This is a genomic window from Streptococcus catagoni, from assembly GCF_011421425.1.
GTDB lineage: Bacteria > Bacillota > Bacilli > Lactobacillales > Streptococcaceae > Streptococcus > Streptococcus catagoni.
Window position 1 is genome coordinate 1 of the sequence record NZ_WPCW01000007.1, and the last position, 57,671, is coordinate 57,671.

Below are 57,671 nucleotides of genomic sequence, written 5' to 3' on the forward strand. Positions count from 1 at the left end.
GTAATATGCATAATCATATCACCCTGCACGTTTGGTTCGTCTTATTCAGTTCTCAAAGGTCTTGTTTCTCTTACGAGACAACTATTTTATTCTATCAGGTGCGGTTAACTTTGTCAATATCTTTTTTACTTTTTTTAAGCTTTTTATTTTTCTTTCTTAAGCTACTGGCTCCTGACAGCTTTATTAGTATAGCCATTATAGATACCTTTGTCAAGAGCTAAAAACTAAAAAATAGGAAGTTTTCCTCCCTATTTTTTTTGTAATGCGTTTTTATATTTTTCTACTTCTATTGAGTTTGCCCAAACAAAGTGTCCTGGTGTGATTTCAACCATACTTGGCTTGTCCACAGTATAATCATGTTGATCAACATTATATATCAGCAATTTTTTGGCTCTCTCTAATTTAGGATCAGGAATTGGCACAGCTGATAAAAGTGATTTTGTATAAGGGTGTATTGGATTTACAAAAAGTTCTTCAGTTTCTGCAACTTCAACAATAACTCCTTTGTGAATAACCGCAATACGATCTGAAATAAACCTCACAACGGACAGATCATGTGCAATAAAGAGATAGGTCAATCCTTTTTCTTTTTGCATGCGTTTGAGTAAATTTAACACTTGTGCTCGAACCGAAACATCTAATGCAGAAATAGGTTCATCTGCAATGACAAATTCTGGATCCATTACTAAAGCTCTTGCAATTCCAATACGCTGACGTTGTCCCCCAGAAAATTCATGTGGGTATCTGGTCAAATGTTCTGAAAGAAGTCCTACTTCATTCATCATATTTTTAATTTTTTCTTTGCGCTCTTCTTCACTTTTAAAGAGTTTAAAATTGTAGAGACCTTCGGAAATAATGTAATCAACAGTTGCTCGTTCATTTAAACTGGCAGCAGGATCTTGAAAAATCATCTGAATTTTACGAATTAATTCATTGGTTTCTGATTTTCCTTTTTTCCCACTGATCACTTTTCCATCATAGACGATTTCGCCTGAACTGGTGTCGTTTAAGCCAATAATGGCACGTCCAATTGTTGTCTTACCGCTCCCTGATTCACCAACCAAGGAGAAAGTTTCTCCTCTATTAATGAAAAAATTAGCGTTCTTAACAGCGACAAATTTTTTCTTTCCTTCACCGAAGGAAATTTCCAAGTCTTTTACTTCAACTAATTTCTCAGACATTTCCTTCCTCCCGATAGATTTGTTTACTTGAAATTTTTTCGTGTAGATCTTGAATAACTACTGGTTTTTGCACTTTGGGTGCTTCTGGGTGAAGCAACCAGGTTTTAGCCCAATGATTATCATTAATATCAAATCTTGGCACTGCTTCTTCAAAATCAATTTTCATGGCATAGCGTGATCTTGGTGCAAAAGCATCACCTATTATTGGTTTATATAGAGAAGGTGGTGTGCCTGGGATAGAAAATAGAACACCTTTTTCATCTGCAAGTTGAGGGAGACTTGAAAGAAGACTCCAGGTATAAGGATGTCTTGGATCATAAAAAACATCCTCAACAGTACCATATTCAACAATTTCACCGGCATACATTACAGCTACATTTGTTGCAATACTTGCAACCACGCCTAAGTCATGGGTGATAAAGATGATGGTAAATTTATATTCTTTTTGGAGATCTTTTAGGAGATCAATAATCTGAGCCTGAATGGTTACATCAAGTGCAGTTGTTGGTTCATCACAGATCAGAATATCTGGTCGACAAGCTAGAGCAATAGCAATAACGATACGTTGTCTCATTCCTCCTGAATATTGGAATGGGTACTCGTCAAAACGTTTTTCAGCTTCTGATATACCAACTTTATTCATGTAATCGATGGCCAGCTTTTTGGCTTCTGATTTTGGTTTTTTCTGATGTTTTATGATAACTTCTGTAATTTGACTACCGATGGTTTGAATGGGATCCAAACTGGTCATTGGATCTTGGAAGATGGTCGCAATTTTTGCTCCACGGATACCTTCCCAATCCTTGTGATTTTTAAAATCTGTTAGTTCTTGTCCTCTATAGTTGATACTTCCTGAGGCTACGCGTCCATTAGATTCTAACATTCCTGTAAATGTTTTTGTCAAGACAGACTTACCACTACCTGATTCTCCAACAACAGCAAGCACTTCACCTTCGTGAAGGTCAAGTGAGATGTCACGGATAGCTGTCAAAACACGGTCACGAACCTCAAATTCAACGACAACATTCTTAGCACTTAAAATAATTTCTTTCTTTTCCACTATTCTCACTCCTATCTATGTGTTCTTGGGTCACTTGCATCCGCTAAGTTTTGACCCACAATGTATAGTGGGAGGGATACTAAGATAAGGGTTGTTAATGGAATCCAGAAAAGATAAGCATTTGTGGTCAAATTTGATGAATAGTTTGAAATCAAACGTCCTAGGCTCGGTTCAGAAAGTGGCAAACCTAAACCAAAGAATGATAGGAATGCTTCTGAAGAGATATAAGCTGGTAATAATAAAGATACCATTGACACAATGACCGAAACCAGTTGCGGTAAGAGGTTCTTTGTTACAATCTTATAGGTTGGTGTCCCCAGAGTCTGGCTGGCTAAATTATATTCTAGGTCACGGTAACGTAAAACCTGTACACGTACAGCATAAGCTATGTTTATCCAGCCTGTCACACAAAAGGCGAAGATGAGGTTCCAAAAACCAGCCCCGATAGAGTAGGTTAATACTATGATAATAAGCATTTGTGGTAGGTTTGAGATAACATTATAGACTTCAATCATAACCTTATCAACAGCCTTAGACACACCCCAAAGGCCTCCAATGACAACACCGAGGATCATGTTAATAATTGTTGCAATCACAGATATTAAAATGGAATTTCTGGCACCATACCAGACACCATCAAAGAGCGACTGACCGTTTTTATCCGTACCAAACCAATACTCAGCATTTGGCGATATATAGCGTTTAGTAAAATCATTGATATTACTCACATCACCAAAATCATAATTGGCAAAGATAGGATAGACAAAACTCATTAAAATAATAGCAATTAATATGACCAACATTAAAACAGTAGATTTCCGTGCAAAAAACTGTCTAAAAACAGATTTCCAATAGGAGTAAGCAGGAGCATCAATAACTTCAGATGCATAACTATCTAGTTCGACAGAGTCGAATTTACTTTTATCTATTGTTGCCATCACTTACCTCCTTTACTTGATAATTTAATACGTGGATCAAGAATTGTCATCAAAATATCACCAGCCAATAATGCTAGGATTGATAAGACTGCAAAAATAAAGACCAATCCAACAACCATTGAGTTATTGGCAGATTTAATGGCATCAATCAACATCTTACCCATTCCTGGAAAGGCAAATACTGTTTCAGTAAGGGTTGCCCCTGCAATGGTCTGCACAATTGCTTGTGGTATCCCATTTACAATTGGTACCATAGCTTGTTTAAATAAGTGATTTTTAGAAATTTCTGCTTCGGTTAAGCCTTTTGCACGCGCAAATCTGACAAAATCACTTCCTTGTAAGTCCACGATGTAACGGCGGAACCAAACAACTGTATTTGGTGTCCCTAGAATTCCTAGAATGACAGCTGGCAGAACATAGGACTTGGGATCACCAGCTCCTAATAATGGAAATGTGTCTGGTAAGCCTATTTTTGAGCCTAAAAAACGAACTATATAGATAAGAGCAATACTAGGTAGGGCCAACATAAAGGTTGTGGTTGCAGTAGAAAAGCGATCAAACAAACCATCTTTGTAGTAGGCCATTAACATTCCTATTGGTAAACCAAAGACATAGGACAGTAAGACACCAATCATACCAATCTTAAATGAATTGGCAATCATTGACGGTTCAGCATGTTTATTTCGCGTTGCTGTATATGCATCACCCTTGCCAAAGTTAGCTCTATCACGAGCATCCATCTTACTTGGAGTCCTATAAGTTCTAGTATAAATATCAATTGGTGAAAATTTCTTAATACCAGTAGGGAAGGTTGTTTCTTCTGAGCGACTACGTCCTTGCCCTTGAGTTATAACTTGAATAACTGGGATATTGGCATAGGTTGGATAGGAAGTTCCTAGGTTAAAGTGAACAATATTTTGGTGAATAAAAGGAAATTGTCCATTAAAGTAAATCAAATATTTATGTTTAGTACCTGATCCAACAAGTGCTGGCCCAACAGCAGGATCTATTTCTGGTCTAACGTAACGTTCAAGATTTGGATTTTTAGGATCTTGAATAGTCCATGGATGATCTATAATAAGAAGACCTGTAAAGAAATTCCACACCCGTTCATAAATTGGAATCTTTCTGATAGCATAAAATTCTTTGCTTTCTTCAAATTGGCCCAGCTGCCAACCATTTCCTAAGGACTTAATGTATTTTTGATAGATTGCTTTATTAGCCTTTGTGGGCGCAATTGTAACAGAAGGATCAATTTTTTCAGCCTTACTAGCTAGTGTTTTACTATTATAGTAATTAATATACCCCATACGTTTAAAAACTGTATTACGATAATTGTCTTTTTTATCGGGGGTCGTTACCATTTTATTGTAGTTAGGATCCTGTTTGAATATCAAACTTGTTGGTACCAAGGTGAAGACAATGACATAAGTCAGCGTTGTTACCAATAAGATTGAGATCAAGGATCTTAAAATACGTTCAAATATATACTTTTTCATTCCTATCCTCATCAATAAGTTCAAAAGAACTTTCTCTCAATCGAGAAAGTTCTTATTGAACTAGCTAATTATTTTTCAATATGATCTTTTAAAGAGTCTTCATATTTCTTATTTGATTTTGCTTTGGCTTTTTCCCATTTTTTCAAAGCTTTATCATAATCTTTAGCTGTTACAGGTTCATCTTGTAATTTCATGTATTTGTAATAAAGATCATCTGATTTATTTCCAGCCCAACCAAAGGCAGTTGAGAATGGTACAACTTTAGTTACTCTTGGTGTACCACCTAGACTTATAGTTGGAATATAAACTGCAGAATCAGCTAGTGCGGCTTGTGCCTTAGCATAAGCTTCGTAGCGTTTGTCTTTATCATTTGTAATTTTGCCAGCCTCTGTAACCAATTGTGTGAACTCATCTAAACCAGCTTCAGAAACCACAGCTTGGTCTTTCAAAGGTTGAATACCAATAAACTTAGTTTGTGCGTTAGCAAGGTTTGGATTAAAGATATCTAGATAAGAAGCTGGATCGGTATAGTCTGGACTCCATCCTGAGGCTGATGTCATATCCCAATCCTGTTGACTGGTTGATTCAGCCATGTAGGTTACATTATTGTAGGTATCAGTTTGCAATTCGTTAATATCAATCACAACATTCTCTTTACCAAGAGAGTCTTCAATGGATTGTTTCATGGATTGCGCTTGTTGCATCAATACTGTTGCTGTTTGGTCTTGTGGGAAGTCAATGTGGATTGGGAACTGAACACCTTGTGCTTCTAGTTCTGATTTTGCCTTAGCAAATTGTTTTTTGGCTTTATCTTTATTATAAAGACCATCTTGAGCATCTGCTAGATTAACATCTTTCCATTGATCTCCGTAAGTTGCTAGATTTTTCTCAACAACTTTTCCAAAATCTTCACCCTTGATTTGTACAAATGTTGGTGGAACAAGTGCATTTCGAAGAGATTTGTTTGCTGCTTCTTCTCCAGCTGATTGAGCTTGATAAGACATTCTGTTAAATCCAAAGGTTAAGGCCTGACGGAAATTCTTGTTTAAGATTGCCTTATGAGTATCTTCTTTTTGCTTATCATTGGTCTTTTTAGTGTGGTCGTAAGCTTTACGGTTTAAATTGAAGGTTACATAATAAATATTAGATTTTTGTGGTCCATAAGTAATGCTCTTGCCGTAATTTTTCTTTGCTTTTTTATAAGATGGAGTTGTTGGGAATAGACGTGCTGTTGAATAAGCGCCATCGTCAAAGTTTCTAAAGAGTGACTCTTGGTCTTGTCCATCATAATAGGTTAATTGAACAGCATCCAAATGAACATTTTTCTTATCCCAATAGTTTTCATTTTTTGTAAACTCAATAGATGATTTACTTGTCATTGCAGAAATAAGGAAAGGTCCATTATAAAGGATAGATGAGGCATCATTTGATTTACCAAAGTCTTTTCCTTTTGATTTTAGGAAGTCAGCATTAACTGGTGATAAAACGCCATAAGTTAATTTTGAGTTCCAAAAACTTTCAGGCTGTTTCAAGGTATATTGTACGGTATGCTTATCAAGAGCTTTGACACCAACAGTTGAGAAATCCTTGTTTTTCCCGTCAACATAGTCACTTAAGCCTTTGATAGAATCTTGAACTAAATACAAAGCATCAGAATCTTTGTCTGCTGCATGTTTCAAGCCAGTAACAAAGTCTTGTGCCGTTACATCTGCATACTCTTCACCATCAGCTGTATACCATTTAGCATCTTTACGAAGTTTGTAAGTATAGGTTAAACCATCCTTAGATACAGTCCAATCTTTAGCCGTTAGGGGAATAAGATTGCCATATTGATCATATTCTAGCAAGCCATCAACTGCTTGTTGGACTATTTCACTAGTTGTTGAACGACCAGAAACTAAATAATCCAGAGTATCAGGATCTTGCGAATAAACATAGCTGTAAGTTTTAGATTTACTGTCTTTGCTTGAACCTTTACCACAAGCTGCCAGGGCAGAAACCGATAAAAGAGCAACACCAACAAGCGCTAACCATTTCCCATTTTTCATAAGAATCACTCCTAAAATTTCTTCTTTCTTATTCACAATCTATGTGTTAATTAAAAGTATTATACCACAAATTTTATTCAAAAAAAATATTGAATACAAATTATCTGACTATTTTATTAGCATTTTCATTTATTTTTTGAATAAAGTTTATTTGAAAGCGTTCCAAAGTTTATAGAGTCTAGCTGAATTCATATTTTAACCTATTGCTATAATATCTCATGATAGCGTTTCAATCTTTCATTATTAAGCTGGCTTCAAAGAAATTTCCTGTTATTATATGGTATAATTAAAAAAATAAAAGTTAGATAGCTAAGGATTTAAAATATGAAAAGATTACTTGTATGCCTTTTCGCAGTCTTATTTTTTTCTCCCCCTACTACTATAACCTATGCGGAAAGCTTCACTCTACCAGCCAAGGGCGCTATCGCCTTCGACCTTGGAACAGGCAAGATATTATATGAAAAAGATGCTGAAAAACAGTACCCCATTGCTTCTTTAACAAAGGTTTTAACAACCTATTTAGTCTATAAAGAAGTCCATTCTGGAAAGTTACAGTGGGATACGCCTGTTAAAATTTCAAATTATCCCTATGAGTTAACGACAAATTACTCTATTAGTAATGTTCCTTTAGATGCAAGGCAGTACACTGTTAAAGAATTACTAAATGCCGTCCTAGTTACCAATGCTAATAGCCCTGCAATTGCTTTAGCTGAAAAGATTTCTGGTACAGAGCCATTATTTGTCGATTTAATGAAAAAGCAGTTGCAGTCTTGGGGAATTAAGGATGTTCAACTGGTTAATGCTACAGGCCTATCAAACACTGTTTTAGGTAAAAATATCTATCCTAAATCAGATAGTGATGCTGAAAACAAAATGAGCGCGCGCCAATTAGCTATTATTACAGAACATCTGCTCAAGGAGTATCCAGAGGTTCTTGAGATAACAAAAAAAACCTCTTCTGAGTTCGCTAAGCAAAATATTTTTTCTTATAATTATCTGCTAGAAGGCATGCCCTATGCTAGAGAAGGTACCAACGGCTTATCTGTTGGGATCTCTGAAAAAGGAGGAGCCTCTTTAATCACTAGTAGTCATGAAAAAAATATGGATATCATTACCATTATCCTAAATGCTGAAGAGGGTAAGGATAAAGAATTACAGCACTTTAAAATTGCTAACCAGTTACTGAATTATCTGAAGCGTCATTTTGAAAAAGTCAGAGTGATAACAAAGAACGAGCTTATCAAGGATACTCGTTTCCCAGTTCACGATAGTCCCCAAAAAACAGTCCGTTTAGCAGCCAAAAATAATCTTGATATCATACAGAAGATTGGTGATAATAATCAAAAAGCTATCCAATTTCACCAAACTTTAGATCCTTTAGTAGCTCCTATCAAGAGTGATAAAGTCTTAGGAAAAGCCATTTTTAAAGATAAAAACGTGATTGGCAGCGGGTATTTGAATCAGCCGCCATCAGTACCATTAAAGGCTGACAAAGATATTCCAAAGAGCTTCTTTTTAAAGGTTTGGTGGAATCGTTTTGTGACTTATGTTAATACGAAACTTTAAGAGTTTGAGTAGAAATATTGCCCATTTCTTACTCTACTCTTTTTTTGACCATTGCTTACTTGCTACAATAATTCGTCTGAAAGAATTTGCAAGCTTTATGGAATGCAATCGTTTACTGGAATATGACTATCAAAAAATACAATCTTATTAAAAAAAATGACAATTAAAAACGAAACAAAAATAGTTGATCCAATGTTTTAGAAGCCTTTTCTTTTGTAGGAGAAAAAGTCAGGGGAAAAATAAGTATAAATTCCAGATTATTGCTAAAAAACGAGGCGTCTCTTTCTAAAAATAAAGAGCTGGCTAGTCTAAACTCCGACAGTCTAAACAGTAATAGACTGGCCTAGCTCAAACAATGCCTAAAGTTAGGCTCTATGCCAGCAAAAAACTTCAAAAATATCACTGGTAGATCACTTGCTGAGCTTCTTTAAATAGGTTTTTTTATCATCTTTTACCATACTTATTAAAAAAATATTTGTTTTGTATTAGTTTAGTGGTATAATAGGCTTAAATTTTATGTCAAGGAGTTTTACGTTGACCAAAAAACGCATATTCTTATTTTTACTCTTTTTTCTCTTTATCCCTTTTTCTATTGTTCACGCTGAAGAAGCCGAAGATATCCTAACTATTACAAGAAAAGCCGGCTTTCAAGTTAATGATATTAATAAACCCAAGGCATCTATTGTAGTTGATGCCGGGAATGGGGATATTTTATGGCAAGATAATAGTGACGCTGTTAGAGATCCCGCCAGCATGTCAAAAATGTTCACTCTCTATCTGCTCTTTGAGGATCTTAAAAGTGGCAAGGTCTCATTAAACACTAAGGTAAAAGCAACAGAAACGGATCAAGCTATTAGTAAGATATATGAGATCAGTAACAACAATATTGTTGCTGGAGTAGACTATCCTATTTCTGACTTGATTACCATGACTGCTGTGCCATCCTCAAATGCTGCAACCATAATGATAGCCAATTACCTTTCAAATAATAATGCTTCTGCATTTATTGATCGTATTAATGACAAGGCAAAAGAGCTAGGCATGACCCATACGCATTTTTATAACGCTAGTGGTGCTGCTGCCCAAGCCTTCAAAGGTCTTTACAATCCTGAATCTTATGATAAGACAGCCCCAAATCAAACAACTGCTCGTGACTTGGCTAAATTGATTTATTCTTTTTTAAAGAAATATCCTAAAATTTTATCCTATACTAATAAGTCTCTTGTCAAAACAATGGTTGGAACGCCTTATCAGGAAGAATTTCATTCCTATAATTATTCACTACCAGGAGATAAATTTGGACTTAAAGGTGTTGACGGACTAAAAACAGGTTCAAGTCCTAGCGGTGCTTTCAATGCCATGGTAACGGCTCAAAGAAATGGTAAGCGATTGATAACTATCGTTATGGGAGTAGGTGATTGGTCTGACCAAGATGGTGAGTTTTATCGTCATCCCTTTGTCAATGCCTTAACTGAAAAAGGCTTTGCTGATTTGAGTAAAGAAAATAAGAAAAAATACCCTAATCTTTTTGGGAAGAAAAAAACTTCCGAGAAACCAACACTTTCCGCAAAAAAATATCAGACTAAAAAACCAAAGACTATCTTACATAAGATTGAAGCTTTCGTTGATTATTACCATAATTTAATCTTTGTTTGTTTAGCTGTTTTTATTGTTTTAGTACTTCTTTTAATGTTTTTTGCAATCGCACACTAAACTAAAAGGCTAGAGCTCCTGCTCTGGCCTTTTACGGTCGACAAAGAGATAAGATCCCTTTATCAATTTTCAAGTCACTATTTCTCAGAAAAACGTGTAACATAAAAAATCATTGACGAACAAAGTGTAGCACTAGTCACGACTTCCTAAACTAGCAGTTCTCACTCCTCCCACTTTAAAATCATCACAATCAAAAAAGAGTCTGGAAACAATTTTTTCCAGACCTTTTTATATAGTCATCCAAAAATGAAGAATTATTTCTCATCTTCTTCTCGTTTTTTGCCCGTAAGACCTAAGGCCGCTAATAGAGCTAAATGAGCTGAGTCATAAAGACCAAACTGATCACTAGCACCGGTATTTGGTAAAAGAGAGGGCTTTCTTGCTCCAGCAGAGCTAACCTGACTGTGCATCACCGATGAAACCCTTATTTCTGATTGGGAAAAACTAGAATTTTGTGATTCAGTAGAAGCCGAATCACTGATAGAGTTCGATAAGGGTAGTGAATTCGAAAAACGACTTGCTTCAGAGACTGACTCTGAAGCACTGTCTGACATACTTTCTGAGACACTGCTGCTTACTGAAACACTTGCTGATGTACTCAAACTATCTGATGTGCTTTATGAACTTGACACACTGGCACTGGCTGACGTACTCAAAGAAGTCGACGTACTGGTTGAGGTGGAGGCCGAGGTTGAAGCTGACCTTGAGACACTGTATTACTATAGATAAGATATTCCGTTTTAGGAGCTGTTGCGGCTAAGGTTTTGACCAAGAAGGTTTTTCTTGTGGATCTTAAACCAATACTTGTAGGAGTACTTTGATTATCAACAGAAACATATTTTGAAGATGCCGGTATAGCTGAGCTGCTAATGCCATTACTTGTTAAAGAAGATGTCGTTACCTTATCACTAGTGATAGTCGTCAGAGAAGATGACTGGCTTGTACTTTCAGAATTGAGTGGCCTATTAGACGATATATTGGTTGATTACCCCCCTGTCACTTGTGTCGAAGCTGACGTAGAAGTTGAAGCCAAAGATTGGCTGGTTGAGGCCTGACTTGTCATAGATTTCTCAGTGAGACTGATTGTTTCCTTAGCTGACTTACTGCTACTGTCACTCATTGACAGTTTTGTTGATAAGGATTGCGATTCTACTAAAGACCTTGATTGGTTTTGAGAAATGGCTTCACTAACTGATAGACTATTTGAAATAAGGATACTAGTTGACTCTGAACGTGTATCAGATGCACTTGCACTTGGGCTAGATGAATCTGCACCAGTTAGGATCAAATCAGCATTAGAGGCTACTGGTAAATTCTCATTAACTTCCTGAGCTTGTCCCTTGTCCCCCCGACAGCAAGACCACCAAATAAAGGTCCTGCTCCTATCAGTTCTTTTAATAGTCGATTTTCAGGGCATACAAAATCCTTGGTATCTTGATACATTTGTTCTTCTGCTTTCCCGCCTTTAAACAAGCGTGCCAAACCAAATAAAGCTAAGATCGTCTTGATCCAATTTTTCCCTGACTTGTGCAATTTTACACCATACTTATTTTCGAACACCAAAAAATCCGAATCAAAGCGACTCTTTTTCATATTCATTTCCTCTCTCTTAACCCCATAAGCAGAATAGTCTTAAATAGATTGACCATTCTAATTAATTGTCCATAGGTTATTTTAATTATATGAATAAAAAAAATAAATTGCCAATCAATTCTCAAAAAAACATTGCAATGATTAACAATGTTTTTTCAGGCAAATTTTTAAAAAATTCTAAAAAGTGTATTTAACAATCCAGCAAGAAGACTAATGATAATAATAGCTCCCAACCAGAAATAAACTGGGCTTTTATTGCTGTTTTTACGGCTTTTTTTTGGTAATTTAACCCTTGTTTTCTCTAACCTTTTTTCTATATCTTCATCTAAAAAAGAGAAATCATTTTTTTTAGACATGTCCAATCACCTCCCGATAATCTTCTTCACTTATATGGTTAGCAGCCTTGAGTTGCTTGTCTACCATCTGATCAAAGACAGTCTGATCTTTAATTTTTTTGATAATTCTAATCATTTGATCAACTTGATTATCACTAAAACAATTTTCTCTTAAAATGTATTTTGCATTGTGACAAGTATTATCAAATGTCAGAATAGGCATACAGGCTTCAAAAGCCCTTCTTGTCCCATCTAGTATTTCATTACCGTGGTTAATATCTAAGTATAAGGAGTTTTGTTGCCAAAGTTCTCTCAGCGTTTTTTGATTGACATTAGGATACAGAAGAACATTGTCCCTTTGCCCTAGTTCTTGTAACTTTGGTGACATTTCTGTTAGGGCGGCAATATGAAAATCGAACTCACTTAAGTGACTTGTTAGCTCCTCAATTCCCTCAATCTGGTCACTATTTGTAAGTATTAAAGCCTTATTATTAGCAGTTTTTCTATCTTTTATGGGATAGAGATAGCCCAGCTGTTGGACCTGAGGATTAGCATGACCCCCATTTAGAATCAGAAAATCCTGGTAGTCCTTTGGATCCGGAATAATGATTTTTTGGCTCCGAGCAGTTTGCCCATTGATAATAATCTGCATATTCCCAGGAATAGCCCCATGAAAATGTTCCTGCCAAACCAGGATATCTTTACCAGGTTTTTTGAGGTTATGGCTAATTTGGAAAGGAAGGGCCAAGCTATTATAGATAATAGTGTCTAAGTTATAGTCTTTTTCTTCTAAAAAATAGAAAATGAAATCAAGCTTATTTTTAAAAATAAAGATCTGATTTTTATGATTAAGGATAATATCTCCAGTCACAAAGTTTTCAACAATTTTTTCTCTGCCAGACTGATCATAGTAGGTTTTTAAGACTTCTTCTTGATTCTTATTGTAAACACTCTGCGCATAGAGACGACCGTGTTTGTTATAAAATTCAACCAGTCTAACCTTGGCATCCTTGTCTAGCCATTCTACAGCCCTAATCAACCTTTTATGAGTGGGTTCTGCATAAAAAATATTAGCCTTTTTTCTTTCCTGATCAAAGATCTCCCCATTATGATTGCTTGATTTGATTTCCCAGTAACGAGGCACCTTAACTTGGTTAAAGAATTTAGCTGGCTTGTCTGAAATCACGTCATCACCTGTGAAATAAGCATAAGGCGTGGTAAGAGAATCTGGTAAAAAACCTGTTTCATTTAGGATGACCGTAGGATGCTTATAGGCAGACATGACTAAGGAATAATGTAAATCCTGTGTTAATTGATCATAGTTATCAAAAATATTAAGCATGTGAAACCTCCTCTAACAGTGATTTCCAACTCTGGGCTACTTTTTGACTTAAAAAATGCTCTGCTATTTTGTAGGAATATTCTTGCCAGTCTTCAATGTCAAAGTCTTCATACATTCTAATGATAGCTCTTGAAAACTGTTTAACAATTACATCAACTTGGTCAGAAGGCATCTTTGGAATTAAGAGGCCATTTTTTTCATTTTCTACAAAGCTTATATTGCCATAAGGTACGCCAAAGCCAATAATTGGTAAGCCAGAGCCAACTGCTTCCATCAGTGTTAAGCCAAAACCTTCACTGGTTGAGCCTGCAATGTAAGCAGAATAGTTCTGATAAAGGTCTGTTAAATCAGCATGCCCCATTAAAGTAATATAGCCTTCTGCTTGATTTTTCTCAATTAATTCCTTTAATTTTTGCTCTTCTCCACCCTTACCATAAATAGCTAAGCTTAAATCAGGAATGACCTTATGAGCTTCAATAACTGCTAAGATAAGCCAGTCGATATGTTTTTCACTGGCTAAGCGTGAAGCCGTAATCAAGGAGTAGGGCTTTCTTGCCTTTTCAGGTCTTCTCAGTTTATCTAAGGAACCAACAGGAATAGTGACAATCTTAGGACTAATCCCTTGAAACTTCTGAAATTGTTGGGCTAGGGTCTTTGTTTGCGCCTCAGTTGAACAGATAAAAAAATCAACCTCATTAGCATGTGTAAACTCATATTCATAATAATTGTTCCACAAAATATGATGCTCTGTTACAGCATTTTCACTGTAGTGCTCGGCATGAACCACACTGCCAATTTTTGCTTGCCCCTTTTCTTCCATCAGCGACTGACCTATTTCACTTGATCGGTCAACAATGATAATATCATCTTTGGTAAAATGCAGTCGTCTCAAGAAATAAGATAGAAGGTCCCGCCTGCTGTCAAAAATCTGGTCAGGAAAACGAAAAATAGATTCCCCCTGATCAATGATTTCATCAAAGGCAGTCGTCCCATCCTCATTAAAAAATCTTCTTTGATAAAGATAAGCCATGTTATCACGAGGAGTAAAGTACTCTGAACAGTACCTTGTATAATTAAAATAGTCCTTTCTAATCAAAAAACCATTGGAAACAAATTCCGCCCTATCAAGCAGATCTTCTCCTTCTCTCGTCAGATAACAGGTGACAAACTTCTTGCCATTGTCATAGAAGAGACGCAAAATCTTGCCATTTAACTCCTCTTTCTCAATAGGAGCAGGAATGGTTTTTTTAAGGTCTGAAATCCGATAACTCGTTTTAGACAACTTAATATCTGTAAAGTAGTGGTACATCCAGATAACTTCATGATCTTCAAAACCAATATTGGCAGTTAAATGCTGGATATTTTCATTCAAAATCAGATCAGTAAAAATAAATTTGCTTTTTTCACCAATCATCCGTAAGAGTTTAGCTCTGTAAATTTGAGCATATTCAACGCCACTGCTGGCCCAGCCTATCCCCATATTTATATTATATAATGTCATATTTCTCTCCAATAGTCATCGTTACTTAGGCATAGTAGGCAACCAATTCCCCTTTATTATTATAAGCAAGCATGCTTAATGAAAGGTTTCGAATAATGCTATTTCTGATATTTTTTTGCAATAAGTGATAAGAATAAAGGGCCTCTTTGTGGAACTCGTAAGTTGTATTCCTTTGGGCAGACCGTCTACTACTTACCAATATCCTAAATTGTTGCAAGAAATCGACCTGCTCAATCCAAGCCTGGTCAATAGCTTTTAAAATAGACATCCTCTGGAAGTTAACAAAGTCATCTTTTTTAGGAAACATCAGATTCTTTTTATCCATCTCATTTAAAAAGATAGCTTTTAGTTTTTCCTTGATAGCTTGATAATCTTTTAAATCCAGATCCCCAAGGATATCAAAATGGTAGGATAAATTATCGTAAACAAAACGGTTCAGCTTTTCTTCGTCTAAATCAGGGGAAGATTCTAAGAAGTCAGAGATAACCTCATCAAAAATAGACAGCAGATCAACATCTTCTAATTGATCTTGAGCAATCAGCCGATTACGCATGCCATAGACAAGTTCACGTTGGACTTGTATACTCTCGTCCATTTCTACAGCATTTTGTCTAGCCTCTCTACCAGCAGAATCACTGGTTTCTTGAGCACGTTCGATCAGGCTAAGGAATTTCCTATTTCTTAATTCCTTAGGAGGATTGGCATCCATTTTGGGTAATTGTTTTTTTAAATAATTCATCAGCCAAGAAGGTCCCCACTTAATGAGTAAGGGATCTTCAAGTGATATGAAGAACTGGCTCATACCAGGGTCTCCTTGACGACCTGACCTGCCTCGCATTTGTAAGTCAATGCGTTTGCTGGACATTCTTTCAGTCCCAATCACAGCCAGACCACCTAATTCTTCAACACCTTTCCCCAACTTGATATCTGTTCCACGGCCTGCTATGGCTGTAACCACTGTCAGATTGCCTTTTTGTCCTGCTTCCGCAATCATTTGAGCTTCTTTGGCTGTATTATAGGCATTTAAAACACTGTGGGCAATGCCTTCTTTAAGGAGCAGGTGTGAGTAAATTTCAGACATTTCAACGGTCGCTGTTACCAACAAAATAGGCTGACCTGTTTGGTGTATCTTCTTGATATAGTCCATAGAAGCCAGGATCTTTTCAGGTAGACTTGTATAAATTTTATCTGGCTGATCAATCCTCTGAATGGGACGATTGGTTGGAATTGTGATCACAGGCATCCGATAAGTCTCAATAAACTCATCATCTGCAACCTTACCAGTACCAGTCATACCACTTAATTTGGCAAAGAGCTTAAAAAGATTTTGATAGGTTATGCTGGCCATTGCTCTTGTTTCAGGAGTTCTTTTCACTCCTTCTTTAGCTTCAATTGCCTGATGTTGTCCTGCTTGCAACTTGGTACCCTCTAAGACACGACCACTAATGGCATCAAGCAAGATAACTTCATCATTTTCAACAATATACTCTTCTTCCCGGTGAAAAAGACAGTGGGCTTTTAAGGCTAAAACCAGATGCCTTACGATTTCTGAATATTTGGGATCAAATAAATAGTCTATACCAAAAAAGTTTTCGGCTTCAGCAATTCCCTGATTAGTCAACCAAACATTTTCCTTATCGTCATCATATTTATAGCCCACTCCTTCTTCTAAGGTCGTAATGAAGGTGTCAGCAACAGCATAATAATTTGATTGCACACGTGGTGAACCAGATATGATCAAAGGTGTTTGGGCACTATCTAGTAAGACCGAATCCACCTCATCCACAATGGCATAGTGAAAATCCCTTAAAAACTGTTTCTGCGCTGACTCTGCTAAATTTTGAATCAGATAGTCAAATCCCAGAGCATAATGGGTTGTGTAGATGATATCAGCTGCATAAATAGCTCGTTTTTCTTCCACGGTCAACTTTTGACTGGGATCTTCTGGAACACCTATGGCTACTCTTAAACCAAGCCATTGAAAGACCTTTCCCATCTCTAAACCATCACGTCCGGCAAGGTAGTCATTTGTAGTCACAAGAATGGCACCCTTACCTGAAAGAGCATTGAGATATAAAGGCATGGTTGCCGTCAAGGTCTTGCCTTCACCAGTCATCATTTCAGCAATATTACCAAAATGCAGGGCTATGCCTCCCATCACCTGCACATCATAGGGAAAAAGACCAAGGACACGGCTGTCGGCTTCTCTGACAAGAGCAAAGGCTTCTGGCAAGAGGCTATCTAGCGACTCTCCCTGAGCTAATCTATCTTTAAATTCCTGAGTTTTTTCTTTTAATTCTTTATCTCCTAGTCTTGCAAAATCATCCTGAAAAGCATTTACTTTCTTAAGTATTTTTTCAAGGTGTTTCAAACGGATTTTGTTGATGGAGAATTTTTCTTTTAAACTCACAGATTGAACTCCTTTAATGATTATCTTTTACTAGTTCACTTAAGCTTGTTGATGGATCGGCCAGCGCAGCAATGAAGTCATGAGATTGGTCCCCTAACTGACTATAATAGGGCAAGTCTGCCAGCTGATATAAGAAGTCCTTGTCAGATAAGAATGACTGAAGTCTTGTATAGCCTTTTTTCATGCTGGGATTTTCTGTCACTTGCAAGCCCTCAAAGCTGACGGGCTGACTGATCAGCACATCCTTTTCACCCATGATATAGGCCAAGAAAACTGCTGCACGATTAGACCGTTCTCCATAACCAAGGAAACGTAGAGCTTTTTCCTTGCCTCTGTCTTTCATCTTCTCTATTTCCTTTTGACAATAGTCCAAAAAATCATCGCTTAAATAAGCAGAGCTATTAAGGCTAATGGTCCCAAAGATCAGGGCAGGATCTATATAATCTAGGACAGAATCAGATACTTGAAAATCAGCCGACCCGCTATCATGCTCTAAAAACATCAGAGTAAGAGGCTTAGACTGATCAAGACCATCTGACTGTCTTTCTATGACTTGATGATAATAAGGCTGAACATCTAGTCCTCTATGATCTTTTGCTTCAATCAGAAAGATACTATCAAAAATAAAGTGATGACAGCCTGCATTGATTAGTTCGACCTGATAGGAAAAGGCTTGCGCTGGAAAGACAAAAGTGCCCGACCCCTCCTTGATGATCTTATATTCCAAAATTTCCTCACGCCGATTAAAAAAACGCAAGCGTAAATAAGGTGGATTCTGATCCATCGTTTCTAGAGATAAGCTGATATGATAGACTCTATTCTTAATAAGTAAGGGTAAATAAGGAATATCTCGATCAGCTTGGAAATTACTTCTTGAATGCCAGCTGTGAATAATGGTGCCAACAGGCAGATAATCTTGTCGATAGGAGACCCTATTATCAGGCAGATAAACAATATCAGTACCATACAAATAGCTACCCTTGTGTAATTGTCCCCACGGTATCGATATACCCTTTAAAGTCAATGCTGACATTAAGAATCCCTCCCAAAATCAAGCTTCAGTATCCTTTTATACTGGTTTAGAAACCATTGGTTAATGGAATCACTATTATCATTATGACGACCCTCTATCCCTTTTGAAATCACCTTAACATTTTTGCTATTGATATGTTCTAGCAAATCATAATAGGCTGTAGAATCATAGTCATCATTTTTCATATAGGCAATGGCAAATAAGGTATGTGAAAAATCAGCCTGATCAAAGGCAGTCCAAAATTTTTGATTAACAGCTTGAATGGCTGTATCTGAGAGTTCACCCCTTAAAAGATGAACCATATCAAAAGCCGTTCCAAATTCATCTGGTCTAAGACGATAGCCGTTCAAAGCAATATTTCCCAAAGAGAACAAGGGCTTGCCTATAATCACCGCATGCGGTCTGAGCTGCGCTGCATAATAAGAGGCTCCAAAGGTTCCCATGGACAGACCTGAGAGAATCAATTGATGATGACCAAAGCCCAGCTCCTTAAGTTTTTCTTCAATAAAGAGTTGAACTTGTTTTTCCAAGTCTTGAGAGCCTAAGTAAAAGGCTCCCCCTTCTATCCTCGGATCCCCAATTAAAATAAAGGGAGCATTGCCCATATTTGCCATCATCCAGTAGCCTTCGAAACCTTCGGCAGAACGGTAACCAGAAAAATAAACATTCAAAGGCGGCTTCATATCCCCAGGATTAAAGTAGGCAATCAATTCTTGTCGATTCTCATCAACCAAACGCTTACCACCAGCTATAAATTGACCAAAGCTTAAGCGAGAACGGCGCTGGTGAAGAGGCCCAACTTTAAGCTGACCTGATCCTTTTACCAATAAGACAACAGACAAATAAGTGTTTTCATTGCCATCATCAATGTGGAGCTGGTGTTCCAGGTCTTTTTCTGTAAAAGTTCTTATTTTAATCACTTCTGAAGAGCCAGCTTGAAAACTATAGACCTTTAATTGAAGCTTTACAGATTGGTCTTTAATATATTCTAACCATAAATCTATAGGCTCATTAGCACTATAAAGTATGTTATAACGCCAGCTTTGCAAGGACATAAAGTCTTGACCATAGTCTTCATTATAGGTCAAATAACTATTTCCAAGATAGCTAACCTTCTTCACAAACTTTGGACAGACTTGGATATAACGCATATCTGCACTAGATCCAGACTGGCCCGTAAAAAAGAATTTAGATAAGACAAGGAGCAACTTGTCTACTTCTGTCATATCCATTGGTTGGGCTTGCTTACTGAAGAAAAACTCCTCTTGGCAGGTGATCGTTTTGACTTCTTGGTTATAAAAAACAGTGTAGGCTCTTGAAAAAGGAAATAAATCTATGAAAGACTCCCTGCCTAAATCAAAGTCTGTAAAAAGGATGACCTGAAAAGGCTCTACTTTTTCTCCATCTTCTGAGATCAATTGATCCCTAAAGAAGTCAATAGGCGTGTAATGCCAGGTCAGATTTCTTGGAATGAAATAGGATTCTTCCCAATTCTCCTGCCCAATTTGTAGTATTTTTATTTTATTTTCAGGCATTTCCTCACCCCTCTATCTTGCTTTTCCATTTATCAAGTAAGGCTGGACCAGTATTTTCAGCAATTTTTTCAATAGAATAAATCAAGGCCTTATTCCAATGAGATAAACCTTGAAAAAAGTAGGTAAGGGCCTCATCTACTTCCTTAAGATCCTTGATAATATAGCCATTTTCCTTATGACTGACATAGTCTGATGTCACTTGGTTAATTTGGGGAATTCCTGAACTGATAGCAGCAATTTGGTGAAATAAATCCGGTTCATGCCCTAGATCAATAATCAGACGGCAGATTTGTAGAAGAATAACCAGATCATTTTCTTCTTTGATGATTGCTAACTTAGCCCTAAGCTCCTCTTCTTCATGATCCTTAGCTGGTAGGAGTTCTTCAATAGCAAGTTCTTTTTTAGGAAGGTAGGTGTCTGAATAATGCTCAAGTAGTTCAGCCACCTTTTGATTTCTAGGACTACTAGCCTGATAAGAGCCTAAGATAAGAGAAATCAACTGATTTTCCTGCATCTTTTTAAAGATGATCTTCAAAAGATTGTCTAAGTCTGCATCAGATAGATTGTCAATAAAGAGATAAATAATCAGCTCTTTACGGCGCACACTTAAGCCCAACTCAAAGCGTGTGTCAAAGGGTGAGATCTGAATAATATTAGGCTTCTGACTGCTTTTTGACCTCAATGTCTCTAGCATTTGCAGGTTAGTCTGATTATCTGTGACCAGTAAAGCCGCAGTCTCTATTAATTGTAGTTGCTCCTCATTCAACTGACTCTTAGGAAAACGATCCTGGAAAAAGGAAAAGGTAACATCTTGTTCCAAATCTTGAAAGAAACAATTGTGTTGAGGGTGAGAGGCCACGACTAGGTGATCTTCAGCAGGGAAAGTCCCTAATTTTTTGGCAATAACTTCTTCTAACAAGGAATCCCAGTTTGGATAATTCTCCTGCTGCAAAGAAGGTAGTTTTTCTTTATTTATCCTAATGTCCTTAGTAGAGCCTTCATTCTCCAGTCTTTCTCTCAGACACCACTGACCACTCTGATCTAAGTAATCCTGATGATCAGCTATCCCATCCTTATAATACAAAATGCTGGATAAAAAGCCCCTATCATCAAAAATCAAAGCTTCTTTGATTGTCCCTTTTGTCTGATCATATAAAAATATTTTATAAAGATAGCCACCGTCTGCAAATAAAACTTGAGCATACCTTAAATCATCAACAAAAACACTGACTGTAAAAGGGGAATAAATAAACTCTGACTTTTCAGGCCAGGCAAATTGACGCCAATTTAAGCGACCAAATTGATGTCCCTTAATCCCTTGTAAATGATCAAAAAGTGACCAGTAAGATACTTCTAAAAGACCCTTTTGGTGTAAAAAGGATCTTAAGTTAGGACAATAGTTGAGAACTAGTAGATCAGTTTCTTCCTGATTCTCATTAAATACTCTTACTTGATTGACAGTATCATCAAACTGTAAGGATTGTTTGCCTTGGCTCCACTCTCTTGTATCATCATACCAGATACGTTCAGAAGAATACCAAGCCGGGATAAAATGGTACATGATTTATACTCTCTCATTTATAAATTATAATACATCTTTATACTGCCTATTCAATTTAAGCATAGCTACTTGATCAAATATTGAAAATAGTAGGGTTGCTAAAATCAAAGTAGTCCCAGGTAAAGTGGAAATAGTTGAATCTAAACGGTAGAGGTATCCTAAGACAAGAGGCACCCCAATGATAAAACAAGTGTACAATCCGCCTAATACACCTATTTGCTTTACTTTTTTATTGAGAAATAAGAAGGTCTGTCTGCCAGGTCTGACATTGTGAATATAGTCTCCCATTTCCTGTAAATTTTCTGTTAGCTGGTCCGGTTTAACATTGACCAGAGCAAAACCAATGGTTAGTAAGAAAAGAATGATCAGGTAAGCAGATAGCCCAAAGAGTTCTGATAACTGAAAATGACTGATTAAAAGGGACAATAACTTACTTTCTGGAAAAATCAGCTTTAGGGCAGAAAACAGATACTGTGGCAAAACCAGCAAGGTCATGCCATACATAATAGACATCCCACCGGCTACATTTAACTTTATTGGCACATAGGACTTATTGGCAAAATCATTATGTATCATTACCCTCTCTACAGGAATACGATACTCGGCCCTTTCTAAAAAGACAGTCAAAACTAATGACAACAGACAAAAAATGATAATGACCCCATAGACCCAAAGATGCTCACTGTGAAACAAGTCTGCTTGGAAAGATTTGCTGAGCCTGTTAGGCAAGGTTGATAAAAGTCCAACCAATATGACAATACTTGAGCTGCCAATTCCAAATTTAATATTTAAGTTGGAAAGCCACATGATGACAAAACAACCCGTTATGGTGACAAATACAAGGATCAAAACAAGGAAGCTGCGGTTGGTCTGTAAAAATGCCTTTTGAAAGGTCATAAAACTCATGAGCCCCAAAGCTTGAACCAGACTGATCATAACCATTATGATTTTTTTCCATTTGTCAGCGATTCTCTGTGACATCTTTTTAACATTTAATTTCTTAGAACTGCCTAAGAATCCCCAAATAATCATTGTTGACATCCAAGGCCCCAGTCCCAGTGTAAAAAGAGAGACCTGAGAAAAATCTCCCCCTGTAATCAAGCTGGCTACTGATAATAATTCCTGATTCAGACCCAGTGTGTCATAGGATTCTATGTCAACCAAGGGTAAGGGTATATGCCGACCAATTAAAAAAACCAAAATAATGACACTCGTAAAGGCCAACTTTTTAGGCAAAGGTGATTTGACTATTCGCCTTTTAGCTTCCATTCAGTTCCCCACTCCTAATCTCATTGAACTATTCTAAATATGGTTCTATTGTAACATAAAGAAAGAAGAATAGTTTGACTTTTTAATGGAAACCAGCCTATTTAAGCTTAATGAGTAAAATTAAAATAGTTGAAAAGAGATAAAATAAACAAAAAAGCCGCCCTAGGTGACGACATAAAATCTTCTATAACAAAGTTTTTAGCCTACTGATCCTTCCATTTCATAAGAAATAAGTCGGTTCAATTCTACAGCATATTCCATTGGTAACTCTTTGGTAAAAGGTTCAACAAAGCCCATAACAATCATCTCAGTTGCTTCACTTTCACTTAAGCCTCTGCTCATTAGATAGTAAAGTTGTTCTTCTGATATTTTTGAAACCTTAGCTTCATGCTCCAAGGCAACCTGTGAATTGTGAATTTCATTAAAGGGAATGGTATCTGATTTTGAGATATCATCCATTAAAATGGTATCACATTCAATGTGAGAGACAGATTTTTTAGATTCTTTATTAAAGGTAACCTGACCCCTGTAGTCCACTTTTCCACCACCTTTAGCAATTGATTTTGAAACAATTGATGAGGAGGTATGAGGGGCATTGTGAATCATCTTAGCTCCGGTATCTTGATGTTGACCCTTATTAGCAAAAGCTATAGAAAGCATGGTCCCACGCGCACCAGGTCCATCTAAATAAACCGAAGGGTACTTCATGGTTGTTTTTGCCCCAAGATTGCCATCAACCCATTCCACTGTCGCATCCTTAAGAGCACGAGCACGTTTGGTCACCAAATTATAAACATTGTCTGACCAGTTTTGGATGGTGGTATAGCGCATATAGGCGCCATCTAAAGCAAAGATTTCAACAATGGCTGCATGTAAGCTATTACTAGAATAAGTTGGAGCAGTACAGCCTTCAACATAGTGAACACTTGCTCCTTCATCAACAATAATCAATGTTCGTTCAAATTGGCCTGTATTTTCATTATTAATGCGGAAATAGGTCTGTAGAGGAATATCAACCTTAACACCTTTTGGCACATAAATGAATGTCCCACCAGACCAAACTGCGGAATTAAGAGCAGCCAACTTATTATCTGTTGGCGGAACCAGCTTGGCAAAGTATTGCTTAAACAAATCTGGATATTCTTTTAAGGCTGAATCTGTATCTGTAAAGATGATCCCTAACTTCTCAAATTCATCTTTCATATTATGGTAGACAACTTCTGACTCATATTGAGCTGAAGCTCCTGCTAAATAGGCACGCTCAGCCTGTGGAATCCCAATTCTTTCAAAGGTTTCCTTGATCTTATCAGGGACATCATCCCAAGATCTAGCTGGCTTATCAGAGGCCTTTTGATAATAGATAATATCATCAAAGTTAATATCTGATAAATCTGCACCCCACTTTTGCATGGGCATCTTGTTAAAGGTTTCCAAGGATTTTAGTCTGAATTCCAACATCCACTCAGGTTCATTTTTAGCTGCTGATAATTCTCTGACCACTGCCTCATTAAGCCCTTTTCCTGTAGAATAAACAGGTTGGACATCATCATGAAATCCAAATTGATAGTCACCCAAATCAATTGGTTTAGGTTCTACTTTTTCATTGCTTTCAGTCATCTCTATCTTCCTCTACTTATCTCTTCCTATCATTCCTCATTTTTTTGGCTTCTTTCAATAGCTTTTTCTAAAGCATGCCAAGCTAAGGTTGAACATTTAATACGTTGCGGAAACTTAGCAACTCCTGCTAAAAGCTCCGCTTCTCCTAATTCTTTTTGGCGAGGATCTTCTTGACCTTGAACCATTTCTGAAAAGGTGTGAGCCAATTCCAAAGCCTGAGCCTTACTTTTTCCAATAACAGCATCAGTCATCATACTGGAAGAAGCTATTGAAATACTGCAACCATCTCCTGAAAAAGCTATATCTTTAATAATGTCACCATCAAATTCCACTGTCAAAGAAATGACATCCCCACAGGTTGGATTATTAAGGAGAACAGCCTCAACCCCATCTAAGACTCCTCTATGGTGAGGATGCTTAGAGTGGTCAGCTACAACAGCCATATATAAACTATTCAATTTAGATAGTGCCATTAAAAAACTCCTTCGTTTTGATGATTGCTTGAACTAAGCTGTCACAATCTTCTTTGGTATTATAAAGATAAAAACTTGCTCGAACCGTGGAAGAAAGCTTCAGATAGCGCATCAAAGGCTGGGCACAATGGTGGCCTGCTCTTACAGCAATCCCTTCATAATCTAGAGCCGTTGCCACATCATGCGGATGTAAGCCTTCAATATTAAAGGCTATGACTGACAAATGCTGACCTGGATCTTGTGGCCCATAGACTGTCAAGCCTTCAATTGCCTCTAACTGAGGAAGGAGATAAGAAACCAAGTTCTTTTCATGATCATGGATTTTCTCTATCCCAATCTCTTCAATGTAATCAATAGCCCTAGCTAGACCAATGGCTCCTGCAATATTTGGCGTTCCTGCTTCAAATTTCCAAGGCAGTTCCTTCCAAGATGACTCTTGTTCATAGACAAAATCAATCATTTCCCCTCCGAATTCAAAGGGTTCCATGAGATTTAATAGTTTCTCTTTTCCATACAAGACTCCTATACCAGTTGGACCAAGCATTTTATGACCAGAAAAGGCTAAAAAGTCACAGTCCAAATCCTGTACGTCTACAGACATATGAGGAACTGATTGTGCTGCGTCAACAACCATATAGGCACCCACCTCATGGGACAGTTCTGCGATTTCCTTAACGGGGTTTAAGCAGCCCAAGACATTTGAAACCTGAGCTATACTGACAAATTTCGTTTTCTTTGAGAGTTTTTGTTTCAGGTCTAACAGATCCAGTTGGCCATCTTTTAAATAGACATAGACTAGCTGGGCTCCCTTTTTACGGCAGGCTTCTTGCCAGGGGATGATATTAGAATGGTGTTCCATGACCGATATGAGAACCTGGTCTCCCTCTTCTAATTGTGTCTCTGCAAATTTAGCTACCCAATTTAAAGCAGTGGTTGTTCCTCTGGTGAATAAGATTTCCTTAGTCTGCTTGGCATTGATGAAGTTAGCAACCCTTTGTCGACTATTTTCATATTCTTTGGTGGCTCTTTCAGCCAAGGTATGGACCCCACGGTGAACATTAGCATTATCCTTTAAATAATAACTTTGGAGTTTGTCTAAAACCTGGATGGGCTTTTGCGTTGTTGCAGCATTGTCTAAATAAATGAGTGCCTCATCATTAACCACTTGATCTAATATCTTAAAATCTTTTTTGACTTGCTTTGCATCAAGCACAGGTAAGTCCTTCTTTCTTTATCTTGCTGCTAATTTCTGGTCAAGCACTGCAATGATGCTTTCACGTACTTCTTTAATAGGGATTTCGGTGATAACAGTTCCTAAGAAGCCTCTTATCACTAGACGCTCAGCTGTTTCCTTATCTAAGCCCCGACTCATTAAATAATACAAATCATCAGGATCAACCTGACCAATGGATGCAGCATGACCTGCTGTCACCTCGTTTTCATCAATTAGGAGGATAGGATTGGCATCACTTCTTGCCTTATCAGAAAGCATGAGGACACGACTTTCTTGCTGGGCATCTGCTCCCTTAGCTCCTTTAATAATGTGGCCTATGCCATTAAAGGTTAAGGTTCCACGTTCTAGAATAACCCCATGTTGGAGAATGTGCCCAATGGAATGCTTACCATAGTTGGTCACTCTGGTGTCAATCCCTTGAATTTGTCTACCACTAGAAGCTGCAACTACTTTTAGGTCTGCATGGCTACCGTCACCTATCAAATCACTGTCAAAATCTGCAATGACATTACCTTGGTTCATGACACTTAAGGACCAGTTGATGCTGGCATTATCAGCCAAACGACCGCGTCTACTAATGAAGGCCGTCACATTTTCACCCAGCTGATCAAGGGCAGAAAACTTAATATGACTGTCAGCCTCTGCTATAACTTCCACACAGAGGTTGGCACTGATTTTTTCTGTTCCTTGCCCAAAAGACTCTAGCCTTTCCAAATAGGTAAACTGACTTCCCTTACCAGCAATGATCAAAATATGTTTATTGAAAGGAACCAGACTATCACTATCTTGCAAGAAAATAGCTTCAATGGGTTCTTTAACTTCTACAAAATCTGGTACATACAAAACAGCTGCGCTATTAAAATAGGCAGTATGATAAGCTGTTAATTTATCTTGGTCATAGGCTAGTGCACTGCCAAAATACTTTTCCATAACTTCTGGAATTTCTTCCAAGGCATTATAAAAGTCTGTGAAAACAAGTCCCTGTTCAACTAGTGAGTAGGGGAGTTGCTCCAGAACTGTTTGTGTCCCAACTTGGACCAAAGTAGGATTGTCTCCAATAGCTATAAAGTCAGGAACTGACATTTGGCTTGGACTTTCTGTTATAGTCCCATCTCCCAGATTCCAACGGTGAAACTTCACCCGTTCGATCATGGGCAATTCTAGTTGCGAGATTTTCTCAAAGGCATCCTGCCTTCTGCTTTGCAACCAGTCGGGTTCTGCTTTGCTTTGTGAAAAGCGCATTATTTTTTCTTTTGTCATAATGATGTTTCCTTTTCTAACTCTTTGTCTGAAAATGTCTATTAAAAGTTATCTCTCTACCTGATTAGGACAGAGCTATTATCCATAACTTTGACATCATTATACTTCTTCTTTATATTCTATTCCTAAGTCTTCAGCAATCTGAACATAGCCTTCTTTTTCAAGACGAGCTGCTAATTCAGATCCTCCTGTTAAGACAATGCGCCCCTCCATCATGACATGGACCACATCTGGTTTAATATAGTTTAAGAGGCGTTGATAGTGGGTAATAATCATGGCACCAAATTCCTGCCCACGCATCTCATTAACCCCTTTTGAAACGACCTTGAGAGCATCAATATCAAGGCCAGAATCGATCTCATCTAAGAGTGCAAACTTTGGCTCCAACATCAATAATTGAAGAATCTCATTACGTTTTTTTTCACCGCCAGAGAAACCTTCGTTGAGGTAGCGCTCTGCCATTTCTTCTTTCATACCCAAAAGTTCCATTTTTTGATCCAGTTTTGTAATGAAATCACGAACTGAAATCTTATCCTCATCCTCTTTACCGGCATTCATTGAGGCACGAATGAACTCTGCATTGGTAATACCTGGAATTTCAGAAGGGTATTGCATAGCTAAAAACAAGCCAAGCCTTGCTCTTTCATCAACTTCCAAGTCCAATATATCTTGACCATCAAAAAGGATCTGGCCTTTTGTCACTTCATAATTAGGATTTCCCATAATGGCTGCAGATAGGGTGGATTTCCCAGTCCCATTTGGTCCCATGATAGCTGCTATTTCACCTGTTTTCAAGGTTAGATTGACACCTTTTAGAATTTCCTTATCTTCGATGGAAACATGTAAGTCTTTTATTTCAAGTACAGACATTTTATACCTCATATTCTATATTACTTTGTTTCAAAATTTCATTTTTATGCTCAATTAAATTATAACAAAAAAAGCCGTCAAAGGCTTTTCTATTGTTTAAAAGTCATCTTTTCTCTTTCCATTTTTGGATCTGGGAGTGTCGATAATCACTGTTTCCTAAAAATTTCAAAAGATTAAAAAGTGGTGTACGGTTTTCTCCCCAAATTTCCAAGCCTTCAATCAATACCTCCAGTCCAAAAAAGAGACCTAGTATGAGTAAGCTACCGCCAATGCGACTGGAAACATTTAAAAGAAGTGAAATTAAAGAAAATAAGAGGGCAATCCCATAGACTACTAAAACAGCTCCGCGATGTGTAAAGCCCATTGAAAGTAAACGATGGTGTAAATGCATCTTATCTGGTTCATAAAACTTCTTACCAGACAAACTTCTTCTGATGATAGCAACTGCTGTATCCATTATTGGTACTCCCAAGATAATAACAGGTGTAACAACCACAACAGCAGTGGCATTCTTTAACCCTTGAAGGGATAAAACTCCGATCATAAAGCCTATAAACAGGGCTCCTGCATCACCAAGATAGATGATGGCCGGATGGTAATTATAAGGGAAAAAGCCAACAATAGAAGCAATAAGAATCAAAATTGTTAGGGTCAAAAAGAAATCCTTCTGCGGCAAAAAGAAATAGGAAACGATTGCCATGGTGACCAGTGAAATAATGGACACCCCACTAACTAACCCATCAAGTCCATCAATCAGATTAATAGCATTGGTGATGGAGATGATCCATAGAATGGTTAATATATAGGTTAAAAAGGGACCAAAAAGCAAGAGTGGTCCTCCAAAAGGGATCTTAAAACTGTCAAACCTAAAATTTGTAAAGCCCCAGATAATAGTGGCCCCAAAAACAATGCCAAGCATTTTCAGTTTGGGACTTATCTCAAAAATATCATCTAAGAATCCTGTCAAAGTGACCATCATAGCCCCCAAAACAACAGGTAAAATGTATTCAAAATAAGACAAGCCTTCCATGAACACCTTGGTTGATACCATTGGAACAAAAAACAGGGTGGCTATCAAAAAAGACATAAAGATGGCAAGTCCGCCACTACTGGGCATGGGAACCTTGTTGACCCTTCTGGCATTTGGCTGATCAACTGCTCCTACCTTAAAGGATAGTAAGCGAACCAAGGGCGTCAAAAGGAGTGATATCAGCAAAGCACCTATGAGAACAAGGACATAATCAAAAGTAAAATGAAACATAGGACATTACACCAACTCAACTTTTTGCAGTTCTTCAACAGCACCATCTGCAATTAAGAGCAGAGCATGTTCTTGCAAGTAGGCTCTGGTTCTTGTACCTGGTCGCGCATGCTCAATCAACCGTGCATACATGATATTAGCAAAGTAAGAAGGCTGATTTTGAACATCCAACAAAATAGTAATATGGTAAAGATTAGCTTCTTTGTAAAGCTCAGAAGCCTCTATTGGGAAATCTATTATCTTTGAAAATTGAATGGTTTCTTCCAAGCTTGTAAAATCTAAGACATAGTGAACATAATCTAAAGGTTCTGGTTCTGGCTTAACTTCTTCAGGCTTCTCTTCTTTTTTCTCAGCAGACTGAGCCACTGACTCTTCAAGCATTTCTTCTATTTTCTCTAACTTTTCATGGGCGTTGACATCGCCTTTTTCCATCATTGTTTTTTCGATGTTTTTGAAAAAGTCCTCAGGAGTCATTTGAGAAACGTCACCCATGTCAGCAAAATCTTCTAAATGCAATTCATTATTCAAATCAGACTTTGTCACAAAGACGTCTAGACGGTCTTTTCTCGGTGTTACCCGAAAACTCAACATACCACTATCTTTAAAATTATCTGGTAAATCCAGCTCGTCCATCACTGTGTAAAAGAACTCTTCGGTCTTTTCTTGGGGGATCAAAAAGTCCTTTAACTCCATCCCTCGTTCTTCCAAATCATCCATACTAATCGTTATTTTAAGCGTTGTTTCGCTGATCTGTTTCATTTCCATAGTCTATACCTCGCACGCGTAGTATTACTATTATACTAGAAATACCATTTTTTCGCAATTTAAGAGCAGACCTAGCCCTGAAAGAGCAAAAATCAACCCCAAATGAGTTGATTCTTTCTTAAATAAATAAGGTCACCACAAAGTAGACAAGTAAGATACTTCCAAGAATGATGCGGTACTTACCAAATACAGTAAAGTCATGTCTTTTAACATAATCCACAAGGAATTTAATCACATACATACTGACCACAAAGGCTGTTAAAGAAGCTACCAGTAAGATAAGAACCTGTGAAAAGGCCAAATGATTTCCTTCTAAGAAGAATTTCACTGCCTTTAGGCCACTATAACCAAACATGGTTGGAATAGCTAAGAAAAAGGTGAAATCAGCAGCCACTGGGCGACTGGCTCCCAAAATAATAGCTCCTAAAATAGTAGCTCCAGAGCGACTAGTTCCAGGAATGATACTCAAAACTTGGAAACAGCCTATTAGAAAGGCAGTCTTATAGGACATTCTTCCTAATTCATTAACGACAGGCTGAACTCTCTTATTTCTTTTTTCAATCCAAAGAAAGGCAAAACCGTACAGTATCAGCATCAAAGCAACAACTACAAAGTTGTAAAAATGAGCTTCCATCCAATTGTCCAGCAATAAACCAAAAATAGCTGATGGGATGCAGGCAATAACAACCTTCATCCATAATTGCCAAGTCAGTTGTATCTCTCTTTTACTTTTTCCAGATTGAAAGGGATTCAAACGCTGGAAATAAATGACAAGAACGGCGATAATGGCTCCAAGCTGAATAACGATATTAAACATATCCATGAAAGCCTTGTCTTGATTTAATTTAACAAACTCTTGAACAAGGATTAAATGCCCAGTACTTGATATGGGTAACCACTCTGTAACACCCTCTATTATCCCAAAGAAAAGGGCTTTTATTATTTCAAAAAATAACATGAATTCTCCTAAAAATGTAATATAACTATTGTAACAGATTTCCTTAAATAATACATAAATGAGTTCTAAGAACTCACTAGAATCTGGCGCTTAAAAAGCGCCACCCCCTCCACCTCCGCCGCCTCCGGAGAATCCTCCTCCACCAGAAATACCGCCACCGCCGGCAGAGACTGAAAAGTGTGAGGAGTCAGAAACAGTGGACAGATTTGAAACAAAATGAGGGGTCGTACTATACATGAGGACTGCCAACTCAGCTGGACTGAATTGTCGATACTGTTCAGGCAGGGCAATCTGATGAATCTTCAAGTATTTTTCAACTTTTTTGGCCTCCCCAAATAAGGTAGCATAGACTAAGATGCGATTCCATACGACAAGACCTTCTATCTCCACTGCATTAAAGGAGTTAATGTCTTCAATCATATTTCTGAAACTTCTCCATTTATGAAGCCTAAGAGCACCATTCTCAGTTTCAATACCATTGTCATGATATTTTCTTGTCTTGTTATAAATGTAATAATTCAAGGCAAAGCCAAGCAAGGCCATAATAAGATAGAAAAAGGCAATGACACTTTCTTTTATAACAAGGAAGATCAGCAAAGTAATAACTAGAGCCATAGCAAGAAGGCCCAGTCCTGACATAAAGTTCAGACCTCTTTTTTCTGATTTACTTATCTTGCGGTAAGGATTTTCAAGTCTTAATTTTTCACAAGTCTCTTTAACAGCTTCTGAAATGAAGCGACTATAGTGATTCATCTTATTTGTAAGAGGTTGTGAGCTTTTGTGCACTGCTTTTTCAAGTTCTTTTCCTGCATACTGTTTCTTCAATTTCTCAACCATGCTAGGATCGTATTCAAACTGCTTGAAAAGTGACGAAATTGGCAATTCACTTGCATCCTCAAAGGCCATTTCCAAGAAGCTATTTTCTGCAGGCGTCAGTGACTCTTTAGTGACAACTTTTAGCAGGGTTTGCCCATCTTCTTTTGTGATTTTCAAAGCTCTGCGATCAATGAGGTCAAGAAGAGTTGCCTGAGTAAGACTTTCAAAACTGATCCCTTTAACCTTGGTCTTGATCTTTTCTGTCAAAGGAGAGAGGTCGTGGAAGCTTTTTTGGTAAATGTTTTGGGTCAATACCAGAGGTGATAAGTCTTCGGGAACTTCATAAAGATGACTATCTTTACTGCTAAGAACATTTTTATCCAAGCCTTTTTTAAGTCTTATATATAGGAACAATTGTCCTAGTAAAAGTAAGGCAAAGACCAGAGGCAAAATGACCACAAAGCTAAGCTTCATAGCCTGGCTCCTAAAGCTGATGCGCTTTTCCAAAGAAATGATGGCTGGCTTTTTAATCTCATTTGTAAAGGGAACAGAATCTTGCAGCAGGTCTTTTCGGTCCCAATAGCCATGTAGTTCAAAAATACCAGACAGGTCCTTACTTTCAACAGTATATTCCTTGGCAGCCTTTTTAGTCTGGCTAACACTTGGCTCTTCTTTTAGATAGCCTCTATGGGCCCAAAGTTGAGAATCCTTGTTATCATCTGCTACCCTGATGGTGAATCTGACCTTTTCAAGGCTTTTATCCCAGTCACTAATAGGCTTCCAATCCAACTCAGCAACATCCTTGTAGGGACTCAATAAATTCTTGAGTTGCCAGGTAACTTTGACATCAACCCTATCACCCCTACTACCAGCATTATAGATCTTCAGACGGTAACCATCTCCTAGATCTTCAATTTCTCCTTTTGCCTCAACCTTTTTCTGATTATGATAAACTTCAATAGTCGGCTTGGGATCAATAGTAAAGTTCTGGGGCATCTTACCAGCTGTGCCCAAAGAGACATATTGACCCTGATAGTCAGAATCAAAACTATAGCTTATCTTTTGTTCAAACTGGGCATTATTATCTTTGCCAATAGTTAAAAGGCCATGATAATTTGGAATGCTGTATTCCACTTTCTCAGCTTCAACCCTTATTCCCCAAAAACTCAAACAAAACAGCAAAATCGTTAGTAATTTTCTCATCCTTGACTCCTTTTTAATGACTTTATTTTACCATAGTTTACTTATTTAAAGGAAAGCTTCTCGTTTTTTCCTTGTTTTCATAATAAATTACATTTTTCAAGATAATTTTCAGGTAAATAATCAAGGGTTTAACATTGAAATAGCAAGTTATTTCCTGTAAAATAGATACTATTAAAAAATAGGATACAGGAGGCTTTTATGAAAAAGCTAGCAATAACCTGTTTTACTGCCCTTTTATTACTCTTTGGAGGAATAAGTAGCGTACAAGCAGATCAGTACTTACGAGTCGGTATGGAGGCCGCTTATGCACCCTTTAACTGGACACAAGATGACAAGTCCAACGGTGCCGTGCCAATCGAAGGCTCTAACCAATATGCTAATGGATATGATGTTCAAGTTGCAAAGAAAATTGCAGCTTCTATGAATAAAAAACTCTTAGTGGTAAAAACTTCTTGGACTGGTTTAATCCCAGCCTTAACTTCTGGTAAAATCGATATGATTGCAGCCGGAATGAGCCCAACTGCTGAACGTAAGAAAGAAATTTCCTTTTCAGAAAGCTATTATACAAGTGAACCTGTTATGGTGGTCAAAGCCGATGGCAAATATGCTAAGGCTAAAAAACTATCTGACTTCTCTGGTGCTAAAGTAACGGCTCAACAAGGTGTATGGCATGTTAAGCTGATCTCTCAAATCAAAGGTGTTAAAGAACAAACACCAATGGGAGATTTCTCTCAAATGAGACAGGCCCTTTCATCAGGTGTCATTGATAGTTACGTTTCAGAAAAGCCAGAAGCCATGACCGCTGAAAATGCCAATGCCAGCTTTAAAATGATCAGCCTGGACAAAGGTTTCCACTATTCAGAAGAAGACGCTGCTATTGCCGTTGGGATGAGAAAAGATGATCCTATGATGGCTCAGGTCAATCAAGTTCTCTCTGGAATCTCAGCAAGTAAGCGTAATGCCATTATGAAAGACATGGTCAAAGCCCAACCCCAAGCAAAAAAATCAAGTGGGACTGCTCAACCATCTTTCTTCAAACAAATGTGGGTTATTTTTCAAACTAACTGGCGACAATTCTTAAAAGGGACAGGTTTAACTTTACTTATTGCAACTGTTGGTACTATCACAGGTTTGATCATTGGTCTTTTAATTGGAATCTACCGTACTGCACCAAAAGCTAAGAACAAAATTCTTGCTTTCTTGCAAAAAATCTTTGGTATCTTCTTAAATGTCTATATTGAGATTTTCCGTGGAACTCCCATGATCGTTCAATCTATGGTTATCTACTATGGTACAGCCCAGGCCTTTGGTATCTCAATTGACCGAACCTTAGCCGCTATTGTCATTGTTTCTATCAACACCGGTGCTTACATGAGCGAAATCGTTCGTGGAGGTATTTACGCCGTGGATGAGGGACAATTTGAAGCCGCTACAGCCTTAGGTTTCAACCATGGACAGACCATGCGCAAAATCGTACTACCACAGGTAGTTCGTAATATTCTACCTGCCACTGGCAATGAGTTTGTCATCAATATTAAAGATACATCCGTATTGAACGTTATCTCAGTAGTTGAACTTTATTTCTCTGGGAATACGGTTGCTACTCAAAATTACCAATATTTCCAAACCTTTACTGTCATTGCCATCATCTACTTTATCCTAACGTTCACCGTGACTCGTATTTTACGTTACATTGAACGCCGCATGGATGATGACACCTACACAACTCAAATGCAAGTAGAGGAGAACTAACATGACTAATCCGATTATCGAAATTAAACACCTGAAAAAATCCTTTGGTAACAACGAAGTTCTAAAAGATATTTCATTGAGTGTTCATAAAGGTGAGGTTATCTCTATCATTGGTTCATCTGGTTCGGGTAAGTCAACCTTGCTGAGATCAATTAATCTCTTGGAAGAACCAAGTGACGGACAAATCCTCTTTTTTGGCAAGAATGTTCTAGCAGATGATTATAATTTGACCCACTATCGTGAAAAACTAGGTATGGTTTTTCAATCCTTCAACCTCTTTGAAAATCTCAATGTCCTAGAAAATGCCATTGTTGCCCAAACCACTGTCCTAAAACGCAGTCGTGCAGAGGCTGAAAAGAAGGCCAAGGAGAACCTCAATATTGTTGGTCTAACAGAACAATATTGGAAGGCAAAGCCTAATCAACTCTCTGGTGGACAAAAGCAAAGGGTTGCTATCGCAAGAGCCCTCTCGGTGGATCCAGAAGCTATGCTCTTTGATGAACCTACCTCTGCCCTTGACCCTGAAATGGTTGGTGAGGTATTAAAAATCATGCAAGACCTAGCTAAATCAGGTTTGACAATGATTATTGTTACCCATGAAATGGACTTCGCTCAGGAAGTTTCAGACCGTGTTATCTTTATGGATAAGGGTGTCATCGCTGAAGAAGGCACTGCCAAACAGATTTTTGAAAACCCTCAAGAACTTAGAACCAAAGAATTTTTACAACGCTTTTTAAAATAATAGAATCTAGACAGAATTCTTACCAATTACAAACAAAGTGATGATTTCTTTTGATCATCAATCTGGCTAGAAAAGTATCAAAATAAGAGAATCTCAAGTAGATTCTTTTATTTTAAGAAAAATCTTTACCAGTTAAGTTTTTTGTGTTATACTGTTTTTTGTTAACGTTAATAATCTAGCAGAGGAGGTTACTATGGCAGAAAAAACTGACCTTTCGTCAGCATATCGGAGACTTAAGAGTCCCAATATTAAAACCAAGAAACGTGCTCTAAAAATCATTCATGAGCACAAGAGATCTGGTAAAAAATAAACTAATCTCTAAAGATAAAGTCAGACAAAAAAGACCTATGACAAATCCCTCCGTCATAGGTCTTTTTATTTATTAAGGACGTACTTTCAAAGCTGATAAAACTTGGCTTCTGATATCCTCAACACCATTTGGTGTATTAGGTAAGAATAGGGTTTGATTTCCTTTTATAGCAAATGTGTTTAAAGTGTCTAAATATTGGTTTGTCAATAAGATAGACATGATCTGCTCTTCATTTAAAGAGATATTAGCTTCTTTTAGTTCTTGTATAGATTCAGCCAAGCCATCAACAATAGCCTTACGTTGTTGGGCTATCCCTACCCCGTGTAGGCGGTCTTTTTCAGCTTCTGCAGACGCGGCTGTAACGATTTTGATCTTATCCGCTTCTGCTAATTCTTGAGCAGCCACACGTTTTCTTTGGGCAGCATTGATTTCATTCATAGACTGTTTCACTTCAGCATCAGGTTCAACCTTAGTGATCAAGGTCTTAACAATAATATAACCATAGGTTGACATTTCTTCTGCCACTTGATGTTGAACTTCTAGGGCGATTTCATCTTTTTTCTCAAATAATTCGTCCAAGGTTAGTTTAGGTACAGATGAACGAAGAGCGTCTTCGATATAAGATTTAATTTGTGCCTCTGGCTTCATAAGTTTATAGTAGGCATCTGTAACATTTTGTTCATTAACACGGTATTGGGTGGCAATATTTAAGGTCACAAAAACATTGTCCTTGGTCTTTGTTTCAACGATTATTTCAGTTTGAAGTAAACGCAATTGAACACGAGCAGCGATTTTATCAATACCAAAAGGTAAGCGAATGTGAATACCACTTGTTGATGTTTTTTGATACTTCCCAAACCGTTCAATAATGGCAACTGTCTGTTGTCTAACAACATATAAGGTACTTGCAATCACTGCTAGAATTAATATAACACAAAAGATTATAAATAAAAATGAATAAAACATATAAACCTCCTATATCAGAGCGTCTTCTTCTCTTAGCGATTTTGAACTAGTAGATTATCTCTTGACTTATTGTTATGATACAATTATAATCGTTTTCTAAGATTTGTCAAATACTATAATAACTTTTTACAAAAGGAATAACCAATAGTTTTACTGGCATAAAGTGGATAAGATATGAACTTTCTGATTACTATTTAGAAGACCAAGTCCAGGTCTGATCAGCTACAAGGTTATTTGACTTTTTGTCCTAGTAACCTGTCTAAAAATACCTCTAGATCCATGACTATAGCAAAAGGGCTCTCCAAAAAGAGAGCCCTTTTTGCTTAAAGAGAAAACAATTAGCTGAGACATGCATTTACATTTACTCTTTATATTGACAATAATTAATCTAGGACTAAGAGTCCTGTTTTCAAATAGGATATAAACTTAGGAGAATAGAAGGAACTCCTTTAGTTATATGGGAGTTAGGGTGAGGGGGGATTACTTATATTTGAATTATGATGTTCTTTTTACTTTTTGAAACCTCCCAAAATACATTTACATCCGTCTTCAAAACCATTATCATAGCCCTCATTGTAGGCTCTTCTTTCTTCACCATCCTGATAGTTCTCACCATGGTAATTTCCCCCTGGTTCACCGTTTAGTATGTTCAATTCATCATCATACTTAGACTTATGAGCCTCTCCATCTTCTATTTCTTTTTTTGTATTAGTTTCATGGTTCTTTTTCTCTGTTTTCCTTTTTACTCTTTCTTCTCGTTCTGTTTTATCTTTTTTCGCTTTTTCTTCTTTTTCTCGTTCCTCTTTTTCACTTATACCAGCTCCAGAATCATCAGCTTGATAGTCATTGCCATCAGCTTGGTCTGCCTGCAGACCATCACCTAGAAGGTCTTCATCTTCTTTTTTCTCTTGCTCATTTATAAGACCATCACTCTCTCTGTCTTCTTTATTTAAGTACTCTGGTCTCGGTGGGTATTGACCAGCTCCAACTGGGTATGTAGCCTGTAGGGGATCCTTGCCTGGTGCGTATTTCCGGCCTCCTTCTGGATAAGTAGTTTGTAAAGGATCTTTCCCTGGTGGAAATTTACGAGTATTCTCTGGATAGGAGATGTCACTATTTTGTACTGAGACTTCCGCTGAAGCAGAAGTGCCTCCTGCTAACATTCCAATAGCTACAGCTCCCATATAGAGCCATTGCTTACCTGATTTCCATGTTCTAAACTGTCCTTTAGAAAGTTTCATGTTTTGTTTTTCCTCCATTCTTGATGAATTTAACCCTAAGTGGTTAAATCGCCAAGAACTACTATATATAGTTAACGGCTTTTTCTCGTATAATTAACATTTTACTTTAATATAATTAACAAGTGTGATTAGCAAAAAAGTGACAGAATTGAGGTTAAATGAAAAAAAGCTTTTATCGTTTTTCAGTTTTTTCCAAATAGGCCTGTCAGAAAATTTAAGAATGACCTTTAAATCCAAATACAAAAAATCTCCCGCTTGTAAGCAGAAGACATTATTAACACTTCAATGCAGCAAAAAAGAGCAAAAATAAATTTTTACTCTTTTTATTCAACACTCATTAAGTATGGATATACCGGCTGACCTCCCTGATGGACCTCAACTTCAACATCCTCATATTTATCTTCTAAATGGTCTACTAGCTCTTTAGCTAATTCTTTCTTACCTTCTTCACCTATAAAGATAGTAACAATTTCACTGTCTTCATCAATCATATGATCAAAAGTTGCCTTCATGGCAGATTCAAGGTTAGAATCTGAAACCAATATCTTGCCATCAACCATTCCTAGGTAATCATTTTCATGAATTTCCAGACCGTCAATACTTGTATCTCTGACTGCAAGTGTCATGCTTCCGCTTTTAACGTCTGAAAGAGCCGCTGTCATGTCAGAAACATTTTCTTCTAATGTTTTGGCTGTGTCAAAGGCTAATAAGCTGGTAAAGCCTTGCGGTACAGTTTTTGTTTCCACCACTGCTGCAGGAATATCAACAACTTCTGCTGCTGACTGAGCTGCCATAAAAATATTTTTGTTGTTAGGTAAGATGATGATGTTCTTAGCATTAACAGCTTCAATGGCCTTGACGATATCTTCTGTTGACGGGTTCATGGTTTGACCACCAGAAATAATGTAATCAACACCTTGAGCCTTAAAGATATCTGCTAAACCTTCACCTGCTACAACTGCAATCAAGCCAAATTCTTTAGCTTCTGCACTTCTTGCTGGCTGGCTTGTTCTCTCAACTTGGGCATCATGCTGGCTACGCATATTGTCAACTTTAACTTTTACAAGGGCACCATACTTCAAACCTTCTTGCATAACAAGTCCTGGATCTTCTGTATGAACGTGTACCTTAACAATTTCGTCGTCATTAACCACAAGAAGGGAGTCCCCAAGATTGCTTAAATAACCTTGAAATTCGTCATAGTTAAACTCTTTAACATAGGTAGGTCCTTGTTTTAGAGCTACCATGATCTCTGTACAATAGCCATAGGTAATATCTTCAGTAGCTACGTGACCAATAACTGCCTTATGGTGCTCTGCATTAATCATTTCAGACATATTGGCAGGTGTTGCCTTGAAGTCTTCTGATGCTACGTAATCACCGTTTAAGGCAGACAAAAAGCCTTCATAAATAAATACTAAACCTTGCCCACCAGAGTCCACTACACCAACTTCTTTAAGAACAGGTAGTAGCTCAGGTGTTTTAGCTAGGGCTTTTTTAGCGCCTTTTAAAGCAGCTTCCATAACTTCAATAGCATCATCTGTTGATTCTGCTTTTTTCATGGCTGCATTGGCCGCCCCACGTGAAACTGTTAAAATTGTTCCTTCAACTGGTTTCATTACGGCTTTATAAGCCACTTCAACTCCTGATTGGAAGGCTTGAGCTAGGTCTTTTCCATCTAATTCTGTTTTATCTTTGATACTTTGACCAAAACCACGAAAGAGCTGGGATGTGATAACACCTGAGTTTCCACGAGCACCCATTAAAAGCCCTTTAGAAAGAATCTGACCTACTTCACCTACTGTTTGAGCTGGTCTGTCGGCAACTTCTTTTGCCCCGTTATCCATTGTCATTCCCATGTTAGTTCCAGTGTCCCCATCAGGAACCGGAAAAACGTTTAAAGAATTGACGTATTCTGCTTGTTTACCAAGACGAGTCGCTGCTGCCTGGACCATTTCTTGTAATAAGCTTTTTGTAATATTTGACACTAGTTTTCTCCCACAACCTTGATATTTTGAACGTAAACATTAACCCTATCAGCAGTAATGCCAAGTTGACTTTCTAGGTTAAATTTAACACGTTCTTGGATATTTTTAGAGACTTCACTAATCTTTACACCATAACTCATCACAGTATAGACATCAACAGAAATACCCATATCTGTCGATTTGACAACAACTCCCTTAGAGTAGTTCTCTTTGCGAAGTAGTGATTGAAAATTGTCTTTTATCGTACTTTTACTAGCCATGCCAACGACACCAAAAATTTCCGTTGCTGAGCCTCCAACGACAGTTGCAATAACATCGTCAGATAGCTCAATTAGACCATCAGTTGTATTAATTTTTACAGTCATATTTACTACCTCAAAAAGTTTTATCAGTTTATTCTATCATACAATGCCTTTAATGTAAAAAAATATAGGCAAATTCTAATTAATAGCCATCTTTTATAAAAAATAATAAGAAAAAAAGCCCTAAGGCTCATTTCAATTATACACGTTCTACTTTACCAGATTTTAACGCACGAGCTGAAGCCCAAACTTTCTTAGGTTTACCATCTACAAGAATAGTAACTTTTTGAAGATTTGGTTTAACAGTACGTTTAGTTTGATTCATAGCATGTGAACGGTTGTTACCAGAAACGGTTTTACGTCCTGTAAAATAACATACTTTTGCCATTTTAGTGTTTCCTCCTAGGTAGAATCTGTTTACGGATGTGCTAGCACCACATACCAAAATATTCTATCACAATCTGAAAGCTTTAGCAAGGTTTTTCAGAACTTTAATATTTCATTTTTACAGCTGTGCTATTGCAGGTGTTTTCCTAGAAAGCCATTGCCTACATATAAGAAACAGAAACTTTTTTCTTTTGCTTATTTTCTTAAGGGGCTCACTGCCTTGGCCAATAGCTGTAGCTGCTATAAGATTTCTCTTAGAAATAGGCAAGTTTCTTGTGATCAGCTCATTTCAGCCTGTCCTTCTTTTTCCAATTCAAAGAGAATCAGATAGATGAGTTGGATGCATAACTCAGGCTTACCGACATTATTTGTGGTACCTGTCAAATAAATATCAAGCTGAGGGCAATAAAAGGCAAAGGCTCCAGAAATACCAGAATGTCCAATAAAACTTAATCGTTGGGACTGTTCAAACTGACCCATAGAGATTCTCATATGTCCGCCGCCATATTCAACTGGTGCATAATCTCCTTGAAGTGGTCTATAATCTTTAATATAATCCCAGTGTTCAGGGCTAAAGAGCTGACCTTCTATAAAGGCTTTTATAAAAATCATCAAATCGTCACTGGTTGAAACTCCGCCGCCAGCACCTTGACCACTAGCAGTAACTTTTGGGCGATTGATATAGGTTTTACCCGTATAGAGTACTGGAATCTGGGAAAATTCATTACTAACCAGGTAGCTCTTACATAGGCCTAGGGGGCCCATGATAAAACGATCAATACAATCATCCAGGGACAACTTATAAATGTTTTCAATAATTTCACCCAGGAGCATATAATTAATATCGGCGTAATAAGCTTCGTCACTACCAGGTACAAAATGTGCCTCAATTTGTCTGACCCATTCAATCATATCATCAAAGTTGTATGAAAAATCTTCCTGGGCAATGCGTTTTCTCAGTGAAACGGGTTCTTCATAAAATACATTTGGTAAACCACTTCTTTGGAAAAGTAAATCACTGATTCTGATAAAGGCTGTTTGATCTTCTCCTAGAAAATGATGGAGCATTTTAATCTTTTCTTTCGGGATGAAATCGGTTACAATATCATTAAGACTTATCTTTCCCTGATCAATTAATTGGAAAATTAGAGTACTTACCCATAGTTTGGTAACACTAGCTAGTAAGAAGGGAGTCTGCCCTGTCATTTCTCCTTCTACCAACTGAAGACAGTCTCTTTGGTCAGCACTTTGAATTTTGATAATAGCCTTAGGCAATGCATTTCTTGCTACAAAACTATTAAACAATTGGGATAATTTATCTTTATTCATGAAAGCTCCTTTGATACTTGCTAAATTTTCATTAAATATTATTCCTAATGATGTAGAAAGAGTGTTGTAATGGATATTAGACAACTGACCTACTTCTTGACTATTGCAAGAACACAGAATTATTCACATGCTTCAAAAAGTTTATTTGTCTCTCAACCTGCCTTGAAACAGTCCATTTCTAAGATGGAAGAAGAACTAAATGCCCAGCTATTTGTTTTCCACGACCACCGACTTCATCTGACAGAAACAGGTGAAATGTTGCTGCAAAGGGGTGAACCTATTGTCAGAGATTTCAACCAACTGATCTTTGACTTGCAAAATAAGGCAGACAATGTCCGGCAAAAAATTACCATTGGGGTTACCTTTTTGACCATGCTGCAATATATGGATCAGATTTCTCGATTCATCCGGAAAAATCCCTTGGTTGATTTACGAATTGTTCAAGAGGGTTCCTTGCAGCTTCAGCATTTATTGGTCCAAGAGAAAATTGATATTGGTATCCTCTCTTATCCTCAGGTAGAGCATGATATCATCATTGATCCTCTGGCCATCCCTCAAACCTCTTATACTGCCTGTCTGGTTGTTCCAGATGATCATCCGCTTGCTCACAAGAACAGTGTCACCTTCAAGGACCTTAAAGACTTTAATATTGCTAGTTTAAGTGATCATTTCGCTCTGGGTGAATTTACTAAGAAAAGATGCCGTGAATTTGGCATGTCAAACCAAGTTATTCTAACCCATGACGATTTTGAAATACTCCTACACAGCCTGATAAAATTTGATGCCATCACTATACTTCCTAGGGAATTAGAAGAGGTAAGCCCTGTTGCACACCTCAGATGGGTTCCCATCCATGATATTGACAGTCTTTACAAACAAGGCTTGGCCTATAGAAAAAATATGACAAGTAATTCAGTAGTTGTTAATCAATTCATTGAAGCCATTAAAAATTAGTTGTCCTCTGGAAAATCAAGGACTTGATAGGATTCTTCTTGACTTAAAACACGAAGACCCCCCAGAGCCAAGGCTTCAAGTTCAAATTCTCCAGGATAGGCTTTGAAGGGACCGATGAAGTGGGTCTTATCACTAACAGCCTGACAAAGTCTTTCAGAATAAGCCATGCCGCCAGTCAGACACACTAAATCAATAGGACCATCAATGCTTACAGCCAAAGTTGCAAGTGTCTTGGCAATGCCTAAAGCTAAAGCCTCAAAGACCAAAAGGGCTTCTTTATCTCCCTGGTCTATTCTCTTTTCAACCTCTCTTAAATCAGCTGTCTTACAATGTGATTGTAAGCCGGCTTTTTTCCTTGCTAGAAGGTTAAAGTCGTCTAAGCCTATTTTTTTGATCTCCTTGATCATTGATTTGATAGGCATGCCACCAGATCGTTCAGCTGAAAACATGATTTCATCATCTGATACAAAGTCAACCACCTGTCCTTTTTCATGACCACTGGCACTGGAACCTCCCCCTACATGGGCAATGACCAAATTAAGATCCTTGTAGTCTTTTCCTAGATCTTCTGCTGCCTTACGGGCAACTGCTCGCATATTAAGATGATGTCCAGTGGAAGTTCTTTCAATCCCCTTAATACCTGTTAAGCGAGATACTGCTCTCATGGAATCAACGGTGACAGGATCGTAAATATAGGCTGGCTTTCCCTGTCCATATTTTTCCATTAAGGTCTTGGCTAATTTTGCCCCCATATTGGAGGGATGGTCTAGAACAGGATGGTATTGTAAGTGGTCAATCAAGGCATCATTAGCTAGAATAGCACCTGGCTTCACAGGACCAATAAGGCCACCACGGCCAACTGCTAGATCAATTTCATTAAGGCCATGCTTATGGATCACCTTTTCAATATCTGCCATCCGCAGGTCAAATTGATCAAAAACATTGGCAAAATGGTCTAAATCCTCTGCCTGATAAGTGATATCTTCTTTCCAAACAAGTTCTGTATCCTTATACAAGGCCAGCTTTGTAGAAGTGGCACCTGGATTGATAACTATAATATTTTTCATCTTTTTTCCTTTATTTTTCTAAATTAGTCATAATGATTTGCGAAAGTAAAAGAGAGGCATACTTTTCTTCAAAGCTAGAGCTCCTAGAGGTTATGACAACTGGCACCTGAGCTCCTATGATCAGCCCGGCCATTTCAGAACCACCAAAGAGGGTCAATGCCTTTGAGGCTATATTTCCTGTAACAATATTAGGAGCAAAAAGAACGTCAGCATCTCCTTGGATTCTGCCAGCATATTCTTTTTCCTTGGCACTTTCTACAGATAAGGAGAGGTCAATGGATAAGGGACCTTCTACTATAAAACCTTTTTCATTTTGGTAGTCACTAGAGAGCTCTGCTTCCATTACTGATGAGGGGAGCTTAGGAATAAGGGTTTCTGCAGCAGATAGTAATGCGACCTTGACTGGTGAACTTTTAAGAGTAGACATCACCTCAACAGCATTTTCAATAATGATTTTTGCTGTTTCCTTGTCGGGCTCTAAGATCAAACCGCCATCAGTCACAGCGATCAATTTATCTAAGCTAGGCATGGACAAAAGAGCTAGGTGAGATAAGGTATGAGCCTTACGGATCCCAGTTTCTTTATTGACAACTTCTTTTAACACTTTTCCAGTTGAGATGTGCCCTTTTAAGATAAGATCTCCCTTGCCTTGACGTACCAACTCCACTCCCTTAAAGGCAGCCTCCTGGTCATCTGAAAGGTCAATGATCTGATAATAATTTTCATCAATAGAGAAGGCTCTTAATTTTTCTTCTAATTTTGCCCGATCATCTATTAAATAAGCAAAAACACGTTTTTCATCTATTGCCCGTTTGATACAGGCTAAAACCTCATCATCAGCTGCTTTGATGGCCACCAAATTAAGGGGCTTGTTCACTTTTTTTATTTGGGGCTTGGCTTCCAATAGTTTATCAATTAATAATGACATGATAACTTCCTCTCTAAAAAGAGGGATGCGTTCTTCTATATGATGATAAAGAACTAGAGCATCCCATTAATCTATTAAATATCAAGTTTGTAATCTTCTGCTTTGACAAGGTGTAAAACATTCATAAAGATGTGCTTGAACAAAAATCCAAATGCTACTGGTGCAATCACAAATACTAGGATGGTCACAAGAAGGTTCATCAAAGACCAGCCACCTTTTGCCAAATTTAAATGGTTGATGGGACCAACTAAACCACTAAAGCCAAAACCTGCACTCATTGGAGTTCCTTGGATGTTAAATAGCTGAGCTACCAATCCGCAGCAAGCTGCTGAAGAGATAATAGGTAATAGGGTTTTAGGATTTTTAACAACAATCGGCATTGAAATTTTTGGTGAACCAATAAAGTGTGCTAGAGCTGTACCATGGGAGTTGACTGTCCAACCTAAAATGGCAAAGGCAAAGCCTGTTGCACAGATTCCGAGATTGGCTGCTCCAGATCCCACACCAGAAAGAGAAATAGCTAAGGCTATCCCAACTGTTGTAATTGGAGAAACAATCAAGACCCCAAAAACAATAGCAAGCAGGATACACATGATAATAGGTTGAAGGTGTAACAATTGAGCTGTACCTATACCAATAACCTTGGTGATCATTGAGACATAGGGAAGTAAAAAGCGTCCAATTAAACCAACCATTAACATCATCAAAGGAGGGATAACTAATATGGTATAGGCCTTTAAGCCATTGCCAACCCATAGGATAACTGCAGCACCAATGGCTGCTGTCAGCATCATGTTAATAATATCCCCAGTTCCTGCCATCATCAGCATGCCTTTATGAGTTGAGATAGAACCAGAAGCAAACAAGGTTGCCAGACCTAAAGAGGCTGATTGGATGGGATTAAATTTAAAATTCAAGCCCACCATAAAGCCACAGACAAGGCCCATAACAGCATTAGACATGCCAAGTCCCCAAGCTAATGGTGCTAAAAAGGGCATGTGGGGAATAAGCGCCTTGACTAACTCAGAGAGTAGGGCGCCTGGGATAAGCACAACTACTGCTCCTGTAGCAATACCGTTTAATACATTCATAGCAAATACTTTTGCTGATAATTTGTTTTCCATTTTTTTATCCTCTATTGGTGTATTCCTTGTCTTAATAGAATTTCACTGGCATCCATGATGGTTTCTGTTAAGCTTGGATGGTTATGAATGGTTAGAGTGATATCTTCTGCAGTCAATAAATTTTCTATAGCTAGTGTTATTTCACCAATCAATTCACTAGCACCAGAGCCTACCAGTTGAGCACCAATAATCCGATTATCTTTCTTATCAGAGACTAGGCGGACAAAGCCTTCTGGACTGTCCATGGAAAGGGCCCGTCCATTACTGGCAAATCTAAAAGTTGCTAGCTTGACATCTATTCCTTCTTCTTTGGCTTGAGCCTTTGTAAGGCCAACAGTAGCAATTTCTGGTTGGGTATAAGCAACAGTTGGTATAACCAGATAATCAGCAGCAACCCCTTCAACTTGTGAAATAGCTTCTGCGGCTATTTTTCCTTCATAAGAAGCTTTGTGTGCTAAGGCTGGACCCTTGGTAATATCTCCAATGGCATAGATATGTTTCTGATTGCTCTGCATTTTTTCATTAACTGGAATGAAGTCTCTCTCATCTACTTCAACTCCAGAAAGTTCTATTGACACTTGGTCTGTGTTTGGACGGCGGCCTACTAAAACTGCTATTTTGTCACTAATAATTTCCTCTTCTTTATCCCCCAATTGATAAAACAGATGTAGGCCTTGTTCATCTTTTTCATAGCGTGAAGCCTTGGCTTGGGTAATAATGGTCATTCCCAATTTTTCAGCCCTATCTAGGACGGGTTTAACCAAGTCTTTTTCAAAACCTCCTAGAACCCGATCCTGACCTTCAAGAATGGTCACGTGGCTACCAAGACTGGCATAGGCCATGGCTAGTTCCATGCCTATATAGCCTCCACCAATCAGAGCTAATTCCTTTGGAATTTCCTTTAGATTTAACAATCCTGTAGAATCTAGGATGTCCTCACTAAAGGGAAATGCTTTAAGTTCAATGGGGCGACTGCCTAAGGCCAAGATAGCATTTTTAAAGCGATAGGCCTCTCCTAAGCCATCTTCTGGTGTGATAAAAATTGTGTCAGCCGAAACAAAGTGCGCTTCGCCTTGTATGATCTTAACTTTATTTTTCTTTAATAGCATTTCAATGCCAGCTATCAATTTGGAAACGACTTCTTGATCCTTCCAGGCTTGGGCCTTGCTAAAGTCCAGTTTGCTATCTCCATAGCTTAATCCAAAGTGTGATTCACTTTGGGTCTTAGCATACTCGTCACCTACATGAATTAAAGCTTTTGATGGGATACAGCCAACATTTAAGCAGACTCCGCCAATGGCAGCTTTTTCAACAATGACTACTGATTGGCCTAACTGCGCAGCACGAATGGCAGCAACATAGCCACCGGGTCCTGAGCCAATGACAATAGTATCAACTTCGTTTGTAAATCCTCCTACTACCATATCATCTCACCCCTCTGCCAATAATAAATCTGGATCATTCAGATAAGATTTCAATAAATTGATAGCTTTTTGGGCATAGACCCCATCAATGGCACGATGATCAAAGGCAAAAGAGATCTTCATGACATTTTTCAGAACAGGGTTTCCTTCTTGGTCAGGCATAAAGACCTTATCAATTCTGCCCACATTTAAGATTGCAATTTCAGGTAAGTTAATGATTGGAGTAGACCATACCCCTGCAGTTGCTGCAGCACCAACATTTGTTACTGAAATAGAACCCTTGCCCATGTCTGCATTGCTAATTTTCCCATCACGCGCCTTTTGCGAAATGTCAGCAATCTCCTCAGCAATATCAAAGAGGCTCTTACGTTCGGCATGGCGAATCATTGGTACCATAAGTCCACGAGGGGTATCTGTGGCAACCCCGATATTATAGTACTGGTGATGACTAATCTCATTTTTATCCATATCAAGAGATACATTGAGGTCTGGGAAACGTTTTAGCATAGCCACCAAGGCCTTAACCAAATATGAGGTAAAGGTCAACTTGATGTCTCTGTCTGCTGCTAGGACCTTCATTCTATTGCGGTGAGCTACTAGGGCATCAACTTCAACCTGATCAAAGACGGTGACCTGTGCTACCTGACTTGAACTTTTAGCCAAGGCATCAGCAATTGTTCGTCTGATAGATGGCATTTTTTCAACCACTTCAGCAAATTCTTCATGATTGCTCTTGCCTTTATGGTCATGCTTAGTATCCTGACTTTCACTTGGCTGTTCTGTCTCAGGCTCAACTTCTTTTTTAGACTGGCTGAGTGTACTATCCACTGGTTGGAGAATTTGAGTAGCCACACTAGTCTTAGTTTCTGCTCCGCCATTAGCAATAAAAGCGTCCACGTCTTCCATGCTAATGCGTCCATGCTTGCCTGTTCCTGTTACTTGCAGCAAATCGACATTCTTAGTTCTGGCATAACGACGAACCCGGGGAATAGCTAAACTACGAATATCCTTTTCTTCTTTTGGCTGATCATTCTTAGCTGCCTCTTTTTTCTCAGTCGCAGGTGAAGGTTGATCTTGCTCTTGAGCTTGGGGTGTTTCCTGATCCAAATCCTTTTGACTTAGGTCAGTGGCTGGGACTGGGCTTTCTTTTTTGCTGTCATCCATGGTCGCATCTTGGCCACCACCTTTTAGTACAGCATTTAATTCTTCTTCGGTTTCAGCGATATCAGCGATAGGCTGACCAACAATACCGGTATCTCCTGCTTCAACATAGATTTTAGCAAGGTAACCAGTGATAGGACTTGGCAACTCGACAACAGCTTTATCACTTTCAATTTCTAGTAGTGTCTGATCTTCTTCTACTTTGTCTCCGACATTTGCTGCCCAAGACATAATAGCACTTTCATGTGTGCCTTCTCCAGCATCTGGTAGTATATACTGATACATACTTTCTCCTCCCTAAAATTCTACGGTTTCTTTGGCTTTGTTTACAATATCCTCAACACTTGGTAACCATGCTTCTTCTGCTAGCCCAAATGGAAAAATCGTATCAGGAGCTGTCACTCGTGCTAGGGGAGCATCAAGATCCATGAAATTACGTTCACTGATTTCAGATATGATTTGACCAGCTGTGCCAGCCTGTCTTTGAGCTTCTTGTAAAACAACTGCTCGGTTGGTCTTAGCTACAGAAGTTTGGATCGTTTGATAGTCGACCGGTGAAACGGTTCTAAGGTCTACCACCTCTGCACTAATCCCTTCTTTTTCTAGTTGTTCAGCTGCCTGTAAAGCTAGCTGAATCATCAAACCATAGCCTATTAGAGTGACATCAGAGCCTTCCCGAACCACATTGGCCTTATCAAGAGGAACAGTATAATAACCTTCTGGCACCTCATCCTTAACAGTCCTGTAGAGTCTTAGATGTTCAAGGAAAAAGACTGGGTCTTCGGATTCAATAGCCGATAGGAGTAAGCCTTTAGCATCGTAGGCAGAAGAAGGAATGACCACTCTTAAACCAGGAATCTGTGCAAACATGCCTTCCAAACTGTCAGAATGCAGTTCTGGAGTATGAACACCACCGCCATAAGGTGCACGGATGGTAATTTGGGCCTTGCGAGTTCCGCCAGAACGGTAGCGTTGGCGAGGAATCTGCGCAATCAAGGCATCCATAGCTTCAAGAACAAAACCTGAGAATTGTATTTCAGGTAGTGGGAGAAAACCCTCTTGGGCTAAGCCTACCGACATATGAAGAATTCCAGATTCCGCTAGAGGTGTATCAAAGACACGGTCTTGGCCAAATTCTTCTTGCATGCCAGCAGTAATACGGAAAACACCACCATTTTTACCAACGTCTTCACCAAAGATCAAGGCATTGTCATATTTTTTCATTGCTTCATTCAAGCCTTCTGAAACAGCTTGGGCTAATGTAAGAACAGGCATATTAGTTTTCCTCCTTAGCACTGTAGTATTCTATTTGCTCTTTTATATTTTGTGGCTGGTCCTTAAACATAAAGTTCAAAAACTCACTTACCTTTTGAGGTTCTGTCTTAGCCATCTCTGCTAAGGCTTCTTTGGCTTCATTTTTAACTTGCTCATAAATAGCATCAGCTTTTTCTTTATCCCACAGGCCTTTTTCACTTAGGTATTTTCCAAGACGAATGATGGGATCTTTCTTGCGCCATGCTTCAACTTCTTCATCTTCTCGATAACGTTTAGGATCATCAGACATGGTGTGTGGGCCGAAGCGGTAGGTCATATTTTCAACGACTATTGGGCCATTTTCAATGGCATAATCACGAGCTTTCTTAATGGTGTAGTAAACAGCTACAGGATCCATACCGTCAATGCGAACTGCAGGTATGCCTGCTGCAACAGCTTTTTGAGCTAGGGTTTCTGCTTTGGTTTGGTGGCTGGTTGGTACAGAAATACCATAACCATTGTTTTGAACCACTGCAATGAGATTGGCTTTAAAGACACCTGCAAAGTTTAAAGCTTCATAAAAATCACCTTGTGAGGTTGCTGAATCTCCACAAAGAGACAAGGCCACTTGCTTTTCACCTTTTTTTCGTTTAGCAATAGCATTTCCCAAGGCTTGGATGGCTGTACCACCAACGATAACATTTGGGGAATACATGTTTAAACTGTCTGGATATTGATTGGCAACATAGTGCCCCTTATACCATAGAAAGGCCTGGGATAGCTTCATACCAAACTTAACCCCAGCAAAAACATCCCGATAAGTTGGTGCAAAGACATCATTTTTGTCTAGGGCCAGTACTGCTCCATATTGGCTGGCTTCTTGTCCACCACCAGGTGCGTAATTGCTTAGGGCTCCTTGCCTATTAAGAAGAATAACGCGTTCATCAATAGCCCTTCCCCAAGTTATTGTTTCCATAAGTTCAAGCAATTCTTCATCACTTAATGATTCCATGGCTGCTTGATCAACAACTTGGCCTTCTTCGTCCAAAATCTGATACATTGGAAAATTTTCTCCATAGGATAATGGAAGTTCAGTAAAGTTTAATTCACTCATTTTCATTTGTATTTCCTACCTTTCAGATCAATGATAGCGCTTTCTCTTTTGAAAGTGAACTTCCTATTTCTTATAGCGCTATAAGAAAATATTAGTGCCTCATATAAAAGAGCCTTTCTTAAAGACAAAAAAAGGCCTTGTCCACTTTGGAACAAGCCTTAAAATCTAGTTTTGATAAATGCCATTAGGAGGTAGTTTTCAGCTCTACCACCCAAGAAAAGGAGTAGAACAAAGCCAATGCAAAAACTTTTTTAACTATCAAAGCGTTCTTTATAGCAATAGGCGAAGTAATAAAAGAGCTTCCAAAAGTCCTGCCAAACCTTAGGATCAACACCAGTCAATTCATAGATTCGTTTTAAACGATAATCCAGGGTATTACGATGAATGTGGAGTGCCTTTGAGCTATCATTTATATTCAAATTATGATTGGCAAATACAATGACCGTTTCATAGTATTCTTCATAAATATTTTGGATAACCTGTAAAAAAGAAGCTTCTACCTTGGTAGGAAAATTAAAAATTCCCTTAAGGAAAAAATCCTTGGCATCAAAGACTGTGTTTGTCTTTATCTGCAGAAAGGACAGAAGCTGATAAGTATGGTAGGCCTCTGTAATCATATCCTTAATATTTCTTTGCTCAGTGCTAGTAACCAAGTAATCACTGATCTGAGAGTCTAGGGTTGGGAAATCCGTACTAAGAACAAAATAAAAATTTTCCCATTCAAAAATTTCCTGCTCTGGATAGAGTGCTCTTAGCAGGTCTTTTTCTTTACTTAGTATACATCCTTTTGGTTTATCTAAATCTATGGAATATAACTCCAGAGCTTCAAGTTTGATAGATTCTGAATAAGGGGCATCAACTTGCATAAGATGTTGAATGAATTGTCGCTTTTGCTTCTTTTTCTTTTCCCGTTCTTGATGTCGGTTCAACTCTTCTGTCTGTAAGATGACAATTGAACGAACGAGCTTTGTGAATTTACAAACTTCTTCTGGGTCTCCAGAAATACCAACCACTCCCAAAACTTGGCCATCTATGATGATGGGTTCATTGGTACCCTTTTTCTCTAAAGAGGTGTCCTTATAGATTTCAATATTTTTTCGCTCACAGATAGCTCTTTCCGCTCCTCTATGGCGCTCACCAATGCGGTCTGAATCTCCACTAGCAATAATTTTGCCAGTTTCATCCATTATATTGATATTATAAGGAATATCAGCCATTAGCTTTTGAACAATCTTCTTTGCTTGATTCTTATCTAGTTTGAGCATTTTAGCTTTGCTTTCTAAAAAAAGGTAGCCTATAAGATACTAGGCAACCTTAAGATTATATGTCTATGATACCATCACTTCTACTTAGTCACAAGAGGAAATCTTTAAGACTCTAGCAATGTTTTCAACGGTTCTTTGGAGATTATAAGAACCTTTTTCCAAAGCTGCTTCTAAAGGCTCCGCCTTTGCAAGTATACCAAAAATTGCTGTGATGCCTTCTTCATAGAGAACCTCAACATCTTCTCCGATATAGCCTGCACAGGCAAAAACTGGTTTTTCATACTTTTTAGCTAGCTGGGAAACACCGTAAGGAACCTTACCAAATTTGGTTTGAAAGTCCATACCACCTTCACCAGTAAAAACATAGTCTGCTTCTTTAATTTTTTCTTCTAACTGATTGACTTCAACTACAATATCAATACCTGATCTTAATTTGGCCTTAGTAAAGGCTAACAAGCCTGCCCCTAAGCCACCAGCTGCTCCCGCACCTGGGTAGTTCTCTATGTCCATCTGTAAATCTTTTCTGATGATCTCAGCATAATGGGCTAAGTTTTTATCTAGCTGAACAACCATTTCTTTTGTGGCACCCTTTTGCGGTCCAAAAACATAGGAAGCCCCACTAGGTCCTGTTAGAGGATTGTTGACGTCACAGGCAACCACGATCTCCCTATCAAGGATCCTTTGGTCAAAGTTGCTTAGGTCAATACTAGCCAGTTCGCCTAAGGCTCCTCCTCCTGCTCCTATTTCTTCACCATTGTGATTACGTAAGCAGGCACCCAGTGCTTGAGCCATGCCGGCACCACCATCATTTGTCACGCTACCGCCGATCCCAATGATAATTTTTCGTGCCCCATGATCTAGTGCATGCTTGATCATTTCCCCTGTACCATAAGTAGATGTTATTAAGGGATTGCGTTGATCAACTGCTACAAGCTCAATGCCATTGGCCTTAGCCATCTCGATAACAACTGTTTTGTGATCACCTAGAAGTCCGTAATAAGTTTCAACCTTTTGTCCAGGTAGAGGACCTGCAACTGTTAGACATACTTTTTGTCCGCCTGTAGCATCAATTAAAGCATCAACAGTACCTTCACCTCCATCAGCCATTGGTACCTGTGTGATTTCGGCATCTTTAAAAACAGACAATATTCCCTTTTCCATAGCATTACAAGCTTCTTTAGCCCCCATACTTTCCTTAAAGGAATCCGGTGCCAGAACAAATTTTTTTCTCATTTCTTCTTGTCTACTTTCCATTTATTTTAAGATAAATCCATACAAGATTGTGGCAACAATGGTCATGACACCACCTACACACATTTCATAAGGTATAACCTTGATACGTTCTTTGATAGACATATTCATACTTTGCGCAGTGATATGGAAATAGTTTCCTTGAGGAACACTATCAATTACAGTAGCACCAGCGTGAACCATCACTGAGGCAGATAAGGGAGAAATGCCTACATTTAAGATTGCTGGTCCAAACGATCCAGTTGCTAAGATAACTGCAGTAGAGGTTGAACCTACTGCTAAGCCCATCAAGATAGAAGATATAGGAGCCAGGAAAGTTCCAGAAATTCCCATGACAGCAATCAAGTCTACAATCTGTTTGGACAAGTCAGAAATAGAGATCAAACCTGCAATGGCACCAGCTCCAATAAGTATGAGAACAGTATCTGTGACTCTTTTTAAGCCAGAAGTGGAATAAAAGGCTAACTGCTTTCTTTGGCCAATGGCAATTGTTCCGACAATGGAAGCAAATGGCAAGATATACATGGCATCAATATTAAGATTTTTAATCAAAGAAATGTTTAAGAGAGCACCAATTGGATTTAAAAGTAAGAGAACGATGGCCAAAACTGGCGCAATCAATGCTTTTCTCAATGGTAGAAGTTCTTTAGTCTTATCCTCTGTGATATCAGCATCCCTAACCAGTGAACCCTTATTTTTTAAGAGATTGGCCACTATAACAGCAGTAAGAAGGCCAAAAATAGCTGGGATAAAACCTGCAATCATAACCTTGCTTAAGGGTAGCTCAAAGCCATTTGCGGCTGCTATGGTATTAGGATTAGGGGAAATGATATTTCCTGCTTTTCCTCCACCAGACAGAGCCACTAACAAGGACAGTTTACTGATTCCAGTACTTTTTCCGACAGATAGGGCAATAGGAGCAACGATCAATACAGCAACAGGAATAAAAACGCCTACGGCTGTAATCACCATTGTTGACAGAGCCAATGAAAAAATAGCTTGTTTTTCACCAAGTTTGTTGACGATAGCATTGGCAATAGATTCTGCAGCTCCTGATTCCATCATCACACCAGCCAGCATGCCGGCAGCAAGAACTCTGACGGCTGTTCCAATGATACTTTGGGTTCCAGTTATGAGAACGGTTACAGTTTCAGCTAAAGAAGCTCCTCCTACTAGACAACCGACAATGGCACCAAAAAACAAGGAATAGACAGGATTAAATTTCTTCAAAATCAATAGAATAGCCACAACTAATCCTAAAATTGCGGCAAACCACGGTATTGTAATATTAGGCATTCTTTATCTCCTTAAATTGTTTACGTTTTCATTTTATCAAAGTCCCTTATTTTTAACATTGTAAATTTAACAGAATTGCTTGGGGATTTGCACAAAGATTCAAGCTCTGCTATTTCTAAAAAGAAGAAAGAAAAGACTCACCCCAAAGAGTGAGTCCTTGAAAAAATAGGAAATCAATCACATATGTCACTATTTGTGTGGTCTTTCATTTGTCAAAGGGAAAGATTAAACTATCTAAACCTAGCCCATATTTTCCTGTTTCTCTAATAAACAAGGCTTCAAGTTTATCTCCTGCTGAATGAGCTAGTTGGCCTTGATCTTCAGTTAATGGTGGAACTTCTGGATAGTCATCAACCGTTTTGGTCTCTTTATTTTGGTCTGTGTCAGTCTGCTCTTTTGGATTTTTCTTGTCAAACTTTTTATCCTTTTTGTCTAATATTGGAATATCAACCAAGAAATAGCTTTCATTGTATTCATAAGGATTTGCCATAAAGGTAACTGGAATGACACCACCTACAACCCCACTAGCTGCTAATTTATCCACTGGGATAGCTAGCTCAATCCATCCTTTTTTGTAATTTCTTTCTAAGTAAGGCCTACCATGGAAATCATCAAAAATTCTGACCAGTGTGTCTATGTTTTCTCTTATAGCATAACCAGCTTCTAGTTTGACAGTCTTATCCCCTGCATAAAAAGGTTGGAATTTAGCATGTCTTGCCATTTCATAGGCCAAGGAGCTATTGATTTTAAAAGTAGTGGTAAAGCTAACTTCTGGATAATCCTTAGATGAGACAGTCACTTCAAATTGGTCACCAGATTTATAAAGCTTAGTCAACTCAAAATTGGCAATATTCCCAATACCATCTCCATAAACAAGTCCAGACAATTTTTCAAATTTTTGTCCATCTGGTGTTTTCAGTTGTATGCGCATGTTCATTCCCAGATCTTTTTCAATACCAGGTGAAAAAACAAAGCCAACATGTTTTTGTCCATGATCTAAGGTATGTTCATGGTTGTTGAAGGTGCTTAATCTTAAGTGTTTTATGGCATCTTGCAATTCCTATCCTGTGAAGACCTTATTTCCAACTTTTTTTTACACCATCTTCTGGGTTGAATATTTCATTAATTACAGTGATTACGCCCTCCGCTGAATGGCTTTTTCTCATCAATTGGCTCAGCATGGAAGTGATTCTCATGTGGATAAGTGACGGCATTATGTTTAATATCAACTGTAATCTGTCCACGTCTTAAGCCATATTCTTTCATAATAAGGGCTAATTTATCATTCAATTTTTGGGCTAGGAGTGGATCAAGCTTCAGGTTCTCGTCTTCAAGCTGTGTATGTTCCTTCTTAGGGCGGCCACCATCTTGTGAATGATAGCTGGCTCTTGCATTCTCCAAGTGATTGGCAGGGATCAGTTTTTCCCATTTGCTATTCACTAGCTGATAATAAGGGAGCACATGAATATCTTTATGATTTCTATTATGAGCAACAAGCAGTCCTAGTTCAGTAGCAGCTATAATGTTCCTTCCATCAAATAAGAATCCATCATCTGTTTTAGTGTGAATTCCAGGAAATTGCTTGGTCTTTTGTGGAGAATTTGCCTGTTATTAGTTGATCTTGCAAGACCAATTAGAGGATTAGGCGCATATCCTTGATTACTGTGAGTAGCTGAAGTCCATAAGACAGATTGGCCTCTATTTGCCACAGTTTCATAACCTGCCTTAAGAATATAATGGTAATGGTCCCCATGGCGAACCACGTAACCACTGGCATCACTAGCAACGATATCTTTTGGATTAAAAACATAACCATCATCTGTTGGCCTATCTATTCCTGCCAAACCTGCTTTTTTGCCTTTTTAGCTTTTGTCTTCTTTGAACTTTGATGCTGTTTTTGGTCTGAACTCTTTTTAACCTTTGATTGAGAATGGCAAGCTGACAATGATAATTGACAGACTAAGATGATTCCTGCTAAATATAAGATACGATGTCGACGCCTCATTTAATATAACTCCTTTAGTATAATATCAAAATAGTTTATCAGTTAAGTATGTCATTGGGTCTGTAAATAGTCAACGTCATCTGGAGTCATTGATTTTTAAAAGTTGAAATTTTTAATAGCACATATTCTGATGAAATGAGTCCTTAGGATCATCTCTACCTTCTACTTCTACCAGCAAGGCCTGTGAGTGCTTTTTAAGAAAAAATGCATTCAAAAAGGCTTATCCTTTTGGATAGCCCTATATTTTATAATCTTTTACTTGAATTAAGCTTTGTTAGCTGAACCAAATACGTCGATACGTTCTTCAACTGCAGCTTGAACAGCTTTCATACCTGGAGCCAAGAATTTACGTGGGTCAAATAATTTTTTAGCTGTGTACTCTGCTTCGTTTGCTTCGTAGTTACGAGCAAATTCACGAGTTGCTTCAGTGAAAGCAATTTGGCTTTCAGTGTTAACGTTAATTTTAGCAACACCAAGTTTGATAGCTGCTTTGATTTGGTCATCAGGAATACCTGAACCACCGTGTAATACGATAGGGAAACCTGGAACAGCTGCTGCTAATTTTTCTAAGTGGTCAAGAGCAAGACCTTCCCAGTTTTCTGGGTATGGACCATGGATATTACCAATTCCAGCAGCAAGGAAGTCAATTCCAGTAGCAACCATTGCTTTTGCATCTTCGATAGGAGCTAATTCACCTTTACCGATGATACCATCTTCTTCACCACCGATAGTTCCTACTTCAGCTTCTACAGAAACACCTTTAGCATGTG

General features: G+C 38.2%; 52 protein-coding genes (1 of these 52 running past the window's edge). 7 read left to right on the forward strand and 45 right to left on the reverse strand.

The features are described 5' to 3' along the window. Nucleotides 1-248: 248 nt before the first annotated feature. From HBN42_RS09585 to HBN42_RS09605, 5 genes are all read right to left on the reverse strand, one after another. Complete coding sequence (locus HBN42_RS09585) at nucleotides 249-1,181, reverse strand: ATP-binding cassette domain-containing protein (protein WP_165994802.1); 933 nt, start codon at nucleotides 1,179-1,181, stop codon at nucleotides 249-251. Continuing rightward, nucleotides 1,174-2,244 carry an ABC transporter ATP-binding protein gene (locus tag HBN42_RS09590; RefSeq protein WP_165994864.1) on the reverse strand — a complete coding sequence of 357 codons (1,071 nt, stop codon included), beginning with the start codon at nucleotides 2,242-2,244 and terminating at the stop codon, nucleotides 1,174-1,176. Before HBN42_RS09590 ends, HBN42_RS09585 begins: the two co-directional genes overlap by 8 nt. Nucleotides 2,245-2,252: 8 nt before the next feature. Beyond that, on the reverse strand, nucleotides 2,253-3,179 hold the full coding sequence (gene oppC, locus HBN42_RS09595) for an oligopeptide ABC transporter permease OppC (protein WP_165994803.1): 927 nt from the start codon (nucleotides 3,177-3,179) through the stop codon (nucleotides 2,253-2,255). Beyond that, nucleotides 3,179-4,678 (reverse strand): ABC transporter permease, encoded by a 1,500-nt coding sequence (locus HBN42_RS09600; RefSeq protein WP_165994804.1) that lies wholly within the window; start codon nucleotides 4,676-4,678, stop codon nucleotides 3,179-3,181. The genes oppC and HBN42_RS09600 overlap by 1 nt, the downstream gene beginning before the upstream one ends. A 68-nt stretch (nucleotides 4,679-4,746) precedes the next feature. Then, the gene (locus tag HBN42_RS09605; RefSeq protein WP_165994805.1) at nucleotides 4,747-6,726 is read right to left on the reverse strand and encodes a peptide ABC transporter substrate-binding protein; all 1,980 of its coding nucleotides are present in this window, start codon (nucleotides 6,724-6,726) and stop codon (nucleotides 4,747-4,749) included. A 324-nt stretch (nucleotides 6,727-7,050) separates the two neighbouring features. Between HBN42_RS09605 and pbp3 the strand changes: the two genes are divergently transcribed. Further along, entirely contained in the window at nucleotides 7,051-8,292 is a 1,242-nt protein-coding gene (pbp3, locus tag HBN42_RS09610) for a D-alanyl-D-alanine carboxypeptidase PBP3 (RefSeq protein ID WP_165994806.1), read from the forward strand. Nucleotides 8,293-8,826: 534 nt separating this feature from the next. Then, nucleotides 8,827-10,005 (forward strand): serine hydrolase, encoded by a 1,179-nt coding sequence (locus HBN42_RS09615; RefSeq protein ID WP_207927441.1) that lies wholly within the window; start codon nucleotides 8,827-8,829, stop codon nucleotides 10,003-10,005. A gap of 254 nt (nucleotides 10,006-10,259) precedes the next feature. Here the strand turns inward: HBN42_RS09615 and HBN42_RS09620 are convergent, their stop codons facing one another. Then, a complete protein-coding gene (locus HBN42_RS09620) occupies nucleotides 10,260-10,559 on the reverse strand; it encodes a hypothetical protein (protein ID WP_165994808.1) in 300 nt (99 codons plus the stop codon). Between the two features lie 315 nt (nucleotides 10,560-10,874). Here HBN42_RS09620 and HBN42_RS09625 point away from each other — a divergent pair, with 315 nt between their 5' ends. Beyond that, nucleotides 10,875-11,060, forward strand: coding sequence for a hypothetical protein (locus HBN42_RS09625; RefSeq protein ID WP_165994809.1), 186 nt, complete (start codon nucleotides 10,875-10,877; stop codon nucleotides 11,058-11,060). Nucleotides 11,061-11,307: 247 nt separating this feature from the next. On the opposite strand, the gene HBN42_RS09630 is transcribed toward HBN42_RS09625, so the two are convergent. The 18 genes from HBN42_RS09630 to HBN42_RS09715 all read right to left on the reverse strand — a co-directional run bounded on the left by HBN42_RS09630 (nucleotide 11,308) and on the right by HBN42_RS09715 (nucleotide 33,041). Next, nucleotides 11,308-11,604 (reverse strand): KxYKxGKxW signal peptide domain-containing protein, encoded by a 297-nt coding sequence (locus tag HBN42_RS09630; RefSeq protein WP_165994810.1) that lies wholly within the window; start codon nucleotides 11,602-11,604, stop codon nucleotides 11,308-11,310. Nucleotides 11,605-11,765: 161 nt separating this feature from the next. Further along, a complete protein-coding gene (locus HBN42_RS09635; protein WP_165994811.1) occupies nucleotides 11,766-11,954 on the reverse strand; it encodes a hypothetical protein in 189 nt (62 codons plus the stop codon). Continuing rightward, on the reverse strand, nucleotides 11,947-13,275 hold the full coding sequence (gene gtfB, locus HBN42_RS09640; RefSeq protein WP_165994812.1) for an accessory Sec system glycosylation chaperone GtfB: 1,329 nt from the start codon (nucleotides 13,273-13,275) through the stop codon (nucleotides 11,947-11,949). The genes HBN42_RS09635 and gtfB overlap by 8 nt, the downstream gene beginning before the upstream one ends. Next, nucleotides 13,268-14,776 (reverse strand): accessory Sec system glycosyltransferase GtfA, encoded by a 1,509-nt coding sequence (gtfA, locus tag HBN42_RS09645; protein WP_165994813.1) that lies wholly within the window; start codon nucleotides 14,774-14,776, stop codon nucleotides 13,268-13,270. The genes gtfB and gtfA overlap by 8 nt, the downstream gene beginning before the upstream one ends. 25 nt (nucleotides 14,777-14,801) lie before the next feature. Then, entirely contained in the window at nucleotides 14,802-17,186 is a 2,385-nt protein-coding gene (secA2, locus tag HBN42_RS09650) for an accessory Sec system translocase SecA2 (protein WP_165994814.1), read from the reverse strand. A 13-nt stretch (nucleotides 17,187-17,199) separates the two neighbouring features. After that, nucleotides 17,200-18,219 (reverse strand): accessory Sec system protein Asp3, encoded by a 1,020-nt coding sequence (asp3, locus tag HBN42_RS09655; protein WP_165994815.1) that lies wholly within the window; start codon nucleotides 18,217-18,219, stop codon nucleotides 17,200-17,202. After that, on the reverse strand, nucleotides 18,219-19,754 hold the full coding sequence (gene asp2, locus HBN42_RS09660; RefSeq protein ID WP_165994816.1) for an accessory Sec system protein Asp2: 1,536 nt from the start codon (nucleotides 19,752-19,754) through the stop codon (nucleotides 18,219-18,221). The genes asp3 and asp2 overlap by 1 nt, the downstream gene beginning before the upstream one ends. Nucleotides 19,755-19,758: 4 nt before the next feature. Then, nucleotides 19,759-21,315: an accessory Sec system protein Asp1 gene (gene asp1, locus HBN42_RS09665; RefSeq protein ID WP_165994817.1), complete on the reverse strand. Its 1,557-nt coding sequence runs from the start codon at nucleotides 21,313-21,315 to the stop codon at nucleotides 19,759-19,761. 24 nt (nucleotides 21,316-21,339) lie between these two features. Further along, nucleotides 21,340-22,584: an accessory Sec system protein translocase subunit SecY2 gene (gene secY2 / locus HBN42_RS09670; protein ID WP_165994818.1), complete on the reverse strand. Its 1,245-nt coding sequence runs from the start codon at nucleotides 22,582-22,584 to the stop codon at nucleotides 21,340-21,342. Nucleotides 22,585-22,782: 198 nt separating this feature from the next. Next, nucleotides 22,783-24,201 (reverse strand): Fe-S cluster assembly protein SufB, encoded by a 1,419-nt coding sequence (gene sufB, locus HBN42_RS09675; protein ID WP_165994819.1) that lies wholly within the window; start codon nucleotides 24,199-24,201, stop codon nucleotides 22,783-22,785. Nucleotides 24,202-24,230: 29 nt separating this feature from the next. Beyond that, the gene (sufU, locus tag HBN42_RS09680) at nucleotides 24,231-24,674 is read right to left on the reverse strand and encodes a Fe-S cluster assembly sulfur transfer protein SufU (RefSeq protein WP_165994820.1); all 444 of its coding nucleotides are present in this window, start codon (nucleotides 24,672-24,674) and stop codon (nucleotides 24,231-24,233) included. Beyond that, complete coding sequence (locus HBN42_RS09685; protein WP_165994821.1) at nucleotides 24,661-25,887, reverse strand: cysteine desulfurase; 1,227 nt, start codon at nucleotides 25,885-25,887, stop codon at nucleotides 24,661-24,663. The genes sufU and HBN42_RS09685 overlap by 14 nt, the downstream gene beginning before the upstream one ends. An 18-nt stretch (nucleotides 25,888-25,905) precedes the next feature. Beyond that, the gene (sufD, locus tag HBN42_RS09690) at nucleotides 25,906-27,168 is read right to left on the reverse strand and encodes a Fe-S cluster assembly protein SufD (protein ID WP_165994822.1); all 1,263 of its coding nucleotides are present in this window, start codon (nucleotides 27,166-27,168) and stop codon (nucleotides 25,906-25,908) included. Nucleotides 27,169-27,267: 99 nt separating this feature from the next. After that, entirely contained in the window at nucleotides 27,268-28,038 is a 771-nt protein-coding gene (sufC, locus tag HBN42_RS09695; protein ID WP_165994823.1) for a Fe-S cluster assembly ATPase SufC, read from the reverse strand. Between the two features lie 103 nt (nucleotides 28,039-28,141). Next, nucleotides 28,142-29,299 (reverse strand): MraY family glycosyltransferase, encoded by a 1,158-nt coding sequence (locus tag HBN42_RS09700; protein ID WP_165994824.1) that lies wholly within the window; start codon nucleotides 29,297-29,299, stop codon nucleotides 28,142-28,144. A gap of 6 nt (nucleotides 29,300-29,305) precedes the next feature. Then, on the reverse strand, nucleotides 29,306-30,064 hold the full coding sequence (gene mecA, locus HBN42_RS09705) for an adaptor protein MecA (protein ID WP_165994825.1): 759 nt from the start codon (nucleotides 30,062-30,064) through the stop codon (nucleotides 29,306-29,308). A 118-nt stretch (nucleotides 30,065-30,182) separates the two neighbouring features. Beyond that, complete coding sequence (locus HBN42_RS09710) at nucleotides 30,183-31,022, reverse strand: undecaprenyl-diphosphate phosphatase (RefSeq protein ID WP_165994826.1); 840 nt, start codon at nucleotides 31,020-31,022, stop codon at nucleotides 30,183-30,185. 90 nt (nucleotides 31,023-31,112) lie between these two features. Beyond that, a complete protein-coding gene (locus tag HBN42_RS09715; RefSeq protein WP_165994827.1) occupies nucleotides 31,113-33,041 on the reverse strand; it encodes a DUF2207 domain-containing protein in 1,929 nt (642 codons plus the stop codon). A gap of 198 nt (nucleotides 33,042-33,239) precedes the next feature. Here HBN42_RS09715 and HBN42_RS09720 point away from each other — a divergent pair, with 198 nt between their 5' ends. The 3 genes from HBN42_RS09720 to HBN42_RS09730 all read left to right on the forward strand — a co-directional run bounded on the left by HBN42_RS09720 (nucleotide 33,240) and on the right by HBN42_RS09730 (nucleotide 35,845). Continuing rightward, nucleotides 33,240-34,793 (forward strand): ABC transporter substrate-binding protein/permease, encoded by a 1,554-nt coding sequence (locus tag HBN42_RS09720; RefSeq protein WP_165994828.1) that lies wholly within the window; start codon nucleotides 33,240-33,242, stop codon nucleotides 34,791-34,793. 1 nt (nucleotide 34,794) lies between these two features. After that, nucleotides 34,795-35,535 (forward strand): amino acid ABC transporter ATP-binding protein, encoded by a 741-nt coding sequence (locus tag HBN42_RS09725; protein WP_165994829.1) that lies wholly within the window; start codon nucleotides 34,795-34,797, stop codon nucleotides 35,533-35,535. A gap of 193 nt (nucleotides 35,536-35,728) precedes the next feature. Further along, the gene (locus tag HBN42_RS09730; RefSeq protein ID WP_165994830.1) at nucleotides 35,729-35,845 is read left to right on the forward strand and encodes a putative metal homeostasis protein; all 117 of its coding nucleotides are present in this window, start codon (nucleotides 35,729-35,731) and stop codon (nucleotides 35,843-35,845) included. A 72-nt stretch (nucleotides 35,846-35,917) separates the two neighbouring features. Here the strand turns inward: HBN42_RS09730 and HBN42_RS09735 are convergent, their stop codons facing one another. The 6 genes from HBN42_RS09735 to HBN42_RS09760 form a co-directional block, all read right to left on the reverse strand. After that, nucleotides 35,918-36,811 (reverse strand): SPFH domain-containing protein, encoded by an 894-nt coding sequence (locus HBN42_RS09735; protein ID WP_165994831.1) that lies wholly within the window; start codon nucleotides 36,809-36,811, stop codon nucleotides 35,918-35,920. Nucleotides 36,812-37,320: 509 nt separating this feature from the next. After that, nucleotides 37,321-38,052 carry a KxYKxGKxW signal peptide domain-containing protein gene (locus HBN42_RS09740; RefSeq protein ID WP_165994832.1) on the reverse strand — a complete coding sequence of 244 codons (732 nt, stop codon included), beginning with the start codon at nucleotides 38,050-38,052 and terminating at the stop codon, nucleotides 37,321-37,323. A gap of 323 nt (nucleotides 38,053-38,375) precedes the next feature. Further along, a complete protein-coding gene (locus HBN42_RS09745; protein WP_165994833.1) occupies nucleotides 38,376-40,040 on the reverse strand; it encodes a DAK2 domain-containing protein in 1,665 nt (554 codons plus the stop codon). Next, nucleotides 40,040-40,405: an Asp23/Gls24 family envelope stress response protein gene (locus HBN42_RS09750; RefSeq protein ID WP_165994834.1), complete on the reverse strand. Its 366-nt coding sequence runs from the start codon at nucleotides 40,403-40,405 to the stop codon at nucleotides 40,040-40,042. Before HBN42_RS09750 ends, HBN42_RS09745 begins: the two co-directional genes overlap by 1 nt. A 136-nt stretch (nucleotides 40,406-40,541) precedes the next feature. Then, nucleotides 40,542-40,730, reverse strand: a complete 189-nt coding sequence (gene rpmB / locus HBN42_RS09755) for a 50S ribosomal protein L28 (protein WP_003025909.1) — start codon at nucleotides 40,728-40,730, stop codon at nucleotides 40,542-40,544. Nucleotides 40,731-41,008: 278 nt separating this feature from the next. Continuing rightward, nucleotides 41,009-42,058 (reverse strand): serine hydrolase domain-containing protein, encoded by a 1,050-nt coding sequence (locus tag HBN42_RS09760; RefSeq protein WP_165994835.1) that lies wholly within the window; start codon nucleotides 42,056-42,058, stop codon nucleotides 41,009-41,011. Nucleotides 42,059-42,127: 69 nt separating this feature from the next. Between HBN42_RS09760 and HBN42_RS09765 the strand changes: the two genes are divergently transcribed. Beyond that, nucleotides 42,128-43,012, forward strand: a complete 885-nt coding sequence (locus HBN42_RS09765; protein ID WP_165994836.1) for a LysR family transcriptional regulator — start codon at nucleotides 42,128-42,130, stop codon at nucleotides 43,010-43,012. On the opposite strand, the gene buk is transcribed toward HBN42_RS09765, so the two are convergent. The 15 genes from buk to HBN42_RS09840 all read right to left on the reverse strand — a co-directional run. Beyond that, the gene (gene buk, locus HBN42_RS09770) at nucleotides 43,009-44,079 is read right to left on the reverse strand and encodes a butyrate kinase (protein ID WP_165994837.1); all 1,071 of its coding nucleotides are present in this window, start codon (nucleotides 44,077-44,079) and stop codon (nucleotides 43,009-43,011) included. The two genes, HBN42_RS09765 and buk, sit on opposite strands and share 4 nt — an antisense overlap. 10 nt (nucleotides 44,080-44,089) lie before the next feature. Next, nucleotides 44,090-45,007, reverse strand: a complete 918-nt coding sequence (locus HBN42_RS09775; RefSeq protein WP_165994838.1) for a phosphate acyltransferase — start codon at nucleotides 45,005-45,007, stop codon at nucleotides 44,090-44,092. 74 nt (nucleotides 45,008-45,081) lie between these two features. Beyond that, nucleotides 45,082-46,131 carry a PTS sugar transporter subunit IIC gene (locus HBN42_RS09780; RefSeq protein WP_165994839.1) on the reverse strand — a complete coding sequence of 350 codons (1,050 nt, stop codon included), beginning with the start codon at nucleotides 46,129-46,131 and terminating at the stop codon, nucleotides 45,082-45,084. 11 nt (nucleotides 46,132-46,142) lie between these two features. Further along, complete coding sequence (gene lpdA / locus HBN42_RS09785; RefSeq protein WP_165994840.1) at nucleotides 46,143-47,555, reverse strand: dihydrolipoyl dehydrogenase; 1,413 nt, start codon at nucleotides 47,553-47,555, stop codon at nucleotides 46,143-46,145. A 6-nt stretch (nucleotides 47,556-47,561) separates the two neighbouring features. Beyond that, entirely contained in the window at nucleotides 47,562-49,001 is a 1,440-nt protein-coding gene (locus tag HBN42_RS09790; protein WP_165994841.1) for a dihydrolipoamide acetyltransferase family protein, read from the reverse strand. Nucleotides 49,002-49,013: 12 nt separating this feature from the next. After that, nucleotides 49,014-49,991 carry an alpha-ketoacid dehydrogenase subunit beta gene (locus HBN42_RS09795; RefSeq protein ID WP_165994842.1) on the reverse strand — a complete coding sequence of 326 codons (978 nt, stop codon included), beginning with the start codon at nucleotides 49,989-49,991 and terminating at the stop codon, nucleotides 49,014-49,016. Nucleotide 49,992: 1 nt separating this feature from the next. After that, nucleotides 49,993-51,090: a thiamine pyrophosphate-dependent dehydrogenase E1 component subunit alpha gene (locus HBN42_RS09800; RefSeq protein WP_165994843.1), complete on the reverse strand. Its 1,098-nt coding sequence runs from the start codon at nucleotides 51,088-51,090 to the stop codon at nucleotides 49,993-49,995. Between the two features lie 245 nt (nucleotides 51,091-51,335). Continuing rightward, nucleotides 51,336-52,349, reverse strand: coding sequence for a CdaR family transcriptional regulator (locus tag HBN42_RS09805; protein WP_165994844.1), 1,014 nt, complete (start codon nucleotides 52,347-52,349; stop codon nucleotides 51,336-51,338). Between the two features lie 84 nt (nucleotides 52,350-52,433). Continuing rightward, on the reverse strand, nucleotides 52,434-53,582 hold the full coding sequence (locus tag HBN42_RS09810; protein WP_165994845.1) for a glycerate kinase family protein: 1,149 nt from the start codon (nucleotides 53,580-53,582) through the stop codon (nucleotides 52,434-52,436). Between the two features lie 21 nt (nucleotides 53,583-53,603). Then, nucleotides 53,604-54,896, reverse strand: a complete 1,293-nt coding sequence (locus HBN42_RS09815) for a GntP family permease (RefSeq protein ID WP_165994846.1) — start codon at nucleotides 54,894-54,896, stop codon at nucleotides 53,604-53,606. Between the two features lie 205 nt (nucleotides 54,897-55,101). After that, nucleotides 55,102-55,953, reverse strand: coding sequence for a hypothetical protein (locus HBN42_RS09820; RefSeq protein ID WP_165994847.1), 852 nt, complete (start codon nucleotides 55,951-55,953; stop codon nucleotides 55,102-55,104). 65 nt (nucleotides 55,954-56,018) lie between these two features. Next, entirely contained in the window at nucleotides 56,019-56,357 is a 339-nt protein-coding gene (locus tag HBN42_RS09825; RefSeq protein ID WP_235925372.1) for a hypothetical protein, read from the reverse strand. Nucleotides 56,358-56,413: 56 nt separating this feature from the next. Continuing rightward, a complete protein-coding gene (locus HBN42_RS10350) occupies nucleotides 56,414-56,740 on the reverse strand; it encodes a pneumococcal-type histidine triad protein (RefSeq protein WP_413251935.1) in 327 nt (108 codons plus the stop codon). After that, a complete protein-coding gene (locus HBN42_RS09835) occupies nucleotides 56,728-56,901 on the reverse strand; it encodes a hypothetical protein (RefSeq protein ID WP_165994848.1) in 174 nt (57 codons plus the stop codon). Before HBN42_RS09835 ends, HBN42_RS10350 begins: the two co-directional genes overlap by 13 nt. A gap of 264 nt (nucleotides 56,902-57,165) precedes the next feature. Then, nucleotides 57,166-57,671 carry the 3' portion of a class II fructose-bisphosphate aldolase gene (locus HBN42_RS09840; RefSeq protein WP_165994849.1) on the reverse strand. It continues 376 nt past the right edge of the window, so only the last 506 of its 882 coding nucleotides appear in the window; its start codon lies beyond the right edge, outside the window; it ends in the stop codon at nucleotides 57,166-57,168.

Bases quoted from the DNA above. Each gene is read 5' to 3' on its own strand.
- HBN42_RS09600 (WP_165994804.1), bottom strand. From the start codon at position 4,678: ATGAAAAAGTATATATTTGAACGTATTTTAAGATCCTTGATCTCAATC.
- HBN42_RS09775 (WP_165994838.1), bottom strand. From the start codon at position 45,007: ATGTCATTATTAATTGATAAACTATTGGAAGCCAAGCCCCAAATAAAA.
- HBN42_RS09780 (WP_165994839.1), bottom strand. From the start codon at position 46,131: ATGGAAAACAAATTATCAGCAAAAGTATTTGCTATGAATGTATTAAAC.
- HBN42_RS09620 (WP_165994808.1), bottom strand. From the start codon at position 10,559: ATGTCAGACAGTGCTTCAGAGTCAGTCTCTGAAGCAAGTCGTTTTTCG.
- HBN42_RS09725 (WP_165994829.1), top strand. From the start codon at position 34,795: ATGACTAATCCGATTATCGAAATTAAACACCTGAAAAAATCCTTTGGT.
- asp1 (WP_165994817.1), bottom strand. From the start codon at position 21,315: ATGTACCATTTTATCCCGGCTTGGTATTCTTCTGAACGTATCTGGTAT.
- asp2 (WP_165994816.1), bottom strand. From the start codon at position 19,754: ATGCCTGAAAATAAAATAAAAATACTACAAATTGGGCAGGAGAATTGG.
- HBN42_RS09585 (WP_165994802.1), bottom strand. From the start codon at position 1,181: ATGTCTGAGAAATTAGTTGAAGTAAAAGACTTGGAAATTTCCTTCGGT.
- HBN42_RS09750 (WP_165994834.1), bottom strand. From the start codon at position 40,405: ATGACTGTAAAAATTAATACAACTGATGGTCTAATTGAGCTATCTGAC.
- buk (WP_165994837.1), bottom strand. From the start codon at position 44,079: ATGAAAAATATTATAGTTATCAATCCAGGTGCCACTTCTACAAAGCTG.
- HBN42_RS09740 (WP_165994832.1), bottom strand. From the start codon at position 38,052: ATGAAACTTTCTAAAGGACAGTTTAGAACATGGAAATCAGGTAAGCAA.
- HBN42_RS09800 (WP_165994843.1), bottom strand. From the start codon at position 51,090: ATGAAAATGAGTGAATTAAACTTTACTGAACTTCCATTATCCTATGGA.
- HBN42_RS09760 (WP_165994835.1), bottom strand. From the start codon at position 42,058: ATGAATAAAGATAAATTATCCCAATTGTTTAATAGTTTTGTAGCAAGA.
- HBN42_RS09710 (WP_165994826.1), bottom strand. From the start codon at position 31,022: ATGTTATTTTTTGAAATAATAAAAGCCCTTTTCTTTGGGATAATAGAG.
- sufD (WP_165994822.1), bottom strand. From the start codon at position 27,168: ATGACAAAAGAAAAAATAATGCGCTTTTCACAAAGCAAAGCAGAACCC.
- HBN42_RS09700 (WP_165994824.1), bottom strand. From the start codon at position 29,299: ATGTTTCATTTTACTTTTGATTATGTCCTTGTTCTCATAGGTGCTTTG.
- HBN42_RS09815 (WP_165994846.1), bottom strand. From the start codon at position 54,896: ATGCCTAATATTACAATACCGTGGTTTGCCGCAATTTTAGGATTAGTT.
- HBN42_RS09765 (WP_165994836.1), top strand. From the start codon at position 42,128: ATGGATATTAGACAACTGACCTACTTCTTGACTATTGCAAGAACACAG.
- sufC (WP_165994823.1), bottom strand. From the start codon at position 28,038: ATGTCTGTACTTGAAATAAAAGACTTACATGTTTCCATCGAAGATAAG.
- sufU (WP_165994820.1), bottom strand. From the start codon at position 24,674: ATGGCACTATCTAAATTGAATAGTTTATATATGGCTGTTGTAGCTGAC.
- HBN42_RS09730 (WP_165994830.1), top strand. From the start codon at position 35,729: ATGGCAGAAAAAACTGACCTTTCGTCAGCATATCGGAGACTTAAGAGT.
- HBN42_RS09810 (WP_165994845.1), bottom strand. From the start codon at position 53,582: ATGAGAAAAAAATTTGTTCTGGCACCGGATTCCTTTAAGGAAAGTATG.
- HBN42_RS09735 (WP_165994831.1), bottom strand. From the start codon at position 36,811: ATGTTTTATTCATTTTTATTTATAATCTTTTGTGTTATATTAATTCTA.
- secY2 (WP_165994818.1), bottom strand. From the start codon at position 22,584: ATGGAAGCTAAAAGGCGAATAGTCAAATCACCTTTGCCTAAAAAGTTG.
- pbp3 (WP_165994806.1), top strand. From the start codon at position 7,051: ATGAAAAGATTACTTGTATGCCTTTTCGCAGTCTTATTTTTTTCTCCC.
- HBN42_RS09630 (WP_165994810.1), bottom strand. From the start codon at position 11,604: ATGAATATGAAAAAGAGTCGCTTTGATTCGGATTTTTTGGTGTTCGAA.
- HBN42_RS09835 (WP_165994848.1), bottom strand. From the start codon at position 56,901: ATGAGGCGTCGACATCGTATCTTATATTTAGCAGGAATCATCTTAGTC.
- sufB (WP_165994819.1), bottom strand. From the start codon at position 24,201: ATGACTGAAAGCAATGAAAAAGTAGAACCTAAACCAATTGATTTGGGT.
- mecA (WP_165994825.1), bottom strand. From the start codon at position 30,064: ATGGAAATGAAACAGATCAGCGAAACAACGCTTAAAATAACGATTAGT.
- gtfA (WP_165994813.1), bottom strand. From the start codon at position 14,776: ATGACATTATATAATATAAATATGGGGATAGGCTGGGCCAGCAGTGGC.
- HBN42_RS09790 (WP_165994841.1), bottom strand. From the start codon at position 49,001: ATGTATCAGTATATACTACCAGATGCTGGAGAAGGCACACATGAAAGT.
- HBN42_RS09605 (WP_165994805.1), bottom strand. From the start codon at position 6,726: ATGAAAAATGGGAAATGGTTAGCGCTTGTTGGTGTTGCTCTTTTATCG.
- oppC (WP_165994803.1), bottom strand. From the start codon at position 3,179: ATGGCAACAATAGATAAAAGTAAATTCGACTCTGTCGAACTAGATAGT.
- lpdA (WP_165994840.1), bottom strand. From the start codon at position 47,555: ATGGTAGTAGGAGGATTTACAAACGAAGTTGATACTATTGTCATTGGC.
- HBN42_RS09635 (WP_165994811.1), bottom strand. From the start codon at position 11,954: ATGTCTAAAAAAAATGATTTCTCTTTTTTAGATGAAGATATAGAAAAA.
- HBN42_RS09625 (WP_165994809.1), top strand. From the start codon at position 10,875: ATGCCATTACTTGTTAAAGAAGATGTCGTTACCTTATCACTAGTGATA.
- HBN42_RS09795 (WP_165994842.1), bottom strand. From the start codon at position 49,991: ATGCCTGTTCTTACATTAGCCCAAGCTGTTTCAGAAGGCTTGAATGAA.
- gtfB (WP_165994812.1), bottom strand. From the start codon at position 13,275: ATGCTTAATATTTTTGATAACTATGATCAATTAACACAGGATTTACAT.
- HBN42_RS09720 (WP_165994828.1), top strand. From the start codon at position 33,240: ATGAAAAAGCTAGCAATAACCTGTTTTACTGCCCTTTTATTACTCTTT.
- rpmB (WP_003025909.1), bottom strand. From the start codon at position 40,730: ATGGCAAAAGTATGTTATTTTACAGGACGTAAAACCGTTTCTGGTAAC.
- asp3 (WP_165994815.1), bottom strand. From the start codon at position 18,219: ATGTCAGCATTGACTTTAAAGGGTATATCGATACCGTGGGGACAATTA.
- HBN42_RS09805 (WP_165994844.1), bottom strand. From the start codon at position 52,349: ATGCTCAAACTAGATAAGAATCAAGCAAAGAAGATTGTTCAAAAGCTA.
- HBN42_RS09715 (WP_165994827.1), bottom strand. From the start codon at position 33,041: ATGAGAAAATTACTAACGATTTTGCTGTTTTGTTTGAGTTTTTGGGGA.